The organism is Prosthecodimorpha hirschii (assembly GCF_001305515.1).
Classification (GTDB): Bacteria; Pseudomonadota; Alphaproteobacteria; order Rhizobiales; family Ancalomicrobiaceae; genus Prosthecodimorpha; species Prosthecodimorpha hirschii.
In genome coordinates this window covers 115,343-158,205 of the sequence record NZ_LJYW01000001.1, presented here as the reverse complement: position 1 = coordinate 158,205, position 42,863 = coordinate 115,343, and the positions used below count along the sequence as shown (strand labels likewise).

The window sequence follows — 42,863 nt, the reverse complement described above, 5'->3', positions numbered from 1 at the left end:
GATGTTGGGAAAATCCGGCGCCAGCGTGTGGGTCAGGTCGACGAGGCGCACGGTACCGGTGCCGAGCGCGGCGAGAAGGTCAGTGAGGGCGGCGGTCATCGGCCGAGTTCCCGTTCGAGCGCCTTGGGGTTGTCGCGCAGGCGTGCGAGCCATTCCTGCGCCACGTCGCCGGGATAGACATCCTCGACCGACCCGCGCAGGGCGCCCAGGATGGCATTGGCGACCGCGGCCGGGGCGAGCTTCGGCGGCAGGACCTGCTGGTTCCATTCGTCGTCGATCGGCCCGGGGAAGACGTTGACGACGCGCACGCCGCCGCGGCGCAGTTCCGCCCGGAGCGCCTGCGCGTAGGAGAGCCCGGCCGCCATTGAGGCCGAATAGGTCGCCTCCTCGGGGAAATTGGCGATCGCATAGATGGACAGGAGGTTGACCCAGGCGACCGCGCTCGACTGCCCGTCGGCGCCGCGCGCGCGCAGCACCGGGCCGAAGGCCTTGGCGAGGCGCAGGAGACCGAAGGCGTTGACCTCCATCTCCGCCTGCGCGGTCTCCACGCCGGCGCGGCCGAACAGGGAATGGATGCGGTGATAGCCGGCCGTGTTGACGACGATGTCGACCTTGAAGCCGATCTCGCCGGCCAGTTCGTCGACCGAGCGGCTGTCGGTCACGTCGAGCGGCACTTCGGTGACGCCGGGCAGCGCCCGCGTCGCCGCCCAGCCGGGCGGATCCTTCCAGGGCTCGCACTGACCGGCCCAGACGATATCGGCCCCGGCCTCGACCAGCGCCTTGACCATCGCCTGGCCGACCGGGGACTTGGCGTCGGTGACCAGGCATTTGCGGAAGCGCGGGTCGGCGGTCAGCTCGCGCAGCTTCGGATCGTCGGCGGGCGTGCCGGCACCGGCGCCGCGGGCGACCAGCACGGCCTGGCCCGCCCGGTCGAGCATGGCCGACAGCGTGACGCGGGCCGGCGCGCGCGGGGCGTCGTCGGGCAGGTGGACGACCACGGTCGCGCCGGCATCCAGGCGCACAAGCCCGGTCCGCCACGGCGCGCGTTCCCGGAAATAGAGTTCCTGCGAATGGTGCACGACCGTATCGGCGAGCAGGTCGCCGTTCGGATTGGTCTCGCGCCATTCGAGCCGGTCGGACAGGCAGGCCGCGCAGGCGTCGCGCGGCGGATACTGCACCGCGCCGCATTCGAGGCAGTGCTGCAGCTCGAACCGGCCGAGCGCGGCGGCGCGGACGAGCCCGAGCGCGGTCCGGCTGCGCCGGTCCGGCGGCAGGGTCGGGATGCGGCTGCGCAGGATCGGATTCTTGCGCTTCGGACGCGTGATCTTGGCCATGGTCATCCGCCTCGCCGTTGAGAATTTGGGATCAGGTCCGCATGGTTCTGGATGATCCAAGCCCGACCAAAGCGCCCTGCGCCGCCGGCCGATCCGCCCGGAATGCGTTGCGGGATGGGGGCGGAATCTACCAAAAGCTCGGTGCCGCCCGCCCATCCGCCATCTCTCAGCGCATTCCCGGACAAGGCGCGCAAGCGCCGCCGATCCGGGACCCACTCTCGCCGCAGCCGGGCGGGGATCCGCGGTTCTCTCCCGGTCCCGATCGCCCGCTGCGGGGCGAGTGGGTCCCGGCTCTTCGCTACGCTGCGGCCGGGAATCCGTTGGGAGATTGCGGCCGAACGAAGGGAAGGATCTGCGACGTCCGCCCGGCTCTTCGCTGCGCTGCGGCCGGAAAGGCGTTGCGGGATGGGGGCTGACGGGACCGCGACCATGATGCCCTCCCCTCAGGCTGCGGCCAGGATGGCGGCGCCGGTGCATAGGCCGCGGTCGAAATTGATCATGCCGAAGCCGGAGACGAGCGCGTGGCGGGCGTCGGGGACCTGGGCGCCGAGCGGGCGGCCGGTCAGCTGCCGCACCGCCTCGACGAGCCCGAGCGAGCCGCCCGCCGCGCCGGCCTGGCCGACCGAGAGCTGGCCGCCGGAGGTGTTCAGCGGGAACGAACCCTCGACCTCGAAGCTGTGGGCGCGGACGAAGGCCGGCCCCTCGCCCTTGGCGCAGAAGCCGAGATCCTCGATCTGCATCAGGCTGATCACCGGATAGTCGTCATAGACCTCGACGAGGTCGATCTCCTCGGGGCCGAGGCCGGCGCGGCCGTAGAGCCGGTCGCGCTCCAGCACCCAGCCGCCGCGGATCTGGATCGGATCGGACGGGAAGGCATTGTGGCGCTCGACCGCCGACAGCGCGCGGGCATAGGGCAGCCCGAGGCTCTTCGCGCGGTCCTCGCTCATGACCAGGAAGGCCTCGGCGCCGGCGCAGGGCATGACGCAGTCGAACAGGCGGATCGGATCGGCGATCGGGCGGGAGGCCAGATATTCGTCGAGCGTCAGCGGCTTCTTGAACAGGGCGAGCGGGTTCTTCAGCGCGTTCGCCCGCTGCGCCACGCACAGGCGGCCGAAATCGGCCGGCTCGGCGCCATATGTGCGCATGTAGTACTGGGTCAGGAAGGCGAAGCTCATGTTCGGCCCGCCGGCCGCATAGGGGTAGACCGCGTCGACGGCGAAGCGGCTGAAGCTGGACGTGTTCTGCCGGAAACTGTCGACATGGTTGGTGTCGCCGGACAGGCAGGCGACGATCTCGGCGTCGCCGGCCTCGACGGCGCGGGCCGCCCGGCGCAGCGAGACGATGCCGGCCGCCCCGCCCATCGGGATATGGTCGAGCCAGCGCGGGCTCACGCCCAGATGCTGCGCGAGGCCGACGGCGGTGTCGGGCGCGAGCGAGAAGCTCGCCACGCACAGCCCGTCGATCGCGTCCTTGGTGATGCCGGCGCCCTCGCACAGGAGCCGCAGCGCCCGGCCGAGGAACCAGTGCGCCGAGCGGATCGAATAGCGCACATAGGGCACCGTCACCGGCACGGCGACGGCCACGCCCTGATAGCCGCGGCTTTCGCGGGTTCCGCTCATTCGGTCGCTCCGCCGAGATAGGTCGCCATGACGCGGGGGTCGTTGAGAAGGTCCGAGGCCGCACCGTGCAGCGCGATCTCGCCGGTCTCCAGCACGTAACCGTAATCCGCCGTCTCCAGCGCGGCCCGGGCATTCTGCTCGACCAGCAGGATCGAGACGCCGGTGTCGCGCAGCGTCGCGACGATGCGCAGGATGTCGCGCACGATCAGCGGCGCGAGGCCGAGGCTCGGTTCGTCGAGCAGGAGCAGCCGCGGCCCGGCCATCAGCGCCCGGCCGATGGCGAGCATCTGCCGCTCGCCGCCCGAGAGCGTGTCGGCGCGCTGGCGACGCCGTTCGGCGAGGCGCGGGAAGCGGTCGAAGACGCCGTCGAGCGCCGACTTGACGAAGGCAGCGTCCTTGCGCCGCGAATAGGCGCCGAGGATGAGATTGTCGCCGACCGTCATCTCGCCGAAAAGCTCGCGCCGCTCCGGCACCAGGCAGAAACCGCGCTCGACCCGGTCCTCGACGCCGAGCTCGTGCAGGTCGGCCCCCTCGAAGCGCAGCACGCCGCGCGACGCCAACAGCCCCATGGCGGCGCCGAGCAGGGTCGTCTTGCCGGCCCCGTTCGGCCCGATCACCGTGACGATGCGGCCCTTGTCGAGCGACAGCGAGACGCCGCGCACCGCCTCGACCTTGCCGTAGCCGACATGCAGGTCGGCTATCTCCAGCATGGCGCTCATGCCACACCCCCGAGATAGGCCGCCTGGACATCCGGGTTGCGGCGGATCGCGGCCGGCTCGCCCTCGGCGATGCGGGCGCCGAAGACCATCACGACCAGCCGGTCGACCAGACCCATGACGAAGTCCATGTCGTGCTCCACGACCAGGATGGCGAGGCCTTCGCGGCGCAGGTCGGACAGGAGCGCGGCCAGCGCCTCCTTCTCCTTGCGGCGCAGGCCCGCGGCGGGTTCGTCGAGCACGATCATGACCGGATCGGCGGCGAGCGCGCGGGCGACCTCGAGGATGCGCTGCTGGCCGAGCGGCAGGTTGCCGGCGAGATCCTCGGCCTTGTCGGCGAGACCGACACGCGCCAGCTGCGCATAGGCGTCGGCACGGGCGCGGGCCTCCTCGGAGCGGTCGAGCCGGAGCCCGCCGGACAGCCAGCCGGCTCCGGTGCGTAAGTGCGCGCCGAGCATGACATTCTCGACCAGCGTCATGGCCGGGCGCAGCTTCACATGCTGGAAGGTGCGGGCGACGCCGAGCGCGGCGATCCGGCGTTGCGGCATGCGCGTGATGTCCTGGCCGAGGAACGCGATCCGGCCGGACGAGGCGCGCAGCGCGCCGGTCAGCAGATTGAACATGGTGCTCTTGCCGGCGCCGTTCGGCCCGATCAGGCCGAGGATTTCGCCGGCCTTGAGCTCAAACGAGACCTTGTCGACCGCGACCAGCCCGCCGAAGCGCCGCACGGCCTGATCGACGACCAGAACGGTCTCACCGCGCTCTGGCAACGTCCGCCGCGGCAGCGGGTCGGTCCCGACGGGGGCAGCACGCCGAACGCGCGGCAGGAAGCGCGTCAGCATCGGCACCAGGCCGCCGCGGGCATGGTGCATGATCACGATCAGGATCACCGCGAAGGCGATCTGCTCATATTGCGCGGCATTGCTGGTGACATGCGGCAGCACGTCCTGCAGCCAGTTCTTGAGGAGCGTCACCAGCCCCGCCCCGACCAGCGCGCCGACGATATGCGAGGCGCCGCCGACCAGAGCCATCAGGAGATATTCGATCGACGGCTTGATCTCGAACGGCGCCGGGCTGACGAAGCGGCTCATATGGGCGTAGAGCCAGCCGGCGAGCCCGGCATAGAGGGCGGCGATCAGGAAGATCACCAGCCGGGTCCGGAACGGGTCGATGCCGACGCTGGCCATCAGGACGGGGCCGCCGCGCAAGGCGCGCACCGCCCGGCCCTGCCGGCTGTCGAGCAGGTTGGCGCCGAACAGCGCGCCGGCCCCGACCGCGGCCCAGATCAGCCAATAGACCGCGCGGCTGTCGATCAGCGCGATCGAGCCGATGCTGACCGGCGGAATGCCGGATAGACCCGTGTGGCTGCCGAGGGCTTCGAAATTCCCGAACAAATAGAAGATCGAGATGCCCCAGGCGATGGTCGAGAGCGGCAGGAAATGGCCGCCGAGCCGGAGCGTGACCGCGCCGATCAGGAGCGCGGCGAGGCCGGTGGTCAGAAGCGCGAAGGGCAGCCCAAGCCAGGGCGAGACGCCGCCGGCCGTGGTCGCCCAGGCGGTCGAATAGGCGGCGACGCCGACGAAGGCAGCCTGGCCGAAGGACGTGAGGCCGCCGATGCCGGTCAGGAGCACCAGCCCGACTGCGACCAGCGCGCCGATGCCGATATAGTTCATCAGCGTGACCGCGAAGGTCGACAGCGCGGCCGGAGCGGCGGCGAGAAGGCCGGCGGCGAGGAGGATGCCGAGCGGGCGCAGGGCGGCGTTCATCCGTCGAGCTCCTCATGTTCCTCGTCGCCACCATGGGCGAGCGCCAGCGAGCGCCACAGGAGCACGGGGATCAGCAGGCTGAACACCACCACCTCCTTCATCGCGCTGGAGAAGAAGGAGGCGAAGCTCTCCATCACGCCGACGAACAGCGCGCCGAGCGCGGTCACCGGATAGGAGACGAGCCCGCCGATGATCGCCCCGACGAAGGCCTTGAGGCCGATCAGAAAGCCCGAGTCATAGTAGATGGTCGTGCTCGGCCCGATCAGGATGCCGGAGATGCCGGCCAGCGCGGAGGCGATCAGATAGGCGGTGACGCCGGTCCGCTCCGGGCGGATGCCGACGAGCCGTGCGCCGGTACGGTTGACGGCCGTCGCCCGGAGCGCCTTGCCGATCAGCGAGCGCTCGAAGAACAGGAAGAACAGCACCGCCAGCAGCACTGCCGAGGCCATCATCAGGATCAGCTGGCCGGTGATCACCAGGCCGCCCGGCAGTTCGAAGATGCCGTCGACCAGCGCCGTGGTGCGGAAGCCCTCCGGCCCGAAGAACAAGAGGCCGAGCCCGGCGATGGCGAAATGCAGCGCGATCGCGACGATCAGCAGCACCAGCACCGAGGCGTCGGCGATCGGCCGGAAGGCGATTCGGTCGAGGAGCGGCCCCATCGGCAGGGCCAGGCCGAGCGCGACGGGGATGCGCACGATCTCCGGAACGTCCCGCGCGGCGATCAGCCAAGCCAGGCCGCAGGGGATCAGCGGCAGCAGGCCGTAGCCGAAGAGGCGCTGCGCCAGCCCGTCGGCCGAGCGGCGCCGGACCGCGGCGCCGAGCTCCATCAGCGAGGCGACCGCGGCCAGAACCGCGACCAGTCCGATCGTGCCGGGCACGCGCTGCATCTGGAAGGCGGCGAGCGTCAGCGCCGTGAAGGCGGCGATGTCGCCGAACGGCACGAAGACCACCCGGGTGACGGAGAAGATCAGCACCAGGCCGAGCCCGGCCAGGAGATAGATCGCGCCGTTGGCGAGGCCGTCGACGGTCAGGATCAGGGCGATGTCGGGCGTCATGCCGCCGAACTCCCGCGAAGCTGCGGTGCGCCGATCGGCATGGGCCTGGAACCGAAGCTCCGGCGATGCCGATCTTTGCGAATGCATGGAACGAGACGGTTCACGACACGGTCCCTCCGGACGCCGACGGAGCGCGGGACGGATGCCGGCAACCGCAAGGAAACTGCGATATGTCCGACATTTCCCGGGCCGGCCGCTGCCAGCGGCGACCCTCGGCGCCGGTGCCGAGGGCGATCCACTATTGCAGGCTTAAATATTTTATGTATGAAATTGTCGGGCAGGCAAGAGGCAAGTTCGAGCGATCCCCGAGGCCGGTGCGGACCGGCCTTCTCCCCGCCGCGAACCGTTCCGCCCGATGACAAGCGGCCTGCAAGTTGGAGGTCCCGATGCGGAAATTCCTCTTTGCCCTGACCGGCTCGGCGACGGCCGGAGCGGCCGCTCTGGCGGCGCTGGTCTCGGCGGCCGATGCCGCCGACATCAAGATCGGCTTCGTCACCTCGCTGTCCGGCCCGGTCTCCTCGATCGGCATCCCGTACGATCACGGCATCAAGGCCGGCTTCGCCCATGTCTCCGAGATCGACGGCAACAAGATCACCCTGATCGCGCTCGACGACGCCTCCGATCCTTCGACCGCCGCGAAGAACGCGCGCAAGCTGATCGAAGAGGACAAGGTCGACGTGCTGATCGGCACGGCCGGCGCGCCCGGCTCGCTCGCCATGGCGGCGGTTTCGCGCGAGACCAAGACGCCGATCATCGTCATCGCCAATGCCAACCTGCCCGGCCCGGACGGCGCCTGGATGGTCACCGTGCCGCAGCCTGCGCCGCTGATGGTCTCGGCCGTCGTGGCGGAAATGAAGAAGTCGGGCATCAAGTCGGTCGGCTTCATCGGCTTTTCCGACGCCTGGGGCGACCTCGTCTACAATGCGCTGACCGCCACGGCCGAACCCGCCGGCATCAAGGTGACCACCAACGAGCGCTATGCGCGCGCCGATACCTCGGTCACCGCGCAGGCCCTCAAGGTCGTCGCCACCCGTCCGGACGCGGTCATCACCGGCGGCTCGGGCACGCCGGGCGCCCTGCCCTATCTCGCGCTCGCCGAGCGCGGCTACAAGGGCCCGATCTACGGCACCCACGCCCTGATCAACCCCGACTTCGTCCGCGTCGGCGCGGCTGCGGTCGAAGGCCTGATCGCCCCGACCGGCCCGGTCGTGGTGTCCGAGCAGCTGCCGGACGACAATCCGATCAAGAAGGTCGGCGCCGAGTACAAGGCCGCGCTCGCCAAGGCCGTGCCGACCGCGACCCCGAACGCCTTCTCGGCCTATTCCTATGACGGCTGGCTGATCTTCGTCGACGCCGCCAAGCGCGCGCTGAAGACCGCCCAGCCCGGCACGCCCGAATACCGCGTCGCCCTGCGCGACGCGATCGTCAGCACGAAGGAACTGGTCGGCACCCACGCCGTCTACAACTTCAAGCCCGACGAGCGCTACGGCACGGACGAGCGTTCGCGCGTCCTGGTCAAGCTCGAGAAGGGCGCCTGGAAGCTGATCAAGTAGGCCTCGCCGACGCCGGGGCTTGCAGCCGCGGCGTCTCCAGGATACGCGCTGATCCATCGCCATCGGCCCGCCCGTCCGGTTCTCCGCCGGATCGGCGGGCCGCCGTCCCTTCCGAGGTTCGCGACCGTGACCGACGAGTCCTCCGCAGCCCGCAGCATCACCCGCGGCCGGTTCGGCAGCGCCATCCGCAGCCGCGCCGGGACCGAGACGATCCCGACCATGGGTGAGATCGGCCTCAACCAGTTCGCGCCCTATCTCTTGAACCGGGTGATGGCGCGCTGGAACGTCGACCTCCAGGAAGCCCTCAAGGACTACGACCTGACCACGGCGAAGATGCGCACCCTGGCCGTGCTGTCGATCGCGCCCGGTCTGACCATCAACGAATTGTCGCTGTTCACCGTGATCGAGCAGTCGACCATGAGCCGCACGCTCGATTCGCTCGAGGATCAGGGCCTCATTCGCCGCCGCACCCGCGAGGACGATCTGCGCGTGCGTGAGGTCATGCTGACCGACGAGGGCAGCGCGACCTTCCAGCGCTTCTGGCCGACCATGTACGGGCATTTCTCGGACCTGTTCGAGGGCATCGACGAGGACGAGTATCAGGCCTTCGTGGTGACGCTGCACAAGCTCGTGCGCAATCAGCAAAAGCTCGACCAGCGACAGGATGGCGCGTGACCGGGCTTCGCCGGTCGGCGGCCAGTCGGTAAAGTCGTCCGCCGAGGCGCCCGGACGCCGTCTCGCGGATCGGAACCGACGCCTCGTCCGGGCGGGCGGGTTGCCCTGGAGCATTTCCCGATCGGATGGAATCATCCGATCGGGAAATGCTCCGGATTCAATGGCTGGAGCCGGTCCCTTTCGGTCGGATCGTTTCGATCGGACCGGGACAGGCTCTAGGCGGGTGCGAGTCGTGACGAAATCATCGAGCCATCCCCTGCATTCCCGCCTGGTCCGTCATGTCCGGCTGCGCCCGCGCCTGCTGGCCTCGGCCTTTCTCGGGCTCCTGCTGGTCGCCATCCTGGTCCCCGCGACCGAATGGCGGCTGTCGACCTGCCTGATCGTCGCCTGGGACGTTGCGACCACGCTCTATCTGGGGCTCGCCTGGTCGATGATGCTGCGGTCGACGCCGGATCGCATGCGCATCCGGGCGCGGCTCCAGGACGACGGCGCATGGGCGGCCCTGTTCCTGTCGATCCTGGCCGCGGTGGCCAGTCTTGCCGCGATCGTGGTCGAACTCGCCACCGTGAAGGATATCGGGCCGACCTATCGCGGCCTGCACATTCTCGCCGCGAGCTATACGATCATCACCGCCTGGCTGTTCATCCACACGACCTTCGCACTGCACTATGCCAACGAATATTTCCTGCAGTATCTCGATTGTCGCAATCCAGGGCTCGACATTCCCGGTGGCGGCGATCCGGACTACTGGGAGTTCATGTATTTCTCCTTCGTCATCGGGACCTCCGGCCAGACCGCCGACATCTGTATGACGTCCAACCGGATGCGGCGCATCGGCCTGCTGCATTGCGTGCTGGCCTTCCTGTTCAACACCACGATCCTGGCACTGACGATCAATATCGGCGCCGGCCTGTTCTGACGGCGCCGCCGCATCTCCGCCGGATGTCGCGGCCTTGCCGCCGCGCGGTGCGGCGCCGGCGCGCCCGCACTGCATGCGGCGGGCCGCGTTTTCGGGGCTTCTGGCTGGATCGAACATCGCATAAACATGGAGCCGGCGGCGGGAGGGTCGCCGGACGATCCCGGTCGTGATCGCGGTGCCGCACCGGCGGCACGGTGAGAACCCGGTGCCGCGCCGGAGGGCGCCGGCCGGTTGGCGGGATCGGAGGCGGGATCGGACGATGCGACCGGGCGGCCGGTTCGACGGGGAGGACAGCATGGCGACCGTGATCCCGCTGAAGCCGGCGCAAGGCCCGACGGCAAGCGCGGTCCGACTGACCGACATCGCCATCGAGTTCCGCATCAAGGGCCGCCCGCCCTACAAGGCCGTGGCACCGACCTCGCTCGCGGTTGCCGACGGCGAGTTCGTCGCCATCGTCGGGCCGACGGGCTGCGGCAAGTCGACCCTGCTCAATGCCGTGGCGGGCCTTCTGAAGCCGGCGGCCGGCAAGGTCGAGGTCTACGGCCAGGCGCTCGCCGGGCTCAATGCGGAGGCCGGCTATCTCTTCCAGCAGGACGCGGTGATGCCCTGGAAGACGGCCCTCGACAATGTCGCCATCGCGCTGGAGATCAAGGGCGTCGGTCGCGAGGATGCGCTCGGCGCGGCGCGCGACTGGCTCGGCCGGGTCGGGCTCGGACGCTTCCTCGACCGCTATCCGCACCAGCTGTCCGGCGGCCAGAGGAAGCGCGTCGGCCTCGCCCAGGTGCTGATCCGCCAGCCGAAGATCCTGCTGATGGACGAACCCTTCGGCCCCCTCGACGCGCAGACGCGCCAGATCATGGGCAGCCTCTTGCTCGACCTGTGGGCCGGCGACCGCAAGGCGGTCCTGTTCGTCACCCACGATCTCGAAGAGGCGATCGCGCTGTCCGACCGGGTCCTGATCATGTCGGCGGGCCCGGAGGCGCGCATCATCGGCGACCATCGGATCGATCTCGCCCGCCCGCGCGATGCGGCCGACATCCGCACCCATCCGCGCTTCCACGATATCCACAAGGCCATCTGGGGGCAGCTCCGGGCCGAGGTGATCAAGACCTACGGAGAGGAAGCATGAGCCGGGCGGGTCTCCTGTCGCTGCAGATCCTGGTTGGTGTCGTCCTGCTCCTGATCTGGCACGTCGGCGCCACCATTCCGATCTTCGGCTACACGCTGCTGCCGAAGTTCTTCTTCTCGACGCCGATCGACGTGGCCAGCCGGGTGGTGCAGATGTTTGCCGGCGGCAAGATCTGGGGGCACCTCTATGTGACGCTTCTGGAGACCGTGCTGGCCTTCGCGATCGGCGCGCTCGGCGGCATCGCCATCGGCTTCTGGTTCGCCCGCAAGCCGCTCGCGGCGGCGGTGTTCGACCCCTATCTGAAGATGGTCAACGCGCTGCCCCGCGTCGTGCTGGCGCCGATCTTCATGCTGTGGCTCGGCCTCGGCATCTGGTCCAAGGTGGCGCTCGGGGTGACGCTGGTCTTCTTCATCGTGTTCTTCAACGTCTATCAGGGCGTCAAGGAGGTCAGCCCCGTGGTGCTGGCCAATGCGCGCATGATGGGCATGAACGAGCGCCAGCTGTTCCGCCACGTCTACTGGCCGTCGGCGCTGTCCTGGATGTTCTCGTCGCTGCACACCTCGGTCGGCTTCGCGCTGGTCGGGGCCGTGGTCGGCGAATATCTCGGTGCCTCGGCCGGGCTCGGCTACCTGATCCACCAGGCCGAGGGCGTGTTCGACACGACCGGCGTCTTCGCCGGCATGGTCGTGCTGGCCGGTTTCGTGCTGGTGGTCGACTGGGTGGTGACGCTCGTCGAGAACCGCTTGCTCCACTGGCGCCCGCAAAGCGCCGCCGCGCAGGCCTGAGGCCGGGCGGATCAAGAACCAATCGATCCGGGAGGACCATACGACATGAACAGATTTCTGAAGGCCGGTCTGGCCGCCCTCGGGCTTCTCGCCGGCCTCGCCGCGCCGGCGGCCGCCCAGGCGCCCGAGAAGGCCAAACTCGAACTCGGCGTCGGCGGCAAGCCGCTGCTCTACTATCTGCCGCTGACCATTGCCGAGCGGAAGGGCTTCTTCAAGGAACAGGGCCTCGACGTCACCATCAACGATTTCGGCGGCGGCGCGAAGTCGCTGCAGGCGCTGATCGGCGGTTCGGTCGATGCGGTCACGGGCGCCTACGAGCATACGATTCGGATGCAGGAGAAGAACCAGGACGTCGTCGCCGTCCTCGAACTCGGCCGCTTCCCCGGCATCGTGCTCGCCGCCGCCAAGGACAAGCCGATCAAGTCGGTGGCCGATCTGAAGGGCATGAAGCTCGGCGTCACGGCCCCCGGCTCCTCGACCCACCTGACGGCGCTCTACCTGCTCGCCAAGGCCGGCGTGCCGGCCGATTCGGTCGCCATCGTCGGCGTCGGCGGCGGCGCCTCGGCGGTGGCTGCGGTCGAGCGCGGCAATGTCGATGCCGTCTCGCATCTCGATCCGGTGATCTCCAAGCTGGAGGCCGACGGCGCGGTCAACATCCTGGTCGATACCCGCACCGAGGCCGGCACGATGGCGGTCTACGGCTCGACCAACCCGGCCGCCACGCTCTACCTCAAGGCCGACTTCGTGAAGGCCAACCCGGGGACCACCCAGGCGCTCACCAATGCGCTCTACAAGGCGCTGAAATGGCTCGAGAAGGCCTCGCCCGAGGATGTCGCCGCCGCGGTGCCGGAAGAGTTCTGGCTCGGCGACAAGGCGCTCTACATCAAGGCCGTCGCGGCGAGCCTGCCGACCTATTCGCGCACCGGAATCATCACCGACAAGGCGGCCGCCAGCATGCTCGACTTCCTGAAGCAGGTCGAGCCGGCCGCCTTCAAGGACGCCAAGATCGATCTCAAGAAGACCTTCGATCCGCGCTTCGTCGAGAAGGCGGCCGCGACGGTCAAGTGACATCCCCGCCGCGACCGGGGCGGCCGTTTCGGGCACTTCCGCCCAACGGCCGGCCCCGGCCGCGGCAGCGCTCCGCCGCCATGCGATCCCGCTTCCGCCATCGTTCGGCCGGATCAGCATGCTTTTGAAAAACGTGAACTCTTCGGCTATGGTCGAGGGGATTTCTCCGCTCCGGGCTCTCCAGTCCAGCGCCTCCGGGTTTCGCATCCGGCGCCGCCGCAAACTTGAGACATCGGTGGCCCTACCAGACGCAGGCCGATGCATCCTTCCGACCTCGCCTCCCCCGACCGCCCGGTCGAGGCCCTTTCGCTGCCGGACCCGGCCCGCCGTCGCTTTCTCAGCCAGTCGCTCGCCGTCGGCGGGGCGATCGGCTTTGCCGGCCTGCTCGCCGACATGATCGGCGAGGCCCGGGCCGCGCCCGGCGACCCGATGCCCTTCTCGCGGGCGCAACTGCTCGATGAGGCGCGCAAACGGGCCGGCGAGGCCTATCAGGAGCCAAAGTTCGATCTGCCCGAACGCTTCGCCACTCTGACCTACGAGCAGTATCGCGACATCCGCTTCAAGCTGAACCGCTTCCTGTGGCGCGGCGAGAATCGCGGCTTCCAGGTCAGCCTGCTGCATACCGGCTTCATCTATAAGCAGCCGGTCGACATCTTCGTCGTCGAGGACGGTCAGGCGCGCGAGATCCTGTTCGATCGGGAGATGTTCGACTACGGGCAGAGCGTCAAGCCGCCCGACGACAAGGCCGATCTGTCCTTCTCGGGCCTCAAGGTGCGGCGTCCGCTGAATTCCGATCGCTGGGAAGAGTTCGCCATGTTCCAGGGCGCGACCTTCTTCCGCGCGCTCGCCCGCGGCCAGATCTACGGCGTCTCGGCGCGCGGCCTGGCCATCAATACCGGCGACGAGCGCGGCGAGGAATTCGCCTTCTTCGAGCGCTTCTGGATCGAGCGGCCGGAACCGAACGCCAACTCGATCGTCATCCACGCCTTCCTCGATTCGAAGTCCTGCACCGGCGTCTACCGCTTCACCCTTCGGCCCGGCGACGAGACAGTGCTGGACGTGGAGCTGACGCTGTTCCCGCGGGTGGATCTCGACCATGTCGGCATCGGTGCGCTGACCTCGATGTTCCTCTATGACGGCACCAGCCGGACCCGGTTCGACGACCTGCGCCCCGCGGTCCACGGTTCCGACGGATTGGCCATCGTGACCGGTCTTGGTGAGCATCTGTTCCGCCCGCTCGCCAATCCGCGCAACCTGCAGATCTCCGCCTTCGTCGACCAGAGCCCGCGCGCCTTCGGGTTGGTCCAGCGCCGGCAGGACTTCGGCGAGTTCGAGGACCTGGAGGCGCGCTACGATCTGAAGCCGTCCTGCTGGGTCGAATCGGTCGGCGACTGGGGCGCCGGCGCGGTGCAGCTGCTCGAAGTCCCCTCCGAGAGCGAGATCCACGAGAACATCATCTGCTACTGGCGGCCGAAGCAGAAGCTGCCCGCCAAGCAGGAATTCTCGGCCGCCTACCGGCTGCACTACGGCCGCAACTCGCCGCCGGCCGGCGAACTCGGCAGCGTGGCGGCGACCCGGTCGGGCCAGGGCTCCAACCCGGCCTTCCGCCGCTTCCTGATCGATTTCGAAGGCAAGATGCCGCCTGCCGGCGCCGTCAAGGCCGAGGCGACCTCCTCGGCCGGGCGCATCGTCAATCTCGTCTTGAAACCGAATCCCGTCCGGGGCGGTTATCGAGTCCTGTTCGAACTCGATCCGCGCAATGCCCCGCTGGTGGAATTGCGCGTCCTCCTGAACGACGGTTCCAAACCCGTCAGCGAAACCTGGCTCTACCGCTGGACCGCCTGACACCGACCACGGATACGATCGACGTGACCGACAGCCTCGCCGCCGAGACCGGATTTGATCTTGCGGAGCCGCCGCTCCCTGCCGGCCCTGCCCCCTCCGGCGAGATCGGCAGCCTCGGCGGCTTCATCCCCTCGGTCCCGCCGGAAAGCCGCATTCCGATGCCGGTGCAATCCTTCTGGCGCTGGGACGGGCCGCGGCCGAGCGTGGTCGACCGGCGCACGGACGCGCGCACCCTGCTCGCCCGGATCGCGGTATTCGGCGGCGCCATCGCGCTGTCGGCTTTCGGCATCGGCGAGATGGTCGGGGTCGTCAAGGCCGGCGGCATCGTCGGCCTGGAATGGCCGCTGGTCGTGCTGTTCGGCGTCACCTTCTCGTGGATCGCCCTGTCGGCGGCGAGCGGCGTGGTCGGCTTCATCGCCGGCATCGCGGAACGGCGGACGCCCCGGCCGGTGCCGCGCCCGCTCAAGTCGCGCACCGCACTGGTCATGCCGGTCTATAACGAGAGCCCGGCCCGCACCGTCTCGGCCTTGGAGGCCATGGCGCATTCGGTCGCCGCGACCGGCCAGGGCGCGCATTTCGAGATCTTCATTCTCTCCGACACCACCGACTCGACCGCCTGGATCGAGGAGGAGGTCGCCTTCATGCGCCTGCGCCACCGGTTGGCCGGCGTGATGCAGGTCTGGTACCGGCGCCGGCACAAAAACACCGCCCGCAAGGCCGGCAATGTCGGCGACTTCGTCACCCGCTGGGGCGGTCGCTACGACCACATGCTGGTGCTCGACGCCGACAGCCTGATGGAAGGCGAGACCATCGTCACGCTGGCGCAGATGATGGAGGACGACCCGCGCGCGGGCATCATCCAGACCCTGCCGCTGATCGTGAACCGCAACACGCTGTTCGCCCGACTGCAGCAGTTCGCCGGCCGCATCTACGGCCCCCTGATCGCCCGCGGTCTGGCCACCTGGACGGGCCGCGACGGCAACTACTGGGGCCACAACGCGATCATCCGCTCGCGGGCCTTCGCGGAGGCCTGCGGGCTCCCGGACCTGAAAGGCCGCAAGCCGTTCGGCGGCCATGTCATGAGCCACGATTTCGTCGAGGCGGCGCTGATCCGCCGGTCGGGCTGGGCGGTCTACATGGTCACCTGGCTCGGCGGCTCCTACGAGGAGAGCCCGCCGTCGCTGCTCGACGTGGCTTCGCGCGATCGGCGCTGGGCGCAGGGCAACATCCAGCACACGCCGCTGGTCTTCGCCCGCGGCATCGCCTGGCCGTCGCGCATCCATTTCGCGACCGGCATCATGAGCTATCTGGCCTCGCCGATCTGGCTGATGCTGCTCCTGACCGGCCTCGCCCTCGCCCTGCAGGCGCGCTTCATCCGGCCGGAATATTTCTCCAAGGACTTCTCGCTGTTCCCGGCCTGGCCGCGCTTCGATTCCGAGCGCGCGCTGCAGCTCTTCGTCATCACCATGGGCGTCCTGATGCTGCCCAAGGTGCTCGGCACGATCGAGACGCTGATGCGCCCCGAGATCCGGCGCAAGGCCGGCGGCGGCCTCGCCATCGTCGGCAGTCTGTTCGTCGAGACCCTGCTCTCGGCCATGGTCGCGCCGGTGATGATGCTGATCCAGAGCCGGCACGTCATCGAGATCCTGTCGGGGCGCGATTCCGGCTGGAAGACCCAGCGTCGCGACGACGGCGGCATCGCGGTCTCCGAGGTGTTCCGCCATCACTGGCAGCACATCGCCATCGGGCTGGTGATGGGCCTTGCCGCCTATGCCATCTCGCCGGCCATTCTGGCCTGGATGGCGCCGACCCTGGTCGGCCTCGTGCTGGCCGTTCCGATCTCCTGGGCGAGCGGCTCGATGGAACTCGGCCTGACCCTGCGGCGCGCCCGCCTGCTGCTGATCCCCGAGGAGACCGAGACCCCGGCGGTGATCTCGGCCGCGGCCGCCCGCGAGGCCGAGGCGGTCGCCGAACTGCCGGAGGTCGAGGACGGTCTGACGCTGGTCGTGTCTGACCGGCGCATGCGCGAACTGCACGAACACCTGCTGCTGCCGCCGCCCCTGCGCGAGCGCGGCAAGCCGGATCTGGACCCGGTCATGGCGGAGGCCAAGATCCGCGAGGCCGTCTCGGTCGAGGAGGCCCTGCGCTGGCTGACCCCGAAGGAGCGGATGGCGGTGCTGACCGACCCGATCCTGCTGACCCATCTCGAACGCCTGCGCGACGCCGCCGACATTCGCCCGACCGTCGTTTCGGCGGGCGAGTAGCCGCTGATCGTCGAAATGGCCGCCGGCGATCGCCCGGGGGCCCCGGCCGGTGGTGAGCGAATGCCAGCGGCGTATGGGCCGCCGGACGGCTGAGATCAGGTCATCGGCCGCCGAGATGGTCGCGATATGGGCACCGCGTCCGAGTCCCCTTGCGTGGCGCGCCGGGCGCGTTCGATCCACCGACGGGCACCGCAAATGCAAAACGGGGCGACCGCACCGCGATCGCCCCGCCATTATTGCGGTCAGGTCCGGCCGAGCCCCCGGCTCACTCCGGATCGAACTTCTCCGGATCGGTATGGGCGGCGCGGATCCAGCGGACGGTCTTCGAGGACGAGCGCATGACGATCGTGTGGGTCACGATGCGGTTGCGGCCGAACTTGACGCCCTGGAGCATGTTGCCGTCGGTGACGCCGGTCGCGGCGAACAGCACGTCGCCGCGGGCCATGTCCTCGTGGGTATATTTGCGGCGCGGGTCGGTGATGCCCATCTTGGCGGCGCGCTCGACCTTCTCGCGGCTGTCGAGGATCAGGCGGCCCTGCATCTGGCCGCCGGTGCAGCGCAGCGCGGCGGCGGCGAGCACGCCTTCCGGGGCGCCGCCGGAGCCGAGATAGATGTCGATGCCGGTATCGGCCGGCTCGGTGGTGTGGATCACGCCGGCCACGTCGCCGTCGCCGATCAGCCGGATGGCGCAGCCGGTGGCGCGCACCTCCTCGATCAGCCGGGCATGGCGCGGACGGTCGAGGATGCAGGCGGTGACCTCGGAGATCGGCACCATCTTGGCGTTGGCGAGCGCCTGGATATTCTCGGCCGGCGGCGCGTCGAGATCGATCAGGCCCATCGGATAGCCCGGGCCGATGGCGATCTTGTCCATGTAGACGTCGGGCGCGTAGAGCAGCGCGCCCTCATGGGCGAGCGCGATCACGGCGATCGAATTCGGCAGGTTCTTGGCGCAGATGGTGGTGCCTTCGAGCGGATCGAGGGCGATGTCGACCTTCGGTCCCTTCCCGTTGCCGACCTTCTCGCCGATATAGAGCATCGGCGCCTCGTCGCGCTCGCCCTCGCCGATCACGACGGTGCCGTCGATCGAGAGGTTGTTGAGCTCCGCCCGCATGGCGTTGACCGCGGCCTGGTCGGCGGCCTTTTCGTCGCCGCGACCGCGCAGGCGCGCCGCCGCCACCGCAGCACGCTCGGTCACGCGCGCGAGTTCGAGCGACAGGACGCGGTCGAGCCGGTCATCGTCGATGGTGTGGCCGTGATGGCGGTGGCTTTGCGTGCTCATGGCTTCGGAAGTTCCCCCGAGTACAGATCCGGCGGCCTGCCGGCGGACGCTTTCAGAGCGCCTCGATGCGGATGAATTGCGGCGCGTCCGCGACGTGGCCGTCGTCGCGGATCAGATCGAGCGCTTCTCTTACCGCGGCCTCGGTCGTTTCGTAAGTGATCATGATGATCGACTGCGGCTCCGCCGGCGCCTGGGTGCCGACGACGGCGGCATGCGGCGCGCGCCGCCGCTGGACGATCGATTCCAGCGAGATTCCCTTTTCGGCCATGCGGCTGGCGATCGCCGCCAGGGCCCCAGGGCGGTCGAAGACCGACAGCCGGACATAGTAGCCGCCCTTGTGGGCGCGGACGCCGGCGGGCCGGTAGGGTTCCAGATGCTCGGACGGCCGCCCCATCATGGCAAGCGCGGTGCCGCGCGCGATGTCGGCGATGTCGCCCACAACGGAGGAGGCCGTCGCATCGCCGCCCGCGCCCGGGCCGACCAGCATCAGCCGGCCGACGAAATCGCCGTCGATGGCGACTGCGTTGAGCACGCCGTCGATCCGGGCGATCGCCGAGGCCTTCGGCACCATGGTCGGGTGGACGCGCTGCTCGATGCCGCTCTCGGTCCGCTCGGCGATGCCGAGCAGTTTCAGCCGGTAGCCGAGCTCGTCGGCGGCCTCGATATCGGCCAGCGTGATCCGCTCGATGCCCTCGATATAGATCGAATCGACATCGATCTCGGAGCCGAAGGCGAGGCTGGTCAGCAGCGCCAGCTTGTGGGCGGCATCGAAGCCGCCGACATCGAAGGTCGGATCGGCCTCCGCATAGCCGAGGCGCTGGGCCTCCTTCAGGCATTCGCCGAAGGACATGTCCTCCGCTTCCATCCGGGTCAGGATGTAGTTGCAGGTGCCGTTGAGGATGCCGGCGACGCGGCTGACCGAGTTGCCGGCGAGCGCCTCGCGCAGGGTCTTGATGACCGGGATGCCGCCGGCGACGGCCGCCTCGAAATTCAGGCTGACGCCCTTGCGCTCGGCCAGGCGGGCGAGATCGTTGCCGTGCCGGGCGAGCAGCGCCTTGTTGGCGGTGACGACATGCTTGCCGGTCTCAAGAGCGGCGCGCACCGCATCTTCGGCCGGACCGGACGACCCGCCCATCAGTTCGACGAACACGTCGATGCCCGGATCCATGGCGAGCTTCACCGGATCCTGGAACCAGTTGACGTTGCCGATGTCGATGCCGCGGTCGCGGGTCCGGTCCCGCGCCGAGACGCCGCGCAGCACGATCGGCCGGCCGCAGCGGACCGCGAGGTCCTTGGAGTGTTTGTTCAGGAGGCGCACGACGGACGCCCCGACGGTGCCGAGGCCGGCGAGGCCGAGACGGAGGCTGGGCTGCATGGGGATATCCCGTTCCGCGGGTGGCGAGCACCGGAAGCTCATACGGCCTCGTCAGCCGCATTTCCAGATGCCCGGTTGATCATTGTGGTTTACGCGCGCGCCGTTCCGGTGGGCGGCCGTGCCGGTCGGGTTCGTCTCCGCAGCTAGCCGGCGCCGAACACGGCATTCGCCCCTTCGTTGGCGAAGATGTCCCCGGTCTCCAGGGTTCCGTCCGCCAGACGATAGGGCAGATAGCAGACCAGCGACGATCCGGACCGGTGGTCGAGTTCGACCGCGATGGCGTCGGAGATCGCATCGGAGTCCGGCACGCTGACGCGGCAGTCGTAGAAGAGCGCCGTCGCGTCGATGCGGCCGGCCGCGGCTTCGGCAGCGAGGAAGCCGCGCAGGCTTTCGAGCGCCTCGATCCGCGGCGGCTGCTCGTCGCCGTCATGGTGGCCGATGCTGACCACCTCGCCGGTGGGCTTCATGGCCCCGGCATAGGGGTAGAACTCGCCATGCTGCTCGAGCATCTGCTCGGCGAAGCCGATGAAGGATCCGAGCAGGGTGTTCAGAGCTTCGCGCGCTGCATCCATCGGTTCGACCTCGTTGTTCCCGTCGGCGCGCGTCGTGCCGGGCTATCCGCCCTGGCCGATGACATCGGCGCCGCCGCACCCACCTCCGAGCGCAGCGGTCCGCAGAGGCCCGCTCAGCGATGGGCCGCCATCGGGATGACGTTGTGCAGGATCTTGTCGGCGCCGTCGAAGAAGCGGCGCACGTTGCGGGCGGCCTGGCGGATGCGCTGCTCGTTCTCGACCAGCGCGATGCGCACATATTCGTCGCCGTGCTCGCCGAAGCCGATGCCCGGCGCGACCGCGATATCGGCCTTCTCGACCAGGAGCTTGGAGAATTCCAGGCTGCCCAGCTTGCGGAACTTCTCCGGGATCGGCACCCAGGCGAACATCGAGGCGCGCGGCGCGGGAATGTCCCAGCCGGCCTTGCCGAAGCTCTCGACCATCACGTCGCGGCGCTTCTTATAGGTCTCGCGGATTTCCTCGATGGCGGCGTCGCCCGAGTTGAGCGCGGCGGCGGCGGCGACCTGGATCGGCGTATAGGCGCCGTAGTCGAGATAGCTCTTGACCCGCGCGAGGGCCGCGATCAGCCGCTCGTTGCCGACCGCGAAACCGATGCGCCAGCCCGGCATCGAGAAGGATTTCGACATCGAGGTGAATTCGACCGCCACCTCGGTGGCACCCGGCACCTGCAGGATCGAGGGCGGCGGGTCGTTGTCGAAATAGATCTCCGAATAGGCGAGATCGGACAGGAGGAAGATGCCGTGCCGCTTCGCGAAGGCGACGCAGTCCCGGTAGAAGTCGAGATCGGCGGTCATCGCGGTCGGGTTGGACGGATAGCACAGCACGACCGCGAGCGGCTTCGGGATCGAATGCACGACCGCCCGCTCGAGCGCCTCGAAGAAGGCCGGGCCGGGCTCGCAGGGCACCGAGCGGATCACGCCGCCGACCATCAGGAAGCCGAAGGCATGGATCGGATAGCTCGGATTCGGCGCCAGAATCACGTCGCCCGGCGCGGTGATCGCCTGCGCCATGTTGACGAAGCCTTCCTTCGAACCGAGCGTCGCGACGATCTGGGTGTCCGGATTGAGCTTCACGCCGAAGCGGCGATCGTAATAGGCGGCCTGGGCGCGGCGCAGGCCGGCGATGCCCTTGGAGGCCGAATAGCGGTTGGTGCGCGGCTTGCCGATCGTCTCGATCAGCTTCTCTTCGATGAAGCGCGGGGTCGGCAGGTCGGGATTGCCCATGCCGAGATCGATGATGTCGGCGCCGTTCGCGCGCGCCTGTGCCTTGAGACGGTTGACCTGCTCGAACACGTACGGCGGCAGCCGTCGGATCTTGTGGAACTCGTCCATGGCGAACGTCCTTTTGTGATGTGACCGCGGCCATCCGGCGACAATCGCCGGCGCCCTTCTCCCGTTGTTCCGAAATCGACCCGCTCCGCGGCGGAATCGTGACAGCCATACAGGCCGGTCGGCGCTTTTACCAGATCTCCGCCCGCGCGACACCCAGGACCTTGCGCCGCAAGGCCGCCGGGACGGCGGTCGATTCGGGCGCGAAGTTTGTGCGCGACACAACGGAAGTCGCTGTTGTCGGCGGCGGTCCGACCTGCCACATAGAAAGTCAAGTCATGGGCCCTCGCCTCCCCCCGGATCGCGGCCGCCGAGACGCCGCAAGCGGGGTCCGATCGGAGGCGAAGGCTTCGCAACGGTGACGAGATCTTGAGGGAACGTCCATGGCCGCGGAAGGCGAATCCGAGAGCCCGCTGCTCAGATACATCGTCAAGAATCCGGAGGCCTTCGCGCAGAACCTGGCCCGGGTCGTCGAGCAGGCCGGCCGCGCCGCCGCCGCCTATCTGAAGCCGCGCGAGGAAGGCCAGGCCAAGGACGAACTGGCCGACGAGCTCGCCCATGTCTTCAAGACGCTCGCCCATGTCGGCGAGTACTGGCTGTCCGACCCGCAGCGCGCCATGGAGGCGCAGCGCCGGCTGGTGACCGGCTACATGGACATCTGGGACCGCTCGCTGAAGCGGATGGCCGGCGAGACTGTCGCGCCGGCGGTGGAGCCGGATCCGCGCGACAAGCGCTTCCAGGACCCCGACTGGCGGGAGAACCAGTTCTTCGACTTCGTCAAGCAGATGTACCTGACCACCTCGCGCTGGGCCGAGGACATGGTCGAGGAGGCCGAGGGACTCGAGCCGCATATCCGCCACAAGGCGGAATTCTTCATGCGCCAGATCACCTCGGCGCTGGCGCCGACCAATTTCCTGCTGACCAACCCGGAACTGCTGCGCGAAACCATGCAGTCGTCGGGCGAGAATCTGGTCCGCGGCATCCGGATGATGGCCGAGGACATCGTCGCCGGCGGCGGCGATCTGAAGATCCGGCAGGCGAGCGAGGGGCGCTTCAAGGTCGGCGAGAATCTCGCCACCACGCCCGGCAAGGTGATCTTCCAGAACGACGTCTGCCAGATCCTGCAATATGAGCCGACGACCGAGAAGGTCCTGAAGCGGCCGCTGCTGATCGTGCCGCCCTGGATCAACAAATTCTACATTCTCGATCTCAATCCGGAGAAGAGCTTCATCCGCTGGGCGGTCGGCGAAGGCCATACGGTGTTCGTGATCTCCTGGGTCAATCCGGATGCCCGGCAGGCCGACAAGTCCTTCGAGCACTACATGAAGGAAGGCATCCTGACGGCCCTCGACGTGATCGAGCAGGCGACCGGCGACCGGCAGGCCAATGCGATCGGCTACTGCGTCGGCGGCACCCTGCTGGCGGTCACGCTGGCCTATTGCGCGGCGATCGGCGACGACCGGATCAAGAGCGCGACCTTCTTCACCACCCAGGTCGATTTCACCTATGCGGGCGACCTGAAGGTCTTCGTCGACGAGGACCAGATCCGCATCCTCGAAGAGCGCATGAAGGAGAAGGGCTATCTCGAAGGCAAGAAGATGGCCTCGGCCTTCAACATGCTGCGCTCGAACGACCTGATCTGGCCCTATTTCATCAACAACTACATGAAGGGCAAGGAGCCCTTCCCGTTCGATCTCCTGTTCTGGAACTCCGATTCCACCCGGATGCCGGCGGCGAACCACAGCTACTACCTGCGCAACTGCTATCTGGAAAACCGGCTGACCAAGGGCGACATGGTCATGGCCGGCGAGACGCTGGACCTGAAGAAGGTCCGCATCCCGGTCTACAATCTCGCTGCCCGCGAGGACCACATCGCCCCGGCGCGTTCGGTGTTCGAGGGCTCGAAATATTTCGGCGGCCCGGTCGAATATGTCCTGGCCGGCTCCGGTCACATCGCCGGCGTGGTCAATCCGGCCGCGAAGCCGAAATACCAGTTCTGGACCGGCGGCAAGGTCAAGGGCACGCTGGAGGACTGGATCGCCAAGGCGGACGAGACCCCCGGCACCTGGTGGGGCCATTGGCAGACCTGGGTCTCCGGCCTCGCGCCCGAGACCGTCAAGGCGCGCAAGCCCGGCGGCCGCAAGCTGAAGCCGATCGAAGACGCGCCGGGCAGCTACGTCCGCGTCAGGGCGTGACGCCTCAAAAGGTGGATCGTGACCGGGTCTTGGTGATAGGCCTCGCCGCGCCGGGCCCTATCGGGCCGGGCATCCGGTCGCGGCCGTGCCGGCCGAGGCCAGCGGCTTGCCGTTGACCAGCACATTGGCGCTGCCGCCGACGACCACGCCGCCGCAATCGGTCGCGCTGCCGGCGAGTGCGGCCGGCTTGCCGTTGATGAAGACATTCGGGGATCCGCCGACGATCACGCCGCCCCCCGTCACCGCCGCCCCGGTCTGCGCCGCCGGGCGACCGTTGACCGCGACATCCGGACTGCCGCCCGCGACCACGCCGGGCGCGGCGCCGTCGGCAGAAGCCGGAGCCGCATATCCGACGGCCAGGATCAGGGCCGCCATGCCCAAGCGCAGTTTCATGGTGCCTCTCCGGTCGGCCGATGCGTCAGCCGTCATCCTGCCGCGGACCCGATGAAGCAGGCCTGAACGGACGCGCGGCGCGAGGGGCCGCACCACAAATCGACGGGGACCGGGGGCCGAAGGATCAGCGGTGCGCAGTCCCGGGACGGATGGAAACCACCCGTCCCGATCGTTCCATCAGCGCAGGTTGCCGCAGAAGCGCTGGATGCGGCGGCCGGCCTCTTCGAGCTGGTCGGTGGCGGTCGCATAGGAGATGCGGAAATGCGGCGCCAGGCCGAAGGCCGAGCCCTGCACCACCGCGACGCCTTCCGCCTCCAGAAGCTCGGTGACGAAATCCTCGTCGGAGCCGATCACCTTGCCGGAGGGCGCGGTGCGGCCGATCGTGCCGGCGCAGGACGGATAGACGTAGAAGGCGCCCTCCGGCGTCGGGCAGGTCAGCCCGCGCGCCTGGTTCAGCATCGAGACGATCAGGTCGCGGCGCTGCTTGAAGACCGCGTTGTTGCGCGGGATGAAGTCCTGCGGCCCGTTCAGCGCCTCGACGGCCGCATATTGCGAGATCGAGGACGGGTTCGAGGTCGACTGCGACTGCAGCGTCGCCATCGCCTTGATCAGCTTCTCCGGACCGGCGCCGTAGCCGATGCGCCAGCCGGTCATGCAATAGGCCTTGGAGACGCCGTTCATGGTCAGCGTCCGCTCGTAGAGCGCCGGCTCCACCTGCGCCGGGGTGGCGAAGGTGAAGTCGTCGTAGACGAGGTGCTCGTACATGTCGTCGGTCAGGATCCAGACATGCGGATGGCGCACCAGCACGTCGGTCAGGGCCTTGATCTCGGCATGCGTATAGGCTGCACCCGACGGGTTCGATGGCGAGTTGAAGATGAACCACTTGGTCTTCGGCGTGATGGCGCGTTCCAGCGCCTCGGCCGTGACCTTGAAGCCGGTCTCGATCGTGGTGCCGACGAAGACGGGCTCGCCGCCGCCGAGCATCACGATGTCGGGATAGCTGACCCAATAGGGCGCCGGGATGATCACCTCGTCGCCGGGATTGATCGTCGCCAGCAGCGCGTTGTAGAGCACCTGCTTGCCGCCGGTGCCGACCGAGACCTGGCTCGGCTTGTAGTCAAGCCCGTTCTCGCGCTTGAACTTGGCGATGATCGCCTGCTTCAGCTCCGGGATGCCGTCGACGGCGGTGTACTTGGTCAGCCCGTCGCGGATCGCCTTGATGGCGGCTTCCTTGATGTTGTCGGGCGTGTCGAAGTCCGGCTCGCCGGCGCCGAGACCGATCACGTCGCGGCCGGCCGCTTTCAGTTCGCGCGCCTTGTTGGTCGCGGCGATCGTGGCGGACGGCTTGATGCGGCTGAGCGAGTCGGCGAGGAAGCCCATGGCAATGCTCCGGATGGGGATTTCGCGGGTGCGAAAGGCGGCGGGACCCTAATCGCACCGCCCTTCGGGAACAAGCCCCCTCCCGAACAAGCCACGCCCGCGCAGGGCGGCCCCGCACGGGAACTGCCCGCCGGAACCGCCCGCCGGGGCCGGTCCGATCACCGGCCGGGCGGCTCGACGGCCATGGCGACGATGCGACGAACCAGCGGCATGACCACCAGGAGCGTCGGGAAGGCGACCAGCCAGGAGACGCCCCAGGCCGACATCCAGGCGGCCAGGAAGCCCGGCACGAAACCGAGCGCTTTGACGGTCGAAATCCCCGACACGACGAAGGTCATCATGATGGACAGGACCAGCGGCAGGGCGAGGGCATTGTAGCGGGCCGGAAGGCGCCGGGAACGGCGGGGCAACTCGAACGAAGTCATGAAAACCTCGAAAGGACTGACCCGGACGAGGATCGTGCCGCGGGCGTGAGACGCACCGTCACGACCCCGGTAACCCGGGTCTGGCGATGCGTTGCTTGACGGTAACGCTTACGGCGGCACGCTGTGCAGCGCCGAGACACCTACCGCAGATCCGAAGCGCAGGCAAAGCACGAGCTGCGCGGCCGGCGCAAGGCCGCCATTCCGCCTCAGGCGGAGGCATCCGGATCGTCGTAACCGCGCCGGCTCGACACGAAGACCAGCGCCATCAGCCCGATGCCGATGACCAGCGAGAACACAGTGCCGAGGGTCAAGGCGAGCCAGCCATGCCCGGACAGGTCCCCGGCGCCGACCCAGTTCCAGAGCGCCACGGCAGCGACAGCCGATGCCGCCAGGATGGCGAGCACGACAAGGACGATCTTCGCAGTCATGGCCCGCACGCCTCGCCCCTTGTCCAGTCGGCTACCGCCCTGCCGGTCCGGGCCGCGCGATCCGGACGATCGCGGCACCACTCTCGGCGGCTCCGCTTCGCCTCATGGCTGCAGATAGGCGCATTGGTCCCCGATGACCAGCGGCTGACCTCGGCGCGGACCGCATGGCGGACCATCCCGGCTCGCGGTGCAACCGAGCTGCCGCGCCAGCACATGGGACAAGGCGCGGCGCCGCCGGTACCATCCGGCCCGCAATCAACAACATCCGGAAACGTCCGTCCCATGAACCTGATGTCTCTTCTCGCCGCCCGCCGCGATGCCGGCCGGCCGGTCCGCGCCGGCCTGATCGGCGCCGGCAAGTTCGGCTCGATGTTCCTCGCCCAGGTGCCGACCACGCCCGGCCTGGAGATCGCCGCCATCGCCGATCTCGCGCCGGACCGGGCTCGCCAGGCCTGCCGGACGGTCGGCTGGGACGACCAGCGCCTGGCCGCGACCGCCTTTCTGGACGACGGTGCCGCGCTCGCGGCGCGCGACGACGTGGAGGTGGTGATCGAGGCGACCGGGCATCCAGCGGCCGGCATCCGCCATGCGCTCGCGGCGATCCGCGCCGGCAAGCATGTCGTGATGGTCAATGTCGAGGCCGACGTGCTGGCCGGCGCCGAACTCGCCGCCGCGGCGCGCTCGGCCGGCGTGGTCTATTCGATGGCCTATGGCGACCAGCCGGCGCTGACCTCGGAGATGGTCGACTGGGCGCGCGCGGCCGGCTTCCGGGTCGCCTGCGCCGGCAAGGGCACCAAATATCTGCCGGTCTTCCACCAGGTGACGCCCGACGATGTATGGACCCACTACGGCCTGACGCCGGCCGAGGCGGCGGCGGCGGGCATGAACCCGCAGATGTTCAATTCCTTCCTGGACGGCACCAAGTCGGCGATCGAGATGGCAGCGATCGCCAATGCCTGCGAGCTGACGCCGCCCTCCGACGGCCTGCTGTTCCCGCCCTGCGGCGTCGACGACCTGCCGCATATTCTGCGCCCGAAGGCGGCCGGCGGCGTCCTGGAGACGACCGGCATGGTCGAGGTGGTTTCCTCGCTCGAGCGCGACGGCCGCCCGGTCTTCCGCGATCTGCGCTGGGGCGTCTACGTCATCCTGGAGGCGCTGTCGGACTATGCCGCCGCCTGCTTCCGGCAATATGGCCTGAAGACCGATGCCAGCGGCCGCTACGCCGCGATGTACAAGCCCTATCACCTGATCGGATTGGAACTCGGCATCTCGGTGCTCAACGCCGCCCTGCGCGGCGAGGCAACCGGCTCGACGCGGACCTTCGCCGGCGACGCGGTGGCAGTCGCCAAGCGCGACCTGAAGGCCGGCGAAACGCTCGACGGCGAAGGCGGTTGGACCGTGTGGGGCAAGTGCATCCCCGCCGCCCGCTCGCTTGCCGAAGGTGCCCTTCCGATCGGCCTCGCCCATCGCGTGCCGCTGGTGCGCGACGTGGCGGCGGGCGCCGTCGTCAGCTGGGCCGACGTGACGGTCGACGCCGGCAGCGAAGCCGTGCGCGTCCGCCGCGCCATGGAGGCGCGCTTCGGCTGACGGCGGACCGCGCGCAGCGGACCGGGACCGAATCGCCGGTGCCGGGTCGCACGGCCCGGCGGATCGCTCGCCGCCGGGCCCCCGCGGGGGCTTGCCGACGGAGCGGCCGCCCGGGTTCGGGACGGGCCGCGGACCGGAGCGGGACGCTTCTCGCGGGTCTATCATGAGATAAGACAATCGCTTCACGGTGTTTGTTCATGAAACGGTTGATTTCAGTTCGGCGGGCGGGGCGGGAACTTCGTCCGCCCATTCCCCAAATCGAAACCGCCCCGGGGCATTCCAGCTACGGACTGTTGCAGCGTTGACAGCGCTTGCAGCGTCGCCTTAACGATCTGATCCAACCATGACGCGGTCGGCCGAATCACGCCGGCCTCGATTTGCCAGACCGTTCCATCGCACGGGATCACGCCATGACCATTCGTACCGCTCTTCTCGCCGTCGCCCTCGCGGCCGCCCCCCTCGCCGTCGCCCCGGCGACCGCCGACGGCCCGATCCGGCTCGGCGTGCTGAACTGCCAGGTGGTCGGCGGCACCGGCTTCATCGTCGGCTCGCATCGCACGCTCGCCTGCACCTATGTCTCTGCGGCGAGCAACAAGCGCGAGACCTATGCGGGCGAGATCACCCGCCTCGGCATCGATATCGGCGCGGTCAACTTCACCGGCATCGCCTGGGCGGTGCTGGCTCCGGCCGCCGTGCCGCACGGCGCGCTGGCCGGCGGCTATGTCGGCGCCTCCGCGGAAGCGACCGTCGGCGTCGGCGTCGGCGCCAATGCGCTGATCGGCGGCTTCGGCAACTCGATCATCCTCAATCCGATCAGCGTCCAGGCGCAGACCGGCGCCAACATCGCGGCCGGCATCGCCGGGCTGACCCTGACCGCGACCCGCTGAACGCTTCGTCCGAAGCCTGAAGATCATCGGAACCGCCGCGCTGGCCTGGCCGCCGCGGCGGTTCTGCCGTTTTCGGCATATGAGTCTCCCGAAAGCCACGCCATCCGGGATTCCGGCGGCAGGTCCCGCCGCCTCTGGGGAATCCGATTGCCGATCCGGGACAAAAATTCCAGGGTGGCGATCTGTCGGGGTCAGGCCCGTATGTGGGGGTGCTTATGGTTGGCTTCGTTGTCCGAAACGCCGTGATGGCGAGTTGCGCTGCCGCCGCGATGGCAGCCTTGGCTGCGCCGGCTGTCGCCGCCGATCTGACCGCGCCGGCGCCCTATGTCGTTCCGGCGGCTCCGGTGATCCTGCCCGCGAACTACAACGCGGTGTCCACGGTCAACGCCAAGTTCGACATCGCCGGCGGCTACGAGTGGGGCGACAAGTTCTCCAATCATGCGCTCGGCAAGATCTCCGGCGCGATCGCCTTCCCGATCGGGCCGGAATTCGGCGTTCAGATCGACGCCTCGGCGGCCGCGACCCGCGGCGACTGGGTCGGCGCGCTCGGCGGCCACGCCTTCTGGCGCAATCCTTCGATCGGCCTGCTCGGCATCTATGCCGACGGCTTCACGACCCAGGTGCCGCGCGGCAGCCTGAACGTGGCCCGTCTCGGCGTCGAAGGCGAATACTATTTCGACCGCTTCCGCCTCTCCGGCATCGCCGGCGTGGAAAGCGGCGACCGGACCAAGTCGCGCGCCTTCGTCGACGCGCTGGCCTCCTGGTATGTCCAGGACGATCTCCGCCTCTATGCGGGCTATTCGAACACCTTCGCGGGCAGCCAGGGCCGCGCCGGCCTCGAATACCAGCTGCCGCCGAGCTCCGGCTGGGGCAATTTCGCGCTGTTCGGCGAAGGCCGCATCGGCGAGCACGGCTACGCCTCGGTGCTCGGCGGCGTGCGGGTCTATTTCGGCGAGTCGAAGTCGCTCTGGCGCCGCCATCGCGAGGATGACCCGGAGATCTGGTCGAACGAGAACTACGCCGCGGCCAGCCAGGCCGTGTCCGGCGGAACGTTCGACAAGAAGAAGAAGAACAACAAGCCGACCTGCACAAAGGCAGATCGGCCCTGCAAGCCCGAGTAATCGGATCTCGTATCGAAGCGCGGCCTTCTTGTGGCCGCGCAGCCGAAGGCCGGTCCCGGGTGCGCCCTGGCCGGCCTTTTGTCGTTGCGCGATGCCGTGCACGCGCCTGGCGCCGAAGCACCACCGGCGCCGACCGTGCCCGACGGGCAACAGCGAACGCGAATCTCTGGCTGCGGTATTCCGTTGCTCTTCCGGCGCCACGCTGGGCATGCAAACGTTTGCGTCAAACAAGAATGCGAGTCCGGGGTGGCGCAATGATCCTTCGAAACCTTCTGATCGGTACGCTGGTTGTGGGAACGGCGTCCGTCGCCTCAGCGGCCGATCTTTCCCGGCCGCTGGTTCCGGTCAGCCCGGCGGTCCCGGTCGTGACCCAGCAGGCGCTCGACGCCGTCTCGGGCCTCAACGGCAAGATCGAGGGTGCCGGCGGCTATGAGTGGGGCGACAAGACCTTCCGCGACCATGCCTTCGGCCGGCTGGCCGGCTCGGTCGCGATGCCGCTCGGCCATAGCTTCGGCGTCCAGCTCGACGTGGCCGGCGAGACGGCGCGCGGCGAGTTCGGCGGTGCGGTCGGCGGGCATCTGTTCTGGCGCAACCCGTCCTTCGCGCTGCTCGGCGTCTATGCCGACGGCTACACCACCAAGGCACCGAAGGGCGACTTCAACCTCGGCCGCGTCGCGGCGGAGGGCGAGCTTTATCTCGACCGGGTCAGCCTGTCGGCGATTGCCGGCGTCGAATATGGCAACATGATCAAGACGCGCGGCTTCATCGACGCGGTCGCCTCGCTCTATGCGACCGACGACCTGCGCGTCTATGCCGGCTGGCGCAACGACTTCGCCGGCAATCAGGGCCGCGGCGGCGTCGAGTATCAGCTGCCGGCCTCGACCGGTTGGGGCAATGTGGCGCTGTTCGCGGAAGGCCGCGTCGGCGAGCACGGCTATGCGGCCGGCCTCGGTGGCGTGAAGGTCTATTTCGGGCAGCAGAAGTCGCTGATGCGCCGCCATCGCGAGGACGATCCGGACACCTGGTCGACCCAGGCCGGCGGCGCCGTCGCGCAGGCCATCTCCGGCGGCCAGCTGGTCAAGAAGAAGAAGGACAAGCCGGAACCGCCGCCGCCGCCGTGCGACACCCGCACCCCCTGCTGCGATGCCAAGAGCACGCGCTGCTGATCGCGAGGGCGCGCGAGACCGGTCGGACCGGTGCGCGTGACCCCTGGGCAACAGCAGACGGAATGCGAGCGCGGCCCCGGTGGCCGCGCTTTTGCTTTGTCCGGCCCCATGCGAGGGTCGATAACTTCAAAAATACCGAGTCCGGGGATGGCATTATGATACGCGCGACGATGTTGGCTGGTGCCGTGGTTCTCACGGCCGCCTCTGCGGCCTCGGCGGCCGATCTTTCCCGGCCGCTGGTGCCGGTCAGTCCGGCGGTTCCGGTCGTGACCCAGCAGGCGCTCGACGCCGTCTCGGGCCTCAACGGCAAGATCGAGGGTGCCGGCGGCTATGAGTGGGGCGACAAGACCTTCCGCGACCATGCCTTCGGCCGGCTGGCCGGCTCGGTCGCGATGCCGCTCGGCCATAGCTTCGGCGTCCAGCTCGACGTGGCCGGCGAGACGGCGCGCGGCGAGTTCGGCGGTGCGGTCGGCGGGCATCTGTTCTGGCGCAACCCGTCCTTCGCGCTGCTCGGCGTCTATGCCGACGGCTACACCACCAAGGCACCGAAGGGCGACTTCAACCTCGGTCGCGTCGCGGCGGAAGGCGAGCTCTATCTCGACCGGGTCAGCCTGTCGGCGATCGCCGGCGTCGAATATGGCAACATGATCAAGACGCGCGGCTTCATCGATGCGGTCGCCTCGCTCTATGCAACCGACGACCTGCGCGTCTATGCCGGCTGGCGCAACGACTTCGCCGGCAATCAGGGCCGCGGCGGCGTCGAGTATCAGCTGCCGGCCTCGACCGGCTGGGGCAATGTCGCGCTGTTCGCGGAAGGCCGCGTCGGCGAGCACGGCTATGCGGCCGGCCTGGGTGGCGTGAAGGTCTATTTCGGGCAGCAGAAGTCGCTGATGCGCCGCCACCGCGAGGACGATCCGGACACCTGGTCGACCCAGGCCGGCGGCGCCGTCGCGCAGGCCATCTCCGGCGGCCAGCTGGTCAAGAAGAAGAAGAAGCCCGACGAGCCGACCTGCACCCCGCCCGGCGATGCGGACCGCGGCACGCCGCCGCCCTGCTGCACCGACAAGGGCGCCCGGGCCTGCTGAGCAGGGCCGGCATCACCGACCGTCTCCGCGACGGCGGGCCGGTCCGTTGAAGGCCGGGGGACGATGCCATCGCGATGGCTCCGCCCCCGGTACCACCCCGGCACGAAAGCCGACGATCCCGCCGGGGAACCCACGCGGCCCAAGCGATCGTCGAGCGTTCCATTCCCCGAAGACCCCCGAAGTCAGCCTCCGGGGGCGCCCGAACGGTGCGCCGGTCTTGGTGCGCCGGCCGGTCTTGGTGCACCGTCCGTCGGGACGGCAATGTTCAGGCGACGTCTTCTTCCGGAACGGCGCGCCCGGTCGGACGCGGCGAGATCAGCACCTTGTCGATCCGCCGGCCGTCCATGTCCATGACTTCGAAAACGAAATCGCCGATCACGGCCTTCTCGCCCTCCGTCGGGATGCGATTCAGCACCGATAGCATCAGGCCGCCGAGGGTGTGGTAGCTGCCATGCTCGAGTTCGGGCAGGTCGACGAGCCGTTCCAGATCGCCGATATCGGTGTCGCCGTCGAGCAGCCAGGATCCGTCGTCCCGGCGCACCGGTCCGCCATGCGGCGCATCGACATCGGCGAGATCGCCGGCGATGCCCTCGATGATGTCGGTCAGCGTGATCAGTCCCTGCAGGCTGCCATACTCGTCGACCACGAAGGCGCAATGGGTCGGGGTGCCGCGGAAGGTCTCCAGCAGCTTGAGCACCTGGGCGTTTTCCGGCACCACGATCGGTTCCCGCAGGGCCGCGGCGATATCGACAGGGCGGCCGGCCAGAGCGTCGGCGAGCAGGTCCTTTTTGTAGACGACGCCGGTCGGCTCATCGATCGAACCAGTCGCGACGACCACCAGCGAATAGGGGCATTCGGCGATCTCGCGCCGCATCTGCTCGGGCGGATCGTTCGGGTCGATCCAATAGAGATCGGGGCGCGGCGTCATGATCGCCCGGACCGGACGGTCGGCGACGCGCATCACGCCCTCGAGGAGTTCGCGCTCCTCCGGGTCGAGCACGCCGGCCTGCACGCCCTCCGCCAGCACATGCATCACCTCTTCCTCGGTCACCTCGCCGCCGGTCGATTCGCGCACGCCGAACAGGGTCAGCACGGCATTCGAGGCGATCGAGAGCAGCCCGACGAAGGGCGAGGCGATCCGGCTGACGACCGAGATCGGTCCGGCCACCCACAGCGCGATCGGCTCGGGGGCGGCGATCGCGATCCGCTTCGGGACCAACTCGCCGAAGATCAGCGTGACGAAGGTCATGAACACGATCACGACCGTGAAGGCGATCTCGTCGGCCCAGGCCTGAATGCCGGGCGCGGCGAAGATCAGGAACTCGGCGAAGCGGCCGGCCAGGGCCGCACCGGACGCCGCACCGGCTAGGAGGCCGGTGACCGTGATGCCGATCTGAACCGAAGACAGGAACCGGGTCGGGTTCTCGCCGAGTTCGATGGCGCGCTGGGCGCGCAGATCGCCCGATTCGGCGAGCGGCCCGAGTCGCGCCCGGCGCGCCGACACAAGGGCCATTTCCGACATCGCGAAGAACCCGTTCACGAGCGTCAGGGCGAAAAAGAACAGAAGTTCCAGACCGATCATGCCGTGAACGCGGGCGCCGAGCCCCTCCTGGTCCATTGCGAATGCGACGATCCTAGCACAGTCCGAACCGCACGGGGGGACATCCCGCACGGGCTCGGGAGCACGGCTCGGTGAACCGGCTCCGGATTGCTACCGAGGCTCCGGCAACGCGGCGACCCTTGCCAGCGACCTGACATCGCGCGACCATGCGAACCCAGAGGCGGTCGCCTCCGCCTCGACCCGGTGCCATCCCCGCGGCTCTTCCCTGATCCGCGGGGACGGGCTGGTGTGAACATACCAAGAACGGGAGGCAATCATGGCAGACGGTTCGACAGGTATCGGAGGCAATGCGGGACGTGGCAGACAAGCCGGCCCCCGCTGCGTGGCACTGGTCGGTCCCTTCGCGAGCGGCAAGACGTCCCTGCTCGAAGCGATCCTCGAGCGCACGGGGGCAATCCCGAAGGCCGGCCGCGTGGCGGACGGCACCAGCCTCGGCGACGCCGCGCCGGAGGCGCGCGCGCACCGCATGGGCGTCGAGTTGAACGTGGCGGACTGCGAATTCCTTGGCGAGCGCTTCACGATCCTCGACTGCCCGGGCTCGGTCGAGTTCCTGTTCGAGGGCGAAGCGGTGCTGCCCGGCGTCGACATGGCGGTGGTGGTCTGCGAGGCCGATCAGAAGAAGATTCCCGCGCTGCAACTGACGTTGAAGCTCCTGGAGACGCGCGGCGTCCCCCATGTCCTGTTTCTCAACAAGATCGACAAGGCCGACCAGAGCCTGCGCGAGACGCTGGAACTGATGCAGACCGCCTCGACGGTGCCGATGGTGCTGCGCCAGATCCCGATCTGGAAGGAAGGCATCGCGATCGGCACGATCGATCTCGCGCTCGAGCGCGCCCATGTCTTCCGCGAGCATGCCGAAAGCGAGATCGTCCCGATCCCGGACGCCGACCGGGCCCAGGAGGTCGAGGCGCGCTACCAGATGCTGGAGAAGCTCGCCGACTACGACGACCATCTGATGGAGGAACTGCTCTCCGACATCGAGCCGCCGCGCGACGAGATTTTCGAGGACCTGCGCCGGGAGACCCGCGAGGGTCTGATCTGCCCGGTCTTCATCGGCTCGGCCGAACGCGGCAACGGCGTCACGCGGCTGCTCAAGGCGATCCGGCACGACGCCCCGTCGGTCGCCGCCACCGCCGACCGGCTCGGCCTCAATGCCGGCCCGGGCGAGGCCGTGGTGCAGGTCGTGAAGACGCTGCACACCCAGCACGGCGGCAAGATGTCGATCGCGCGCGTGCTCGCCGGCAAGCTCGCCGAGGGCGCGACCCTGTTCGACCCGAACGGCGCCGGCGACCGGATCTCCGGCCTCTACCGCATCCAGGGCAAGGAGACGACGAAACGCGGCGAGGCGATCGCGGGCGAGACGGTCGGCCTGGCCAAGGTCGAGGTCGCCCATACCGGCGACACGCTGACCACCGCCAAGACCGGCACGCCCCGGCTCGCCACCCTGACGCCGCCGGAACCGGTCATGGGCACCGCCGTGGTCCCGACCGACCGCAAGGACGAGGTCAAGCTGAATGCGGCCCTGACCCGCATCGCCGAGGAGGACCCGTCGATCCGCATCAGCCACGATGCCGAGACCGGCGAGACGCTGGTCGAGGGCCAGGGCGAGATGCACCTGCGCGTCGCCTTCGAGCGTCTGACGGCCAAGTTCGGCGTGACGGTCGAGTTCAGGCCGATCTCGGTGCCCTATCGCGAAACGATCCGCGGCAAGACCACCGTGCGCGGCCGGCACAAGAAGCAGTCCGGCGGCCACGGCCAGTTCGGCGACGTGGTGCTGGAGATCGCGCCGCTGCCGCGGGGCTCCGGCTTCGTGTTCACCGAGGCGATCACCGGCGGCGTGGTACCGCGCAACTATATCCCGGCCGTCGAGGAGGGCGTCGCCGATTGCCTCAAGGCCGGCGCGCTCGGCTTCCCCGTCGTCGATCTCGCCGTCCGGCTGGTCGACGGCTCCTACCATACGGTCGACAGCTCCGACATGGCCTTCAAGACCGCCGCCCAGATCGGCATGCGCGAGGGCTTGCCGAACTGCCAGCCGATCTTGCTGGAACCGATCCTGAGGGTCGAGATCGCCTGCCCGTCCGACGCGACGGCCCGGATCAACCAGATCGTCACCGGGCGGCGCGGCCAGCTGCTCGGCTTCGATGCCCGCACCGACTGGGCCGGCTGGGACACCGTCCAGGCGCTGATCCCGCAGGCCGAGATGCAGCACCTGATCGTAGAGCTGCGCTCGGCCACGGCCGGCGTCGGCACTTTCCGCGCACGGTTCGAACATCTCGCCGAACTGTCCGGCCATCTCGCCGCCAAGGTGCTGGAACGGCAGAAGGCCGCCCGCGCGGCGTGACCGGTCCGGGCGCCCCTGGCCGGCGCGACCCTGTCCGGGGCGACCCCGGCGGGGTGCTACCGGACGGGTCGAAGTACATGGGAGGGCCGGCCATCGGGCCGGCCCTTTCCGTTCGGATGCAATGCCGCTGCCGCCGCTCACGATGGCTTGACCCCTGCCCGGCTTGCCCAACCGTAACGATCCGCCAGATTGGGACGTATCGGACGGGGCAAGGGGAGAGACCGACATGAACATCGTGAAGCGCAGGCGCTGGCAGGTGGCGGAGAGTGCGGCGACGCCGGAGGCCCTGTTCTGGGACCGGCGCGCGGTGCTGGCGGGTTTCGGCGGCCTGGCCGCCGGCGCCGCCCTGATGGCGCGCCCGGCGCGGGCCGACGACGATCCGCTGGCCCGGCTTCTGCCGGCCAAGCGCAACGAGGCCTTCAAGCTCGACCGGCCGCTGACGCCGGAGGCCGACAATGCGAGCTACAACAATTTCTACGAGTTCGGCACGTCGAAATCGGTCGCCGGCGCAGCCAAGCGGCTGAAGACGCGCCCCTGGCAGGTCACCATCGATGGCCTGGTCGAGGCGCCGATCACGCTCGATTTCACCGAACTCGTCCAGAAGATGCCACTCGAGGAGCGGCTCTACCGGCTGCGCTGCGTCGAGGCCTGGTCGATGACGATTCCCTGGACCGGCTTCGCGCTGGCCGAGCTGGTCAAGCTGGCCAAGCCGCAGTCCGGCGCCAAGTATCTGAAAATGCAGACCTTCATGGATCCGAGCCAGTCGCCCTACCAGCGCTCGCCCGGCTATCCTTGGCCCTATACCGAGGGTTTGACCCTGGCCGAGGCGACCAACGACCTCGCCTTCATCGCGGTCGGCGCCTATGGCAAACCGCTGCCGAACCAGCATGGCGCGCCGCTGCGCCTCGCCGTGCCGTGGAAATACGGCTTCAAGTCGGTCAAGTCGATCGTGCGCTTCACCTTCACGGCCGAGCGGCCGAAGACCTTCTGGGAACAGCTGCAGGACAGTGAATACGGCTTCTGGGCCAATGTGAACCCGGAGGTTTCTCATCCGCGCTGGAGCCAGGCCCACGAGCGCGTGCTGTCGACCGGCGAGAGCGTCCCGACCCAGCTTTACAACGGCTATGCCGCCGAGGTCGCCCATCTCTACAAGGACATCAAGGGCGAGCGACTGTTCATGTGACCGTCGGCCCGGCCCCCGGCCCGGCATGGGTCTCCCAGCCGGTCCGCGAGTCCGGTCCGGTTTTCGTCGCAGAATCAATCGGCCGTCGCCTCAGGGCGACGGCCGATTTCGTTCACGCAGGAGGAAGGCTCGATGAAGCGGCTGTCGGTCACTCGATGCCGAGCTTGCCCTTCAGCATGTCGTTGACGGCCTGCGGGTTGGCCTTGCCGCCGGTCTGCTTCATGACCTGGCCGACGAACCAGCCGATCATGGTCGGCTTGGCCTTGGCCTGCTGGACCTTGTCGGGATTGGCCGCGATGACCGCATCGCAGGCCGCCTCGATGGCGCCGGTATCGGTCACCTGCTTTAGGCCGCGGGTCTCGACGATGGCGCGCGGATCGCCGCCCTCGGCCCAGACGATCTCGAACAGGTCCTTGGCGATCTTGCCCGAGATGGTGCTGTCGCCGATCAGGTCGACGATCGCGCCGAGCTGGTCGGCGGAGACCGGGCTCGCCTCGATGCCCTTGCCTTCCTTGTTCAGGCGGCCGAACAGTTCGTTGATCACCCAGTTGGCCGCCGCCTTGGCGTCGCGCCCCTTGGCGACTGCCTCGAAATAGTCGGCCGAGGCGCGCTCCAGGGTCAGCACCATGGCGTCATAGGGGGTGACGCCGTAGTCGCGCACGAAGCGGGCCTTCTTCTCGTCCGGCAGTTCCGGCAGATGGGCGGCGAGCGCGTCGACGAAGTCCTGGCTGAATTCGAGCGGCAGCAGGTCCGGATCGGGGAAATAGCGGTAGTCGTGCGCCTCTTCCTTCGAGCGCATCGAGCGCGTCTCGCCCTTGCCGGGGTCGAACAGCCGGGTCTCCTGCACGATCGTGCCGCCGTCCTCGACGATCCCGATCTGGCGGCGCGCCTCATATTCGATCGCCTGGCCGATGAAGCGGATCGAGTTGACGTTCTTGATCTCGCAGCGCGTGCCGAAGGGCGTGCCGGGCTTGTGCACCGAGACGTTCACGTCGGCGCGCAGGTTGCCCTTCTCCATGTCGCCGTCGCAGGTGCCGAGATAGCGCAGGATGGTGCGCAGCTTCGACACGTAGGCCTTGGCCTCCTCCGAGGAGCGCAGGTCGGGCTTCGACACGATCTCCATCAGGGCGACGCCGGAGCGGTTCAGGTCGACGAAGGAATAGACCGGCGACTGGTCGTGGATCGACTTGCCGGCATCCTGCTCCAGATGCAGCCGCTCGACGCCGACCTCGATGGTCTCGCCGTCCGGCATGTCGATCAGGATGCGGCCCTCGCCGACGATCGGGTTCTTGTACTGCGAGATCTGGTAGCCCTGCGGCAGGTCCGGATAGAAATAGTTCTTCCGGTCGAAGATCGAGCGCCGGTTGATCGCGGCCTTCAGGCCGAGCCCGGTGCGCACCGCCTGGCGGACGCATTCGACATTGATCACCGGCAGCATGCCCGGCATGGCCGCGTCGACCAGGCTGACATTGGAATTCGGATCGTTGCCGAAGGTGGTCGAGGCCCCGGAAAAGAGCTTCGCCTCGGAATTGACCTGGGCGTGGACTTCGAGGCCGATCACGATTTCCCAGTCCCCGGTCGCTCCACGGATGAGCTGGGACGGCTTGGCGGTGCGGACGACTGCGTTCATGAAAGGCCCCGGACAAATTCGGTCGCGCCGCGTCACCGGGCGCTGTGCTCCGTGGGTACTGCCTCGCGCCCCCCGGATCAAGGGGAGGACGATCACGCGCCTCGGGATCGGGCCGTGCGGCACTGGGATCGGGGGGCGGCCGGATCGACGGCACTCCGGATGCCGGCCCGTTCGCCCGCGCGGGCGGCTCGAAGGCCTTGCCGCATCCGCGGCCAACCGGCGGACTGGCAGACCAAGACCTCTTGCCTGCGGTGCCGGACCGTCAGATCGGTGCTCACGCGCCTTCTTCGGTCGGCCGCGTCTGCGTCCCTGGTTCGTCGAGCACGAAGGGCACCTCGCCCAGCGTTTGTCCGCGCGCCGCCCAGATGGCCCGACACACCGCTGTCCGCAGGTAACGCTCGATCGACTGAGACCTTCGGGAGAAGCCAAGCCGCTTGGTCAGATAGCGCGGGCGCTCGTCCGGCGTCGTAAAGGGGAGCCTCGGCTTCCGTCGCGCCCGGTCGCCCTCGATGGCTCCAGGCTTCACGTCGCTGGCGAAGACCGGGTCCATGGGCCAGTCGCGCTTGCTCGCGAGCACCGACCCTTGCGCGCAGGGGGCCGGGACCAGCTGGTAGACGGTCAGATCGTTGAGAACGCCTTCGATCTCGTCGAACAGGATCCAGTCGACCACCCGAGGCGGCAACGGGCGGGACAGAAGCGCACGGGCCCCCTTGCGGGTCAACAGATAGGCAGCCGTGCCGACATGGTGGCCGCGCAGGCGATGCAGCCGGTAGCGCCCGATCGTCACTGTCGGTTTCCGATCGATCCGGGTCTGTAGCTTAAAGAAGGTCTCCATCTTGACGATGTCGGCATCCGCCGGAACGAATGCAGGATCGGCCAGCATGGCGGCGAAATCGTCAGCGATGACGATATCGTCCTCGAAAATGATCGCATGAGGCTCCTCACCCTCCGCGATCCGGCGCCAGATACGCTCGTGGCTTATGGTACAGGCGACGGCTGCGCGATTGCGGACGCCGCCCGGTATGGAAATGCGCCGCTCGACCTCGGGCGCTATTTCGGGATCGCTGAATTCCACGGCGGCCACGATCTCGCACGGGATTCCGCGGTCGGCGAGCAATTGCACCATTCTCTGGGCGCGATCGGTTCGGCGCTCGAGATTGGTGACGTAGGCTTTGATTGGCATCAATGCTCCCGACATCAGACCTGCGCACTCCGGTGCGGAAGGTCACTCAACCCACGGAGTCGCACGGGCAACACCGCGAAGCGTCGGTCATGCTGCTCGTACAATATATCGCTCTAATGGCACATTTCCCTTTCGGAAGGTCTGCTGCCGCGGCCGTACTGCCGATGGAAATGCCTCCTCGATTGCCTCGTTCCCGCCTGTGCAACTGGACTTGGGGCCGCACCGGGTCGTCGGCCGCAGGTCCGCCACGGGACGCTCAAGGCTCAAGGCACGAACGGAATGGCGCCACCCCGTTGTCCCTGCAGCAGGAGACCGAGGCCGTAGCCGAGGCGTGCCAGCGAAACCCGCAGGCGCGGGAGGCCGCCGAGGCGATGCCGCCGCCCCGCTTCGGCGGCTGCGGCGGGCTTCGGCCCGACCCGGTCGCTGCGGGTCAGATAGGCGATGTCGCTGACGAACTCGCGCTCCGGCGAACGCTTCTCCAGGCGCGCCAGAACCGAGCCCTGAATGCACAGTCCGGGAACCACCTGGTGGATGTTGAACTGCGCCAGATAGCCCTCGGTCTCATGGAACAGGACCCGGTCCACCGGATATTTCGGCAGGTCGGCCTGAAGCAGCCGCGCGGCCGTCTGCCGCGCCAGGATGTAGCCCGCCGCGCCGAGATGCTTGCCGCGCAGCCGATGCACCTTGCGCTGTCCGCACGCGCCCGAGATGCGGCGGTCGATCCGCGTTTCCCGCGTCACCTTGGTCTCGAGCTTCACGACGTCCGCCCCATCCGGAATCCAATCGTCCCGGCTCAGAAGGTCGACGAGGTCCGGCGCGACGATCACGTCGTCCTCGAACACCACCCCGTAGCGATGCGGGGCCGCCGCGATCGCCTGCCAGGCGCGCATATGGCTGAGGAAACAGGCGACATGGCCCACACCGATCGGTCGATCATGCCCCGGGCGCGTCCAGGTCCGATGCAGTTCTGCGCCGATCTCGGCAGCCGGAACCGCGTCGACGCGCTGGTAGTCGATCCCGAGATCTCCGAATACCCGACCGATCCGCTCGGCGCGATCGGTCCGCAGCTTCAGGTTGATGACATATGCCGGAATCATATTCTGCGATCGAAGCAAACCGGGAGCGAGACGAGCGCCGGTGACGTCCGGCTTACCGCCTCTTATTTCATCTCCTCGGCTGCGATGAAATAGGCGCGCCGGAAATTTCCAATTACATTGTTTCCTGAATGTGTTCCTGGATCGACCCGGGGTTGGCCGGCAGTCCGGACAGGGAAGCTCAAGGCGGCGGCAGATCGTCCGGCCCGGTATTGCCGTAGCGGGCCGCAATCTCCCCGTCCGCGGCGCCGGCGATGCACATCGCAAGGCTGAACAGCGACTTCTCGGTCAGGGCGTGCCGGTCCGGTCCACGGCCCTCGGTGAAGAGGTGGAGATATCGACCGCCCGCGGCCTTGACCGCATCCACGAAGGGCTGCTGGGTCGCCGGCGGCACCGCGCGGTCCTTCGGCGAGGTCAGGAACAGGATGCGGGCGCTCTTCCGCCCGGCGACCGTGGCGGCTTCCGGCATCAGGTCGTAATGCGCGCGCGGTCCGTCGGTCCGGAGCGGGATCGCGAAGGTCTTGGCGAAGGCGTAGAAATCGAGCGGTGCCGAGCCGATCGCGGCGCAGCCGACATCGTCGCGGCTCGCCAATGCGGCCGCCGCCAGGATGCCGCCGCCCGACATGCCGGCGACGTGGTAGCCGGCGAGCCCCTCGCGGGCCTTGATGGCATCGAGCGCCAGCCGCGTCAGCGCCACCTCGCGCCGGGTGCGACGGTCCCCATGCCAGCCCGACGACCCGTGCAGGCCCGGCCGTCCGAAGAAGATGAACGGCACGCCGAGCCGCTGCGACCAGACACCGACGGCGGCCTGCACATATTCGGGCGCCTGGGTCAGGTAGCCCGGGTCCGGGCCGATCTTGCCCTTGGCGTCGGCGCCGATGCTGTCGCCCGGAAAGAAGACGGCGGCCCGCTTCCCGCGCGCGTCGCCGGCGATGTAGTAGCGGATGCAGACGGCGTCGCCTTCCGCTTCGACGAAGACCGATGTCTCAAGCTTCGCACAGGCTTCGCGCGAAACCTTCGTGCCCTTCATGAGGTCGGCGGCCGAGAAGGTCCGCACCGTCTGCGCCATGGCCCGAGGCGGGACGAGACCGGCCGGCAGGCCGACGGCGACCAGCAGGCCGAGACCGAGCGAGCGCAAACGGCCGCCGGCGCCGAAGGCGCGGCGCCGCGAGCCGGAAGCGGGCTGCCGCGGGCGGCTCATCCCCACCACGGCGTCGGCGAGAAGTGCCCGGCCGCGTCCTCGATCACCTGGGCGACCTGGAACAGGGTTTCCTCGTCGAAAGGCCGGCCGATCAGCTGCAGGCCGAGCGGAAGCCCCTGGGAATCGAGCCCGGCCGGCACTGCGATGCCGGGCAGGCCGGCCATGTTGACCGTCACGGTGAAGATGTCGTTCAGGTACATTTCGACCGGATCGCCGCCCGACTTCTCGCCGATGCCGAAGGCGGCCGACGGGGTCGCAGGCGTCAGCACCGCATCGACGCCGGCCTCGAAGGCCAGTTCGAAGTCCCGCTTGATCAGCGTGCGGACCTTCTGGGCGCGGACGTAATAGGCGTCGTAGTAGCCGGCCGAAAGCACATAGGTGCCGATCATGATGCGCCGGCGCACCTCGGCGCCGAAGCCGGCCGCACGCGACTTCTCGTAGGTGTCCACGATGTCGTTGCCGGGCACGCGCAGGCCGTAGCGGATCCCGTCGTAGCGGGCGAGGTTCGAGGAGGCCTCGGCGGGCGCCACGATATAGTAGGCCGGCAGGGCATATTTGGTGTGCGGCAGCGAGATCTCGCGGATCTCGGCGCCGGCGGCCTTCAGCCAGGCGATGCCCTGGCTCCACAGCGCCTCGATTTCCGCCGGCATGCCGTCGACGC

The 42,863-nt window shown here is 68.6% G+C and carries 35 protein-coding genes (1 of these 35 cut by a window edge); 16 read left to right on the top strand and 19 right to left on the bottom strand.

Annotation, left to right across the window (positions count from 1 at the left end; genetic code table 11):
• Window positions 1–95 precede the first annotated feature (95 nt).
• The 5 genes from ABB55_RS00620 to ABB55_RS00600 all read right to left on the bottom strand — a co-directional run bounded on the left by ABB55_RS00620 (window position 96) and on the right by ABB55_RS00600 (window position 6,490).
• The gene (locus ABB55_RS00620) at window positions 96–1,334 is read right to left on the bottom strand and encodes an SDR family NAD(P)-dependent oxidoreductase (protein WP_338053640.1); all 1,239 of its coding nucleotides are present in this window, start codon (window positions 1,332–1,334) and stop codon (window positions 96–98) included.
• 443 nt (window positions 1,335–1,777) lie between these two features.
• Window positions 1,778–2,953, bottom strand: coding sequence for a thiolase family protein (locus tag ABB55_RS00615; RefSeq protein ID WP_054357072.1), 1,176 nt, complete (start codon window positions 2,951–2,953; stop codon window positions 1,778–1,780).
• Window positions 2,950–3,672, bottom strand: a complete 723-nt coding sequence (locus ABB55_RS00610; RefSeq protein ID WP_054357071.1) for an ABC transporter ATP-binding protein — start codon at window positions 3,670–3,672, stop codon at window positions 2,950–2,952. The genes ABB55_RS00615 and ABB55_RS00610 overlap by 4 nt, the downstream gene beginning before the upstream one ends.
• A complete protein-coding gene (locus ABB55_RS00605; RefSeq protein WP_054357070.1) occupies window positions 3,669–5,435 on the bottom strand; it encodes a branched-chain amino acid ABC transporter ATP-binding protein/permease in 1,767 nt (588 codons plus the stop codon). The genes ABB55_RS00610 and ABB55_RS00605 overlap by 4 nt, the downstream gene beginning before the upstream one ends.
• Window positions 5,432–6,490, bottom strand: coding sequence for a branched-chain amino acid ABC transporter permease (locus ABB55_RS00600; RefSeq protein ID WP_054361757.1), 1,059 nt, complete (start codon window positions 6,488–6,490; stop codon window positions 5,432–5,434). The genes ABB55_RS00605 and ABB55_RS00600 overlap by 4 nt, the downstream gene beginning before the upstream one ends.
• 386 nt (window positions 6,491–6,876) lie before the next feature.
• Between ABB55_RS00600 and ABB55_RS00595 the strand changes: the two genes are divergently transcribed.
• The 8 genes from ABB55_RS00595 (at window position 6,877) to mdoH (ending at window position 16,728) form a co-directional block, all read left to right on the top strand.
• Window positions 6,877–8,043 (top strand): ABC transporter substrate-binding protein, encoded by a 1,167-nt coding sequence (locus tag ABB55_RS00595; RefSeq protein ID WP_054357069.1) that lies wholly within the window; start codon window positions 6,877–6,879, stop codon window positions 8,041–8,043.
• 219 nt (window positions 8,044–8,262) lie between these two features.
• Window positions 8,263–8,718, top strand: coding sequence for a MarR family winged helix-turn-helix transcriptional regulator (locus ABB55_RS00590; protein WP_054361756.1), 456 nt, complete (start codon window positions 8,263–8,265; stop codon window positions 8,716–8,718).
• A gap of 232 nt (window positions 8,719–8,950) precedes the next feature.
• Window positions 8,951–9,637, top strand: coding sequence for a DUF1345 domain-containing protein (locus ABB55_RS00585; protein ID WP_054357068.1), 687 nt, complete (start codon window positions 8,951–8,953; stop codon window positions 9,635–9,637).
• A gap of 295 nt (window positions 9,638–9,932) precedes the next feature.
• Window positions 9,933–10,766 carry an ABC transporter ATP-binding protein gene (locus ABB55_RS00580; protein ID WP_054361755.1) on the top strand — a complete coding sequence of 278 codons (834 nt, stop codon included), beginning with the start codon at window positions 9,933–9,935 and terminating at the stop codon, window positions 10,764–10,766.
• Entirely contained in the window at window positions 10,763–11,551 is a 789-nt protein-coding gene (locus tag ABB55_RS00575) for an ABC transporter permease (protein ID WP_054357067.1), read from the top strand. The genes ABB55_RS00580 and ABB55_RS00575 overlap by 4 nt, the downstream gene beginning before the upstream one ends.
• 45 nt (window positions 11,552–11,596) lie before the next feature.
• On the top strand, window positions 11,597–12,619 hold the full coding sequence (locus ABB55_RS00570) for an ABC transporter substrate-binding protein (RefSeq protein WP_054357066.1): 1,023 nt from the start codon (window positions 11,597–11,599) through the stop codon (window positions 12,617–12,619).
• Window positions 12,620–12,877: 258 nt separating this feature from the next.
• Complete coding sequence (locus tag ABB55_RS00565; RefSeq protein ID WP_083463227.1) at window positions 12,878–14,464, top strand: OpgD/OpgG family glucan biosynthesis protein; 1,587 nt, start codon at window positions 12,878–12,880, stop codon at window positions 14,462–14,464.
• A 23-nt stretch (window positions 14,465–14,487) separates the two neighbouring features.
• Entirely contained in the window at window positions 14,488–16,728 is a 2,241-nt protein-coding gene (mdoH, locus tag ABB55_RS00560) for a glucans biosynthesis glucosyltransferase MdoH (protein ID WP_083463226.1), read from the top strand.
• A gap of 265 nt (window positions 16,729–16,993) precedes the next feature.
• Here the strand turns inward: mdoH and glpX are convergent, their stop codons facing one another.
• From glpX to ABB55_RS00540, 4 genes are all read right to left on the bottom strand, one after another.
• A complete protein-coding gene (glpX, locus tag ABB55_RS00555) occupies window positions 16,994–18,007 on the bottom strand; it encodes a class II fructose-bisphosphatase (protein ID WP_054357065.1) in 1,014 nt (337 codons plus the stop codon).
• Window positions 18,008–18,059: 52 nt separating this feature from the next.
• Window positions 18,060–19,382, bottom strand: coding sequence for a homoserine dehydrogenase (locus ABB55_RS00550; protein WP_054357064.1), 1,323 nt, complete (start codon window positions 19,380–19,382; stop codon window positions 18,060–18,062).
• A gap of 143 nt (window positions 19,383–19,525) precedes the next feature.
• Window positions 19,526–19,954, bottom strand: a complete 429-nt coding sequence (locus tag ABB55_RS00545) for a hypothetical protein (RefSeq protein WP_054357063.1) — start codon at window positions 19,952–19,954, stop codon at window positions 19,526–19,528.
• Window positions 19,955–20,067: 113 nt separating this feature from the next.
• The gene (locus ABB55_RS00540) at window positions 20,068–21,285 is read right to left on the bottom strand and encodes an LL-diaminopimelate aminotransferase (RefSeq protein ID WP_054357062.1); all 1,218 of its coding nucleotides are present in this window, start codon (window positions 21,283–21,285) and stop codon (window positions 20,068–20,070) included.
• A 380-nt stretch (window positions 21,286–21,665) separates the two neighbouring features.
• On the opposite strand from ABB55_RS00540, the gene phaC reads away from it, so the two are divergent.
• Entirely contained in the window at window positions 21,666–23,477 is a 1,812-nt protein-coding gene (gene phaC, locus ABB55_RS00535; protein WP_054357061.1) for a class I poly(R)-hydroxyalkanoic acid synthase, read from the top strand.
• A gap of 57 nt (window positions 23,478–23,534) precedes the next feature.
• Here the strand turns inward: phaC and ABB55_RS00530 are convergent, their stop codons facing one another.
• The 4 genes from ABB55_RS00530 to ABB55_RS00515 form a co-directional block, all read right to left on the bottom strand.
• The gene (locus tag ABB55_RS00530) at window positions 23,535–23,870 is read right to left on the bottom strand and encodes a PAAR domain-containing protein (RefSeq protein WP_054357060.1); all 336 of its coding nucleotides are present in this window, start codon (window positions 23,868–23,870) and stop codon (window positions 23,535–23,537) included.
• A gap of 177 nt (window positions 23,871–24,047) precedes the next feature.
• Window positions 24,048–25,250, bottom strand: a complete 1,203-nt coding sequence (locus tag ABB55_RS00525; protein ID WP_054357059.1) for a pyridoxal phosphate-dependent aminotransferase — start codon at window positions 25,248–25,250, stop codon at window positions 24,048–24,050.
• Between the two features lie 158 nt (window positions 25,251–25,408).
• Complete coding sequence (locus tag ABB55_RS00520; RefSeq protein WP_054357058.1) at window positions 25,409–25,675, bottom strand: DUF2798 domain-containing protein; 267 nt, start codon at window positions 25,673–25,675, stop codon at window positions 25,409–25,411.
• 206 nt (window positions 25,676–25,881) lie between these two features.
• Window positions 25,882–26,103 carry a hypothetical protein gene (locus ABB55_RS00515; RefSeq protein WP_054357057.1) on the bottom strand — a complete coding sequence of 74 codons (222 nt, stop codon included), beginning with the start codon at window positions 26,101–26,103 and terminating at the stop codon, window positions 25,882–25,884.
• Between the two features lie 282 nt (window positions 26,104–26,385).
• Here ABB55_RS00515 and ABB55_RS00510 point away from each other — a divergent pair, with 282 nt between their 5' ends.
• The 5 genes from ABB55_RS00510 to ABB55_RS00490 all read left to right on the top strand — a co-directional run bounded on the left by ABB55_RS00510 (window position 26,386) and on the right by ABB55_RS00490 (window position 31,949).
• The gene (locus ABB55_RS00510; protein ID WP_054357056.1) at window positions 26,386–27,690 is read left to right on the top strand and encodes an NAD(P)H-dependent oxidoreductase; all 1,305 of its coding nucleotides are present in this window, start codon (window positions 26,386–26,388) and stop codon (window positions 27,688–27,690) included.
• A 410-nt stretch (window positions 27,691–28,100) separates the two neighbouring features.
• Entirely contained in the window at window positions 28,101–28,577 is a 477-nt protein-coding gene (locus ABB55_RS00505; protein ID WP_054357055.1) for a DUF992 domain-containing protein, read from the top strand.
• Window positions 28,578–28,855: 278 nt separating this feature from the next.
• Window positions 28,856–29,698, top strand: a complete 843-nt coding sequence (locus ABB55_RS00500) for a hypothetical protein (RefSeq protein WP_152981861.1) — start codon at window positions 28,856–28,858, stop codon at window positions 29,696–29,698.
• A 254-nt stretch (window positions 29,699–29,952) separates the two neighbouring features.
• Entirely contained in the window at window positions 29,953–30,864 is a 912-nt protein-coding gene (locus ABB55_RS00495) for a hypothetical protein (protein WP_054357053.1), read from the top strand.
• A 185-nt stretch (window positions 30,865–31,049) separates the two neighbouring features.
• Window positions 31,050–31,949: a hypothetical protein gene (locus ABB55_RS00490; protein WP_054357052.1), complete on the top strand. Its 900-nt coding sequence runs from the start codon at window positions 31,050–31,052 to the stop codon at window positions 31,947–31,949.
• Between the two features lie 265 nt (window positions 31,950–32,214).
• On the opposite strand, the gene ABB55_RS00485 is transcribed toward ABB55_RS00490, so the two are convergent.
• Window positions 32,215–33,567, bottom strand: coding sequence for a hemolysin family protein (locus ABB55_RS00485; RefSeq protein ID WP_054357051.1), 1,353 nt, complete (start codon window positions 33,565–33,567; stop codon window positions 32,215–32,217).
• 259 nt (window positions 33,568–33,826) lie between these two features.
• On the opposite strand from ABB55_RS00485, the gene ABB55_RS00480 reads away from it, so the two are divergent.
• Both ABB55_RS00480 and msrP read left to right on the top strand, forming a co-directional pair.
• Window positions 33,827–35,911 (top strand): elongation factor G, encoded by a 2,085-nt coding sequence (locus ABB55_RS00480; RefSeq protein WP_152981860.1) that lies wholly within the window; start codon window positions 33,827–33,829, stop codon window positions 35,909–35,911.
• Window positions 35,912–36,137: 226 nt separating this feature from the next.
• Window positions 36,138–37,094: a protein-methionine-sulfoxide reductase catalytic subunit MsrP gene (msrP, locus tag ABB55_RS00475; protein ID WP_054357050.1), complete on the top strand. Its 957-nt coding sequence runs from the start codon at window positions 36,138–36,140 to the stop codon at window positions 37,092–37,094.
• A 148-nt stretch (window positions 37,095–37,242) separates the two neighbouring features.
• Here the strand turns inward: msrP and gatB are convergent, their stop codons facing one another.
• The 5 genes from gatB to gatA form a co-directional block, all read right to left on the bottom strand.
• A complete protein-coding gene (gatB, locus tag ABB55_RS00470) occupies window positions 37,243–38,724 on the bottom strand; it encodes an Asp-tRNA(Asn)/Glu-tRNA(Gln) amidotransferase subunit GatB (RefSeq protein ID WP_054357049.1) in 1,482 nt (493 codons plus the stop codon).
• A 274-nt stretch (window positions 38,725–38,998) separates the two neighbouring features.
• Window positions 38,999–39,907: a glycosyltransferase family 25 protein gene (locus ABB55_RS00465; protein ID WP_054357048.1), complete on the bottom strand. Its 909-nt coding sequence runs from the start codon at window positions 39,905–39,907 to the stop codon at window positions 38,999–39,001.
• Window positions 39,908–40,170: 263 nt separating this feature from the next.
• Window positions 40,171–41,004 carry a glycosyltransferase family 25 protein gene (locus tag ABB55_RS00460; RefSeq protein WP_054357047.1) on the bottom strand — a complete coding sequence of 278 codons (834 nt, stop codon included), beginning with the start codon at window positions 41,002–41,004 and terminating at the stop codon, window positions 40,171–40,173.
• A gap of 178 nt (window positions 41,005–41,182) precedes the next feature.
• Window positions 41,183–42,202 (bottom strand): prolyl oligopeptidase family serine peptidase, encoded by a 1,020-nt coding sequence (locus tag ABB55_RS00455; protein ID WP_054357046.1) that lies wholly within the window; start codon window positions 42,200–42,202, stop codon window positions 41,183–41,185.
• Window positions 42,199–42,863: the 3' end of an Asp-tRNA(Asn)/Glu-tRNA(Gln) amidotransferase subunit GatA gene (gene gatA, locus ABB55_RS00450; protein WP_054357045.1), read on the bottom strand. The gene runs 814 nt beyond the window's last position; the window shows 665 of its 1,479 coding nt (coding positions 815–1,479); its start codon lies off the right edge, out of view — the gene reads right to left on this strand; the stop codon is at window positions 42,199–42,201. Before gatA ends, ABB55_RS00455 begins: the two co-directional genes overlap by 4 nt.

Coding starts and splice junctions, on each gene's coding strand:
- ABB55_RS00545 (WP_054357063.1), bottom strand. CDS start 19,954: ATGGATGCAGCGCGCGAAGCTCTGAACACCCTGCTCGGATCCTTCATC.
- ABB55_RS00595 (WP_054357069.1), top strand. CDS start 6,877: ATGCGGAAATTCCTCTTTGCCCTGACCGGCTCGGCGACGGCCGGAGCG.
- ABB55_RS00605 (WP_054357070.1), bottom strand. CDS start 5,435: ATGAACGCCGCCCTGCGCCCGCTCGGCATCCTCCTCGCCGCCGGCCTT.
- phaC (WP_054357061.1), top strand. CDS start 21,666: ATGGCCGCGGAAGGCGAATCCGAGAGCCCGCTGCTCAGATACATCGTC.
- ABB55_RS00550 (WP_054357064.1), bottom strand. CDS start 19,382: ATGCAGCCCAGCCTCCGTCTCGGCCTCGCCGGCCTCGGCACCGTCGGG.
- ABB55_RS00575 (WP_054357067.1), top strand. CDS start 10,763: ATGAGCCGGGCGGGTCTCCTGTCGCTGCAGATCCTGGTTGGTGTCGTC.
- msrP (WP_054357050.1), top strand. CDS start 36,138: ATGAACATCGTGAAGCGCAGGCGCTGGCAGGTGGCGGAGAGTGCGGCG.
- ABB55_RS00495 (WP_054357053.1), top strand. CDS start 29,953: ATGATCCTTCGAAACCTTCTGATCGGTACGCTGGTTGTGGGAACGGCG.
- ABB55_RS00530 (WP_054357060.1), bottom strand. CDS start 23,870: ATGAAACTGCGCTTGGGCATGGCGGCCCTGATCCTGGCCGTCGGATAT.
- ABB55_RS00460 (WP_054357047.1), bottom strand. CDS start 41,004: ATGATTCCGGCATATGTCATCAACCTGAAGCTGCGGACCGATCGCGCC.
- ABB55_RS00590 (WP_054361756.1), top strand. CDS start 8,263: ATGGGTGAGATCGGCCTCAACCAGTTCGCGCCCTATCTCTTGAACCGG.
- ABB55_RS00540 (WP_054357062.1), bottom strand. CDS start 21,285: ATGGACGAGTTCCACAAGATCCGACGGCTGCCGCCGTACGTGTTCGAG.
- ABB55_RS00520 (WP_054357058.1), bottom strand. CDS start 25,675: ATGACTTCGTTCGAGTTGCCCCGCCGTTCCCGGCGCCTTCCGGCCCGC.
- ABB55_RS00570 (WP_054357066.1), top strand. CDS start 11,597: ATGAACAGATTTCTGAAGGCCGGTCTGGCCGCCCTCGGGCTTCTCGCC.
- ABB55_RS00515 (WP_054357057.1), bottom strand. CDS start 26,103: ATGACTGCGAAGATCGTCCTTGTCGTGCTCGCCATCCTGGCGGCATCG.
- ABB55_RS00565 (WP_083463227.1), top strand. CDS start 12,878: ATGCATCCTTCCGACCTCGCCTCCCCCGACCGCCCGGTCGAGGCCCTT.
- ABB55_RS00600 (WP_054361757.1), bottom strand. CDS start 6,490: ATGACGCCCGACATCGCCCTGATCCTGACCGTCGACGGCCTCGCCAAC.
- ABB55_RS00505 (WP_054357055.1), top strand. CDS start 28,101: ATGACCATTCGTACCGCTCTTCTCGCCGTCGCCCTCGCGGCCGCCCCC.
- glpX (WP_054357065.1), bottom strand. CDS start 18,007: ATGAGCACGCAAAGCCACCGCCATCACGGCCACACCATCGACGATGAC.
- ABB55_RS00615 (WP_054357072.1), bottom strand. CDS start 2,953: ATGAGCGGAACCCGCGAAAGCCGCGGCTATCAGGGCGTGGCCGTCGCC.
- ABB55_RS00465 (WP_054357048.1), bottom strand. CDS start 39,907: ATGCCAATCAAAGCCTACGTCACCAATCTCGAGCGCCGAACCGATCGC.
- gatB (WP_054357049.1), bottom strand. CDS start 38,724: ATGAACGCAGTCGTCCGCACCGCCAAGCCGTCCCAGCTCATCCGTGGA.
- ABB55_RS00485 (WP_054357051.1), bottom strand. CDS start 33,567: ATGGACCAGGAGGGGCTCGGCGCCCGCGTTCACGGCATGATCGGTCTG.
- ABB55_RS00525 (WP_054357059.1), bottom strand. CDS start 25,250: ATGGGCTTCCTCGCCGACTCGCTCAGCCGCATCAAGCCGTCCGCCACG.
- ABB55_RS00580 (WP_054361755.1), top strand. CDS start 9,933: ATGGCGACCGTGATCCCGCTGAAGCCGGCGCAAGGCCCGACGGCAAGC.
- ABB55_RS00610 (WP_054357071.1), bottom strand. CDS start 3,672: ATGAGCGCCATGCTGGAGATAGCCGACCTGCATGTCGGCTACGGCAAG.
- ABB55_RS00455 (WP_054357046.1), bottom strand. CDS start 42,202: ATGAGCCGCCCGCGGCAGCCCGCTTCCGGCTCGCGGCGCCGCGCCTTC.
- ABB55_RS00510 (WP_054357056.1), top strand. CDS start 26,386: ATGAACCTGATGTCTCTTCTCGCCGCCCGCCGCGATGCCGGCCGGCCG.
- ABB55_RS00620 (WP_338053640.1), bottom strand. CDS start 1,334: ATGGCCAAGATCACGCGTCCGAAGCGCAAGAATCCGATCCTGCGCAGC.
- ABB55_RS00480 (WP_152981860.1), top strand. CDS start 33,827: ATGGCAGACGGTTCGACAGGTATCGGAGGCAATGCGGGACGTGGCAGA.